The organism is Rhizobium sp. Leaf384 (genome assembly GCF_001424065.1).
Lineage (GTDB): Bacteria > Pseudomonadota > Alphaproteobacteria > Rhizobiales > Rhizobiaceae > Ferranicluibacter.
Map to the genome: position 1 here is coordinate 170,782 of NZ_LMQE01000001.1, position 55,794 is coordinate 226,575.

Consider the following 55,794-nt stretch of genomic DNA (forward strand, 5'->3'; position numbering starts at 1 on the left):
CGGCCCTCGCCTTCGAGATGATACTTGCCATCCTTGAAGAACTCGGTCGACGCGCAATCCAGCGCGATGAACATGTCTTCGCCCGGCTTGTAGCCGGCTTTTTCGATCGAGCTCATGATGAAGTCGAGCGCTGCCGGCGCAGAGGCGAGGCCGGGCGCAAAGCCGCCTTCATCGCCGACATTCGTGTTGTGGCCGTCGGCCGACAGCTGCTTCTTCAGCGTGTGGAAGACTTCCGAACCCATGCGGACGGCGTCGCGGATGGAATCGGCACCGACCGGAACGATCATGAACTCCTGGAAATCGATCGGGTTATCCGCATGTGCGCCGCCGTTGATGATGTTCATCATCGGTACCGGCAGATAATGGGCGTTCGGGCCGCCGATGTAGCGGTAGAGCGGCAAGCCAGCCGATTCGGCAGCGGCCTTGGCAACGGCGAGCGACACGCCCAGAATGGCGTTTGCACCGAGGCGCGACTTGTTCTCGGTGCCGTCGAGCTCGATCATGACCTGGTCGATCTGGATCTGATTCTCGGCGTCGAGGCCTCCGATGGCTTCGTAGATTTCGCCGTTGACGAATTCGACGGCGCGTTCGACGCCCTTTCCGAGATAGCGCGACCCGCCGTCGCGCAGTTCGACCGCCTCATGCGCACCCGTCGACGCACCGGAGGGAACCGCAGCACGACCGAAGCTGCCGTCTTCCAGATGCACGTCGACTTCGACCGTCGGGTTGCCGCGGCTGTCGAGGATTTCGCGGCCGATGATGTCGATGATGGTTGTCATGGGTCTCTTCCCTGTCTTTGGGTGGTGGGCGGATGGCCTGTCTTAATCCACGGCCATGAAATTACAATGGCAGCGCCTGTCAGCGCTTGGAGATGGAATCGAAGGCGAGCAGGGTTTCGAGCAAACGCGGCATGTCGTTGATGTTCACCATGTTCGGACCGTCCGAAGGGGCATTGTCCGGGTCCTCGTGCGTTTCGATGAAGACGCCCGCCACACCGACGGCAACGGCCGCACGCGCGAGCGTCTCGACGAACTCCCTTTGGCCGCCCGAGGACGTGCCCTGCCCGCCTGGCTGCTGCACCGAATGGGTCGCATCAAAGACCACGGGGGCGCCGAGGCCTGCCATGATCGGCAGGGAGCGCATGTCCGAGACCAGCGTGTTGTAGCCGAACGAGGCTCCGCGTTCGCAAAGAAGCACGTTGGGATTGCCGCTGTCGGTGAACTTGGCAAGGACGTTCTTCATGTCCCACGGCGCGAGAAACTGGCCCTTCTTGACGTTGATGGTCCGGCCGGTCTTTGCGGCCGCGACCAGCAGGTCCGTCTGACGGCAGAGAAAGGCAGGAATCTGCAGAATATCGACTGTCGGTGCGACGAGGGCGCAATGTTCTTCCGTGTGGATGTCCGTCAGAACGGGGAAGCCGTATTCCGCCTTGAGATCGGCAAAGATCTCCATGGCCTTCTCAAGGCCGATGCCGCGCTGACCGGCCAGCGACGTACGATTGGCCTTGTCGAAGGAGGATTTGTAGACGAGACCGAGGCCGAGCTTGTCGCAGAGTTCCACCATGCGGCCGGCGATCATGAAGGCGTGGTCACGGCTCTCCATCTGGCAGGGACCGGCGATCAGCGACAGTTTCGACCCCTGCGAGAAGGTCACGGCGCGCGCGCCCTCGCCGACGACGACAGATGCATTGGTATTCATGGTCATTCTCCAAATACGAAGATGGCGCCCTGTCCGGGCGCTGGCGGAACGAGCAGCGTATCGCCGCGCTTGATGTGATCGATGGCGTTTTCAGCCAGAGCGGCCTGCGTCGCAGCAAGATCGTCAACGGTAAAGACGATCGCACGCGCGCGAAGTCCGCGCTCAGGGAGCGCCTCCTCGACGCCGAGATACGCTCGCATGCCCGCCTCGTTGAGGACGGAAATCTCGGCGTTTTCCGTCTCGATGTCCATGCCGAAGGAATGCGCCTCCGTTTCGCGCGCGTCCACCACTTGCTGCAGAACATACTGGAAGTCCGTCGGATTGGGCTCGGACAGAATGACTTTGCGGATGCCGGTCACGCCATTTGCGTGGTTTTCGAGCGTGGAACGGTCGGACGGTAGCGGCTGGACGCGCTGACAGGTGAAGCAGAAGAGATCGGGCGCGCGCAGGTCGCTGGCGAAAGCGAGCCGAAACTGCCCGATCGCCTCGCTCCCGTCCGGTCGCTTCATCGGCCGCGAGAACTCCAGGATGTCACCGCCCGACAGGCCGCTGCCCTGAAACCGGAGATGATCGGCGGCGGCATCGTCTGTGGAAAAGACAAGCGCTGAGAACCCATCCTGCCCACGCCGGAAGCGATAGGCCTGGTCGCGCGCGACGAAGACATTGCCTGTAAGGGCCGCAGCTTCGCAGTCCTCGCGCACGGCGACAGCCAACGGTTCGAGATAGGTCTTGTCGGCGAAGAATACGCAGGCATTTTCGGTGCCGAAGGGATGCAGGGCATCCGCGGCCACCGTGAAGCCTATTCGGGAGAGACGCGCACGGGCCGTGGCAAGGTCGCCGACCGGGAGAACGAGATGATCGAGATGGCGCCGGACATGGCCTGCGATCGCCGGTCGGTCGTCTCTCATCGTCCGCTTCTCCTCGTCACGCCGGCACGAACCAAGCGTTCCCGGGTGCTTGGCATCTTCGGGCCGACATTTCAAGGCTGGAGTTGAGAGGCTCGACGGGAACCCCGCGCTGACGGGCTAGTCGCAGTTGCGGAGCTGCCCTGCATAGGAGGATGCAAGAGCCGCAGACCGGCGGGCGGTCGCCTGAAGACCGGCATTGCCGCGCCAAGAGCCGCGCGCAAAGCCCGCGTCGCCCGAATAATAGGCGAGATAGAGGCTGTACGCATCGTTGAGCGCGATGCCGTTCTTGCGGTGGTTGCGTGCGTGATACCAGCCGACGAAATGGATGGCATCGGAGAAGTTGGTCCGTTTGGCCATCCAGCGCCCCGTCGAGGCGCGATATTCGTTCCAGGTCCCGTCGAGCGCCTGCGAATAACCGTACGCGCTGGACACCCGCTTCCACGGGATGAAGCCGAGCAGCTTGGTGCGCGGGGGCTTTGCATAGGGCTGGAAGTTCGATTCCGTGTAGATCGTCGCCATCAGGATGGGCACGGGAACGCCATACTGTCTTTCCGCATGCCGTGCAGCCCGCTGCCAATTGTTGAACCACCCGTCGCGCTGCTCGAAGATCGCGCAGGCGTTCCGTGTGTTCTTCGGTGCCGTTGCACAGCCGGCAAGCGCCATCAGGGCGACGATAATCAATAAACGCATCGCTCTCGATCCAATTCGAACGAAATGAATCGCAGGTAAACGTTAAAAGTTGGTTTTGATCGTTCCGGCAAATGCGCGGGGTCAGATCGTGCGACGGTAGAACCGCGTATCGAGATCCATTCAGGGGAAGCCAGCCGGCAGGTCGCCCGCATCGACGGTCGCAAAACCATTCTTCTCATAGAAGCGATGCGCCGCAACAAAGCGATCGGTCGTGCCCAAGACGATGACGGAGAAGCCGTTTGCGGCGGCATGCTGAACGAGGATGTCGAGAAGCCGCTGCGCGATCCCGTCGCCCAGGCCGCGATCGCTGGACCCGCGATGACTGGACCCGCGATGACTGGCCCCGCGATGACTGGCAGCGACGAACATCTTGCGCAAGGCGCCCTGCCCGTCTCCCAAATCCCTAAGCGCTATCGTTCCGACGATGCGACCGCCATCGTCCGCCACCCAGAACCCACCGCGCCCGCGACGGTAGAAACCGTCGATATCGGCGAGGTCGGGCTGATCGGCGGCAGTGATCGAAAAGCCGAACTCGCCTGCCTGGATGGGCAAGATCAGAGCGACGATCCCGCTTTCATCTCCGGCCCTCGCGGGTCGGAGGATGACGTCGGCCTCAGGCGGCAAACCGTTCTGCACCGCTCAGACGAGCCGGGTCTGCTCGACCGCGGCTTCGATGAAGCTGGCGAAGAGCGGATGAGGGTCGAGCGGCCGGGATTTCAGTTCCGGGTGATACTGGACACCGATGAACCAGGGATGATCCGGATACTCGATCGTTTCCGGCAGGACACCGTCGGGCGACATGCCGGAGAACACGAGGCCGCAGCCTTCGAGGCGTTCCTTGTAGTCGATGTTCACCTCATAGCGGTGACGATGACGCTCGGAAATGTCGCCGGAGCCGTAGATATCGGCGATCTTCGTTCCCTTTTTCAGCGACGCTTTGTAGGCGCCGAGGCGCATGGTGCCGCCGAGATCGCCGGAAGCCGTGCGCTTCTGAAGCTCGTTCCCCCTGATCCACTCGGTCATCAGCCCGACCACCGGCTCGGCCGTGGGACCGAATTCAGTCGAGGACGCCTTTTCGATACCGGCCAGATTGCGAGCAGCTTCGACCACCGCCATCTGCATGCCGAAGCAGATCCCGAAATAGGGAACCTTGCGTTCGCGGGCGAAGCGCGCCGCCAAGATCTTGCCTTCCGATCCGCGCTCGCCGAAGCCGCCCGGCACCAGGATGCCGTTGACCTTCTCGAGATACGGCGCCGGATCCTCCTTTTCGAAGACCTCCGACTCGATCCACTCGAGCTTCACCTTCACCCGATTGGCGATACCGCCGTGATAGAGGGCTTCGATCAGGGATTTGTAGGCGTCCTTGAGGCCGGTATACTTGCCGACGATCGCGATCGTAACCTCGCCCTCGGGCGTGCGGATCCGATCGTAGACGTTTTCCCAGCTGTCGAGTCGGGGCTTCGGTGCAGGCTCGATGCCGAAGGCGGCAAGCACTTCCGAATCGAGGCCTTCCTTGTGATAGGCGATCGGCACATCATAGATGCTGGCAACATCGAGGGCCTGGATGACGGCAGACGGACGCACGTTGCAGAACAGCGAAAGCTTGCGTCGCTCGGCTTCCGGGATTTCCCGGTCGGCGCGCACCAGCAGAATGTCGGGGTGAATGCCGAGCGCCTGCAGTTCCTTCACGGAATGCTGCGTCGGCTTGGTCTTCAGTTCGCCCGCGGCCGGGATATACGGCATCAGGGTCAGGTGAACGAACACGGCCGCGCCGCGCGGCAGGTCGTTCTTCAGCTGGCGGATCGCCTCCATGAACGGCATGGCCTCGATATCGCCGACCGTTCCGCCGATTTCGCAGATGACGAAATCATAATCCTCATTGCCCTCGGTAACGAACGCCTTGATCTCGTTCGTCACGTGCGGGATCACCTGAACGGTCGCGCCGAGGTAATCGCCGCGCCGTTCCTTGTCGATGATGTTCTTGTAGATGCGGCCCGTCGTGATGTTGTCGGTCTTGGTGGCGGAGCGGCCGGTGAAGCGCTCGTAGTGACCGAGGTCGAGGTCCGTCTCCGCACCGTCGTCGGTGACGAAAACTTCGCCGTGCTGCGTCGGGCTCATGGTGCCCGGATCGACGTTCAGGTAGGGGTCGAGTTTGCGGAGCCGCACCCGATAACCACGGGCCTGCAGCAACGCGCCGAGAGCGGCTGCGGCAATCCCTTTTCCAAGGGACGAAACCACGCCGCCGGTGATGAATACATATCGCGCCATGGGCTTGACCGGATACCTTTTCGAGATCGATTCCGCCATCGAAAAATGCCGCACTCCCCAGATTTGAGGTGGCGGCGTCGATGACGCACAAAAGAAAACCGGCGGAAAACAAGTTCCGCCGGTCGGTTTGAGCTGTGCTCTGCTTACTGCGCGGTCGGTGCGCCGGTGCCGGTCGATGCGGGCGGCGTGGCCGGTGCGGCAGCAGGTGCATTCGCGGCAGGTGCATTCGCGGCGGGTGCCGGCGTGGCCGGGGTCGCCGTCGGAGCCGGTGCGGTCGTGTTCGCCGGTGCCATCGTGTTTGCCGGTGCCATCGTGTTCGACGGAGCAGGCGCCGGTGCAGCGGGAGCGGACGTTGCGGGTGCCGTGTTTGCAGGCGCAGAGCTCGCCGGCGCAGGTGTCGCAGGCGTATCGCCACCGGTCGGAACGCCGTTGCCCTGGGCGGCGGGAGCCGAAGCTGCGGGAGCCGGGGTTGCGGGGGTCGTGGTCGCCGGTGCCGTCGTGGCAGGCGGCGTCGTCGTGCCACCGAGAGAATCGAGGACGCCGTTGCCGTTGTTGGTCGTTCCCGGGATGCGATCGAGGACATCGGTCGCATTGGGCTGGTAGCGGGCATAGATGCTCATGGCGAGCGCAAGGACGAAGAAGAGCGTTGCGAGAATGGCCGTCGTGCGGGTCAGCGCGTTCGCCGTGCCCCGCGCGGACATGAAGCCCGAGCCGCCGCCGACACCAAGACCGCCGCCTTCCGAGCGCTGGATCAGCACGACGCCGATCAGCGCCAGTACGACCATGAGATAGATGACAAGCAATACTTCCTGCATTTCGTCCAGTCCTGGCTTGAAGCGCGCAGGACCCCGGCCGTGTCGCCGTTCGTCACCCGCACTTGACGTCTCTCTTGCCGCAAATCTTCACGAAAAGCCGGGCACGGAACAGCCGCACGTTCCCGGCCGCTTGCTCGCAGCGAATTTCGGTTTCGCGGGCTCAATATACCAAGCAGCCCGCTATTCCAAGCCCGATGATTCAGCCGAGCAGCTGCTCGTACGCGCCGTAGATGGCGAGGAAGTCCTGCGCCTTCAAGCTGGCGCCGCCGATCAGAGCACCGTCGACATTGGCGATGCCCATCAATTCGACGGCATTGGCCGGCTTCACCGAGCCGCCATAGAGAATCCGCATGGCCGATCCCGCGCTGCCAAAGCGCGCCGCAAGCTCCTTGCGCATGAAGGCATGCGCCTCCTCGACATCGCCGGCCGTGGGCGTGAGGCCCGTCCCGATCGCCCATACGGGTTCGTAGGCGATGACCGTGTTCTTTGCCGTGATCTCATCGGGCAGCGAGCCGTCGAGCTGGCGCTTGAGGACGTCGAGAGTCTGGCCGGCCTTGCGCTCGTCGCCGGTCTCGCCGATGCAGACGATTGCGGTGAGCCCGGCTGCGAGAGCCGCTTGCGTCTTTGCCCGCACGACCGCATCGGTTTCGGCGTGGTCGGTGCGACGCTCGGAGTGTCCGACGATGACGTAGGTTCCGAAGCAGTCGGCAATCATGTCCGCGGAGATATCGCCCGTGTGGGCACCCGACACGGCAATGTGGCAATCCTGTGCGCCGATGGCGAGCGGACTGTCGTCGCAGAGGGCCGTCGCCACGTAGAGAAGCGTCGCGGGCGGGCAGATGAGCGCCTCGACCTTTTCCGACAGCGGGCCCTTGACCCCCTCTGCCATCGCCTTGATCTGGTCGAGAGAGGCGCGGAGCCCGTTCATCTTCCAGTTCCCCGCAACAAGCGGACGCACATCAGGTGTCATTCGGCTTCTCTCCCGTTTTCCGACGATGGATCGGCCGTAGCAAATCCCTCCGGTCGTGGAAAGCATTCATGACGCACCGCTTGAAAAACGTCCACCCGACCAAGCGCCGGGCGGAGACCGCGCGTCTTTCCCATGCTGCCGGCTCAGCCCATCTGGCTGCCGACGAAATCCTTCACGATCCGGATGATGCCGCGACCGAGAAGGTCATCCAGCGCATCGACGAACTGATCGACATGCCCACGTTCGCAGATGAGCGGCGGCTCGAGCCGGATGACGTTGCGATTGTACTCAGTGAAGGCAACGAGGGTGTCGTAATCGCGCAGAAGCAGCGCGCCGATGAATCCGGAAAGGGACCCCTTGAGCTTGTCGTCGAGCATGCCGATGATCGGCCGCAGCACCAAGGGCATCGTCTGGCTGAAATCCTGGAACTCCAGCCCGACCATGAGGCCCTGCCCGCGCACCTCCTTGATGATCTTCGGATATTTTTCGCGCAGTGTCTCGAGCCGGGCGAGCAGATAGGCGCCCTGCTCCGCCGCATTGTCGATCAGATCCTCGTCATAAAGGACGTTCAACGCCTCGATTGCGGTAACGCAGGCCTCGCCCATGCCGCCGAAGGTCGCCATGGCATGGATCATCGCCGTTTTCGGCGTACCGTAGGCCTTCATGTAGATCTCGCGCCGAGCAATCATGGCGCCCACGGCCGCCTTGCCGCCGCCGAGCGACTTGGCCAAGGCGGTGATATCCGGCACGACGCCCTCGTGCTCGAACGCAAAGAAGCGCCCCGACCGGCCGTAGCCGCACTGCACCTCGTCCGCAACCCAGACAACCCCGTAGCGATCACAGAGCGCACGCAGGTCCCGCCAGAACCCGTCGGGTGCCCGGATGATACCGCCGCCCCCCTGGATGGTTTCCAACACGATCGCCCCGATCTGGGGATCGGCCTTGAAGGCGCTTTCGATCGCCGCGATGTTGCCGAAGGGCACGCGAACGGTGTTGCCGGACACGGTGAAGTCGGCCCGGTAGAGCGCGCCGTCCGTGATGTTGAGCACGCCCTTCGTCTTCCCGTGGAAGGAGTTCTCGGCATAGACGACCTTCGGCCGTTTCGGTCCGGCCGCACGCTCCGCGAGCTTGACCGCGGCTTCCATCACCTCGGAGCCGGACGAGCCGAGGAACACCATGTCGAGATCGCCCGGCGAGACGGTCGCCAGGTTCTTCGCGAAGGCCGCGGCATATTGCGACATGAAGGCGATCGCGATCTCGTGCCGCTGTTCGTCCTGGAAGCGTTTGCGCGCCTCCAGGAGGCGCGGGTGGTTGTGACCGAAGGCGAGCGAGCCGAATCCGCCGAAGAAGTCGAGAATCCTGCGACCGTTCTGGTCCGTGTAGTACATGCCCTCGGCGCTCTCGATCTTCACCTTGTGAAAGCCGAGCAGCTTCATGAAATGGAGCTGGCCGGGATTGACGTGGTCCTTGAACAGGGTCGTCATTTCCGGGACAGTCAGTGCCTTTGCGTCTTCGACCGTCAGGAGGTCGGGTTTCCCCATTGACGGACGGACCGGCTGCGGGCCTTCGATGGCGGGAGCGTCGACGAGGACGCGGGCGGGCGTATCGAGCATCGTGGAGATTCCCTCTATTCGGCCGGCACGGCGGCGGGCGCACTGGCGACGCCTCTGGATTTCTTGGCGCGATATTCGTCGTAGGCGGCAATCAGCATGGCGCCATCGTTGAATTGGGGCTTCCAGCCGAGCTCCCGCTTCAGCTTACCGGTTTCCCGGACACACATTTCATCGGCGATGAGATACTGCTCCGGATCCATGATCGGCAGATTGATCGCGTCGAAAGCAGCAAGCGTCGCCTTGACGGCGAAGCCGGGCGTCGGGACGAGGATGGATCGGGATCCGGCATGCCGGATCAGACCGCCGAGCAGGGCACGGACGGACGGCGGGTTGTCGGACCCGAGATTGTAGGCTTCATTCGGCACGCCGCCCTTCCAGGCGAGGCGAGCGGCTTCGGCACAGTCGAACACGGAGATGAACTGATAGGGGGCCTTGCCCGAGCCGATCATCGGCACCGGAAGGTTGGCGTCGATCAGCTTAAACAGCTTTTCGAGGATGCCGAGACGGCCTGGACCGATGATAAGGCGCGGACGGAAGATGGAGATCCGCATGCCCTTCTCGCGATACGCGTGGCAAAGCTGCTCGGTCGCCCACTTCGACTTGCCGTACTCGCCGAGCGGCTTGATGGGATGATCCTCCGCCTGCGGGGATTGAACGGTATGGCCGTAGATCATGTCGGTCGTGAACTGCACGAGACGGTTCGCGCCCGATGCCTCCGTCGCCTTCATGATGTTTTCGGCGCCGTGGTAGTTGACCGGCCAGAAGAATTGCCAGCGCTTGGACCGCACCTGCAGGGGTGACAGCATCTTGGCCGCCATGTTGTAGACCATGTCGTCCGGGCCGATATCGACCTTCATGACTTGGTCCAGATCCGTAACATCGCAGGATATGAAGCGCACGCGGCCATGGGCGTAGTGTGGCAGGTCGGATCGAACGAGGTCGGCCACCAGGACCTCTTCGCCTTCGTTGACGAGACGCTCGGCAAGGTGGCGACCGACAAAGCCGTCGCCTCCGAAAATGACGTGTTTCATGTCGGGCTCCCAAGGTGGATGGATTTTGCAGCCGGGCCTTGCGCCGCCGTGATGGTTTCGGGCGACGAGCGGCCGGACTGGGCGATGAGTACGGTTCCGACGCAGATGAACCCGATGCCGGCGATGCGCCAGGCATTCAGGTCTTCGCGAAAGATGAAGTAGGCGAAGATGGCCACGGCGACGTAGGCAAGGCTGAGGAAGGGATAGGCAAAGGAAAGCTCGACCTTCGACAGCACGTAGAGATGCGACACCATCGAAATGGCGAAGGTCGCAAGACCGGCAAAGACCCAAGGGTTGAACAGGATCTGGAAGAAGCGGGCAACGGCGGTGTCGGCCGTGAATGTCAGCGGGCCAAGGCTCAGCATGCCTTGCTTCAGCATCAACTGGGCCGCCGCATTGGTCAGCACGGTAAACAGAATGAAAGCTAGATATTTCATCGCATCATCTCTTTCGGTCACGCGTCCGGGCGAACATCTTGGTGCAATCCAACTTACGCAAAAGAATCCACCATTCCGTGAAACTTGCTCGTTTCTTTGATTAAAACTGTCTTCATTTCGCTTCAAAGGGCCATGGCGGTGCGCCGCCAGAAATTGGACATCATCGCCGGATCGCGCATGGCCTCGAGCGACGTCCATTCCGGAAAGGATGCCGCGAAGGTCTGCGGGCTCATGCGGGCATCCTTGTACGGATTGACCGCTCCGCCCGCGGACACGACGATCCGGTCGAGAGCATCGAGCAGCCTCAGCGTGCTCTCGCCCTGGTTGGCGAAGTCCAGCGTGAGCGTGAAGCCAGGCCGGGGAAAGGAAAGCAGGCCCCGCGACGGATGATCGCCGAAACGCTTGAGAACCGTCAGGAAGGAACCGTGCCCGGCCGCTCGCGCCGTTTCCAAGAGGTTCGCCGTGACAGCGGGTGCGACGTCGGCGGGATAGACGCTCTGGTGCTGATACAGCCCCTTGGGTCCGTAGAGACGGTTCCAGTTCCGAATGGCGTCGAGCGGGTAGAAGTAGCCGGACCATTTGACCGTCTCGGCCGTCTCCCCCGGCTTCGCCCGGCGAAGATAGGCCGCGTTGAACGCCTTCAGCGTCAGGCGGTTGAGAAGACTGACGGGCGGGGTCGCGGGAATGCCGAGTGTGCGTCCGCTCGGCAGATCGGGAAAATCGCACGAGGCATCGGCGTGATCGCCGGCGAGCAGAATGCCACGGCCGGATTTGCGCCCGGTTGCGAGCTGGTCGATCCAGGCAACGGAATATTCGTGTTCCGCATCGACACGGTCGATCATGTGGAAATAGGCATCGAGGCTATCGAATCGGATTGTATGCTGCTGGATGTGCGCCGACGGCACTTTCATCAATTGCAGGTCGATATCGAGGATAAGGCCTGTCAGGCCCATGCCGCCGATCGTGGCGCGGAACATCTCCGGGTTTTCGCTGTCGGAACAGGTGAGCACGCGCCCGTCCGAGCGCAGCAGCGTCAACCGGCGGACATGGTTTCCGAAGGTGCCGCGCTGGTGGTGGTTCTTGCCGTGAACATCGTTGGCGACGGCGCCGCCCAAGGTGACATGGGCGGTGCCGGGCGTGACCGGCAGGAAGAAACGGTGTGGAACGGCACGGCTCAGGACGGCCGAGAGGGTGACCCCGGCCTCGGCCGAGAGCATACCGGTTCCCGGATCGAAGGCATGAATACGCCCGCGTGACCGATTGTCGATCAGGACGCCGGCATCATTGTGACAGCTATCGCCGTAGGAACGGCCGTTGCCGAAGGGAAGGTAGCTGTCCCGCGCTGCCGTGCCCGCCTCGTCCTCGAACGTGTCGGGGCGGATAGCCTGTCGCGGCCGCCGGTCGAGGCGGCCCCAGCTGTCGAAGGTCGCCGTCCCGCGTGCTGTTGTCGCGTCCGTCATTGGATGCCGACCGCCCCGATCATCACGAGCACGGCGCCCGACGCCATGGTCGCGATGCTGCGCCAGTCGCGCATGATGAAGACGACGGGATCCTCGTGCAGCAGGCCGCGCCGCGCGAGCATCCAGATGCGCAGCAGCATGTAGAGCACCATCGGGCAAAGCGGCCAAAGGGCGGCCGGCATGCTGTACATCTGCTGCATCTCGACGCTGTGGATATAGAGCGCCAGCACCAGCGCGGATGTAAAGGCGGAGGAGACGCCGGCCTGCCCGACCATCTCGAAATCGACCTGCATATAGCCGCGCCCCGGAACCTGGGCACCGGCCTCGCCGCCGTGCTCGCCGAGTTCGACATAGCGCTTTACGAGAGCCAGACTGAGAAAGAAGAAGATCGAGAAAGCGAGAAGCCAGAAGGACAGGACGGTCTCGGTCGCTGTTGCACCGGCGATGATCCGGATCGTATAGAGACCAGCCAGCGTGAAGACGTCGACAAGCAGTTTCCGCTTCAGGAAGAAGGTGTAGGCGGTTGTAATCACCAGATAAATGCCGAGCGTGAGAATGAACTCGCCGGGCATTCGCAACGTCAGGGCGGTGGCGGCCAGGAGCAGGCTGCCCGCCAGGGCGAGGCCGATCGGCAAGGACATGCGCCCGCTGGCAAGCGGCCGATACCGCTTCTTGGGATGGCGGCGATCATTCGTCAGGTCGGAGATGTCGTTGATGACATAGACAGCCGATGCGAGGAAGCTGAAGGCGAAAAAGGCGATGACCGTATTGATCAGGGCGGCCCGATCGAGGATCTCGTGATCGAGCGCCATCGGAACGGCAATCAGGATATTCTTGGCCCACTGATGGACGCGAATGGATTTCAGCGTGTCCTTCAGGCCGCTCGTGCCGGTCTCCAGACGCTCGGCATCATGACGCCGGCGCCAGGTTTCCGCAGCGCGATCCGGTGCGACGACGATGGCTTTTCGCGCGGCGTCGAACACCGGGATGTCGTCGCGGCTGTTGCCCATGTAGTCGAACCCGGCATCGCCATAGCGAGCGACCAATTCCCTGCACTTGCGATGGCTGGTCAGATTGTGGGTCGGAGACGAGTGCAGGACAGCCGTGAAGACCCCGGTATGGGCTGCGACGTCGAGCGCCACCTGCTTCGCGGCCCCTGTCACGAGCACGACCTCGCGTCCGGTTTCCCGCTCCTGCCGCAGACGTGCGATCACTTCGGGGCGATAGGGCCAGTCGCCGGCGGTGCGACCGGACCGGGCGGCAACTTCGTGCTTCAGATGGGCCTTGCCGCGCAACGCCCAGCGGATCAGCGCGAAGATCATCAGCGGATTTCGGAACAGCACGACCGCGACGCCCTCCCACAGCGTATCCGCCGCGACAAGCGTACCGTCCAGATCGACGCATAACGGGACGAGCCGTGTATCGGTTCGCGCATCCATCATCGCACTCCCGTGTTCTCAGAACCCGGACGATGCCACGCCCTGCTTTCGGAAAGGCAAACGAGAGGCCGCACAGACAGCGCGACTTCAATCGGTGGTTAATGAAGCGAAAATCGCTCAGGTTGCATCTACCGGGTAAGGATCCAGTTGATGGCGTCGCGCCAGTCGGTCATCCTGACGGGCGTTCCGTGGGTACCTGTCTGGAAGAGCACGAAGCGGGTTGGATACTTGCCCTTTCGCAGGCGCGTATAGAGCGCCGCCTGGTCGTCCGCCACGTAGGTCTTGTCGGCGCTGCCGTGGCTGAAGAACAGGGGCAGCTTGCGGGCGAAGGCAGCGCTCTTCATGAAGTCCGGGTCGGTCGCCCCACCCATGATCATCATGCCGGACAAGTTGGCAACGGCCTTGGCATCGCGGGAAACGCCCCAGCAGAGGAAGCTGCCCATCGACGCGCAGGACAGGATGATCGGGCGACCGGGTGACCGGCGCGCGACGACCTCGATCAAACCGGCAATGTCGGCAGCGCCATCCGAATCGAACGACCGCGCGCTTGGCGCGTAGTAGACGCCGCCGTTGTCCACGGCGAGGTTCTTCAGGCGATTGAAGTTGCCTCCGAAGGAATAGTCGTTTGCCCCGAGCCGTCGGTCCCCACCCCGCCCGTGAAGGAAGATCACCGTGAAGGCTGCATTCTGCGGTGTCCCGACCCTGAACACATCCAACCCATGTCCGCCGACATCGACGGTTTCGTTCTCCTGGAAACGCTTGACGCCGAGCGAGACATAGGGCCGCTTGACGCGGCGCTCGGGCACCTCGTCACGACCATTGATGTCCCGCATCTCGTCATAGTCCACGGTCAGCCAATCGCCGCCGTCGCGTGACTCCAGGACGCGGCCGTAGCTGAAAAGCTCATCCTTGAACGGCTGCAGGGTCTCGGCGCGCGCCGGGGCGTGCGCAAGAACAAGAGCGGTCATGACGACGACAGCCTTGGAAACACCGAAGCGGCCAAAAGAAAGTGTGGATCGGGCCATGTTTTGTTCCCTTTTTGATCTCCCGGGCCCTCTTGGCTCTTTCGCCGGGCCCCTGCCCTCTGTATGAAGAGGTGGAATAAACAGGCGGGCCGGGACCGGCAGCCGGTTCCCCGCCCTACAGGATCAGCCGACACATCGAAAGACGTTTGACGCACCAGATGACGGACAGCAACGACCTTTTCGCGAATGCAGCGCCCGCGCCCCGGAAGCCTTCGGATACGAAGCCGCCGGAGCCGACGTCGTTGGATCTGAAGACGGGTGCGCCGAAGATCGGTGACGGGAAATCCGGTGCCGGGCTGGGAGCCGACGAACCGAAAACAGCGACGCGTGCGGCGGGAACGACCGCTTCCCAGCTGAAGACCGATACGGGCGACTACAACGCGTCCGCCATCGAGGTTCTGGAAGGCCTCGAGCCGGTCCGCCGTCGGCCGGGCATGTACATCGGGGGTACGGACGAAAAGGCGCTGCACCATCTGTTTGCAGAAGTCATCGACAACTCGATGGACGAAGCGGTGGCCGGACATGCCAATTTCATCGATGTCCATCTCGATGCGGAAGGCTGTCTTGCGGTCACGGACAATGGTCGCGGCATCCCGGTGGAGAACCACCCGAAATTCCCGGGGAAGTCCACGCTCGAAGTCATCATGACCGTGCTCCATGCCGGCGGCAAGTTCGACAGCAAGGTCTATGAGACCTCGGGTGGTCTGCACGGCGTCGGCGTTTCCGTCGTCAATGCGCTTTCCGACGTGCTGGAGGTCGAGGTTGCGCGGAACAGGCGGCTTTACCGCCAGCGCTTTTCGCGCGGCATCCCCCAGGGCGGCCTCGAGGAGCTCGGCGACGTCCAGAACCGGCGCGGAACGCGCGTTCGCTTCCATCCGGATCCGGACATCTTCGGACCTCACGCCAAGTTCGAGCCTGCGCGTCTTTTCCGCATGGCCCGGTCGAAGGCCTATCTGTTTGGCGGTGTCGAGATCCGCTGGTCCTGCGACCCCTCGCTGGTCGAGGGCACCGAAACGCCGGACAAGGCGGTCTTCCACTTCCCCGGCGGGCTGAAGGACTACCTCAAGGCGACGATGGGCTCCGAGTTCACGGTGACGCGCGAAATCTTCGCCGGCAAGACCGAGAAGACGGGTGGCCACGGTGCGCTCGAATGGGCCGTTACCTGGTACGGCGGCGATTCGGTCGTCCATTCCTATTGCAACACCATTCCGACCCCCGAGGGCGGCACGCATGAAGCGGGCCTGCGCATCGCCCTGACCAAGGGTCTGAAGGCCTATGCCGACCTGACGCAAAACAAGCGCGCGGCGATCATAACCACCGACGACGTCATGATCTCGGCGGCGGGCATGCTGTCCGTCTTCATCCGGGAGCCGGAATTCGTCGGCCAGACGAAGGACAAGCTGGCCACCGTCGAAGCGCAGCGCATCGTCGAGAACGCGATCCGAGATCCTTTCGATCATTTTCTGGCCGGCAATCCGCAGGAGGCCGCCAAGCTGCTCGACTGGGTGATCGAGCGCGCCGACGAGCGCGTCCGCCGCCGCAAGGAAAAGGAAGTCACGCGCAAGAGCGCCGTGCGCAAGCTGCGCTTGCCGGGCAAGCTCGCCGACTGCTCGCAGAACTCGGCGCTGGGCGCCGAACTCTTCATCGTGGAGGGCGACTCGGCCGGTGGCTCGGCCAAGCAGGCGCGCAACCGCGCCAACCAGGCGATCCTTCCGCTCCGGGGCAAGATCCTGAACGTCGCGAGTGCCGGACGCGAAAAACTCGGCGCGAACCAGCAGATCTCGGATCTCGTCCAGGCACTCGGTTGCGGGACCCGGTCGAAATACCGGCAGGAAGACCTTCGCTACGACCGGGTCATTGTGATGACCGACGCCGACGTCGATGGCGCCCACATCGCCTCGCTGCTGATCACCTTCTTCTATCAGGAGATGCCGGAACTCATTCGTGGCGGCCATCTCTATCTCGCGGTGCCCCCGCTCTACCGGATGACGCAGGGCGCCAAGACGCTCTACGCCCGCGACGATCTTCATCGCGTCGAATTGATGGAGAAGGAGTTTACCGGACGCGGCAAGGTCGAAATCGGTCGCTTCAAGGGCCTCGGCGAGATGATGCCGGCGCAGTTGAAGGAAACCACGATGGATCCGTCGAAGCGGACGCTTCTGAAGGTTTCGATCGACGAGATCGATTTCGAGGGAACGCGCGATGCCGTCGACAATCTGATGGGAACCAAGCCGGAAGCCCGCTTCCGGTTCATCCAGGAGCGCGCCGTGTTCGCCGAGAATCTTGATATCTGACGCTGTTCGTTCCGGGCCTTTCCCGGCAGGTCCGGTTCCGGCCTTCGGCCGGCGGTGCTAGGCTAGGTTCTGGCCCGGCGCAGAAGCTCGGATTGGTAGATACGGTTGTCAGGCGACGATCTTTTCCATGAAGAGACTGAGCGGATCGGGCATGTAGGTGCCGAACGGCTCGATGTCCCGATACCCGGCCTTGCGATAGAGGCCGATGGCTTCCGGCTGGTAGATGCCCGTCTCGAGACGAACGGTCGTCAGTCCGCTCGCGCGCGCCTTTTGCTCGATCGCGTCGAGAAGGGCCTGCCCGGCCCGCATGCCGCGCGCCTTGGGGTCGACGAACATCCTCTTGATCTCGCCGCTGCCGTCGCCCGCGGCCACCAGCGCACAGCAGCCGACGATGGCACCATGGTGCCGCGCCACGAAAAATGAGACGCCCGGCTTTTCGAGCGTTTCCAGATCGACGAGATGATTGCTTTCCGCCGGATAAAGCGACTGCGCATAGGCATCCGACTGGTCGAGGAGATCGATGATCGCCGGTTGACGGGGAGAGTCTTCTCGAATGGTCAGAGTCACTTGGCGGAATGTCCTCAGAAGGTGAATCGGCGCGTTGAGACAGTGCGTGATACGCGGTTTTCAGCCTTACACCAATTCCCGGATGAGGTCTGTTGCATTGCCGTCGAAGGCTTCCGCCCCGAGAGCGAGCATGCCGGACGGCTTTCCAAGACTGCGCGCCATAATTTCGGGCGACCCTCTGTTTACGCTTTTCTCAGATACAGGAGAGAAGCAGATCATGGTCAGTGCGGTTCTCGTCGTGATGACGATCCTCGGTTGCGACGACAGCGTCAGCCAGTGCCATTACGTCGATACGGTGAAAGGATCCTGGGAGACGGTTGCCGCCTGCGACAGCCAGTCGCAAAGGAAGCTGCCAGCCTATACCAATGCCAGCTATCCCGTCATCGTCGCCATGTGCGAGAAAACGGGGGACGCGCCGATTGCCGCTGATGCCGAAAGCCGAACCGTTGCACGGACGACCCTGCCGCCTACGGTGACCGCCCCGTCTGCGGCGCCGACGGTCGCACCTTCCGAACCATTGTCCACGGCGCCTTCCGCGCGCCTCACGCCCGCGCCGAGCGACGCGACCGCCCTGCGCAAGCCACTTCCGGAACGGGCCTATGCGATGCTGCGCGGCGTGCTGCCGGATGGTCAGAAGATCCGTCACGCCATCTCGGTTCCCGTCCATTACCTGGGCGACGGCTATTCCTGGGTGGCGACGCGCATCACGCGGTGAGCCTGACGTCGCAGCCCAGCCCTGCACAATCGCCAAAGGGCTAAGGCACCGATACCCCGATCGGCGGCTTCACGCGGCTTGCCGGGCAGCGTCGATGGCGAAATCGCGTGCGAAGCGCCGTTGTTCGGCGATGGCCAGCTTTTCCACACACTCCGAGAGCCCGGAGCTGTCCGTCATCGTTCGAAGGCGATGGACGAGAACGGAGGCAATGGACGCTGCCGGAATGTGGGAGCCCTGGCGGCGCTCGCGGCGCCAGATGAGGATGGCTTCGGCGAAGAGCGCGCTGACCTCTCGGTCCAGTCCCCCGCTTTCAAACAGCACCTGAAGAACCTGCGGGCGGCCATCCGAGAGAATGGAGCGAACCCGCTTTTCGCTGAGCTCCGTCAGCGCAACGATGGCGGTCGCGAAGAAGTCGACGCGTCCATGGCAGAGGGCATTGACAAGCAGGGCCGGCGTTAGCCGTCCGGTGACCCTCAGTTCCTCGACCAGACCCTGGATGTCGGCGTCCTCCAGCAATCCGGCCATATCGATCGTGGCCGTTTCGCAGGCAGTGCGCGCAACCCGCTGCAGGCGATCGACGCCGATCACGGCCTGAAGAAAGGTTGCGCCCTTGAGGGCGGCGCCCACATGCTCGACCAGCACCTGACGTGCATCTGCCGGCAGGTCTTGTCGCTCGAGAAGCAGATTGCGGATGCTGCACACGTCGCCCAGACGATCCGCAATGCGCTTCAGCGTCCTGCGCGACAGATCGGCTCCGGCATTTTCAAGGAGGATCATCACCTCGGGAACGCCGCCGACTTCGCTGATAGCAGCGGAAACCGGGCGCGACACGTGGCTGCGGGAGGCGATGAAGGCGCGAAGCTCCGCTGTTCCGCGGGCCGCAAGGTCGATCAGATCGTCATCTGCAAGGACCGTGGAGCGGGTGACGACGGTAAAGGCGATTTCCGGCTGGTCTTCCGCCAGCGAGAGAATGATCGGCCTCGGCGCTTCGGGCGCTGCTGCGAGCGCCTCGGCCAAGGCCTGGCGAACTTTCGGAGAGGGATCGTCCAGCAGAAAGGTCATGGCCATGTCGGCCGCGTGACGGTCGATGCGATCGCCGTCCTTCGAGCAATAGGCCCGCGCCAGAGCGCTTGCGGCGCGGGCGCGGTCCGTCGCCTTGGCGGTTTCGACCCAGCGAAGAAATGCTTGTATGATCACCGACGCCCCACTACGCAAAACGGCCAGATGCTGATGATACGATGGTAAGCAGGAAACGTTTAAGATTGGTTCACCATGTCGCTTAACCCTGATGAAACCGGTCCGATCGTGCTCTTCGATGCCGCAGACCTTGCGCCCGAGCGCTGTTTTGCCGCGGTTCTCTCTCCGGAAGGGTCGTTCGACGGTGTGCCGGCAGGGCGCCTGCTCCTGTCGGTCGGCCTCGAAGATCTTCAGGACGACGCCTGCACGAAACTGTTCGCCAGGTTCCGACCATCCGGTGTCCTGCTGTCGGGTTGCCGGACACGGGTCCAGGTTCAGGCGGCTGACGTTGCCCTCGGGGTCATCGAGGCAGAGACCGGGCGCACCGAAGGGGACCTCGCGATTGTCGCCGTTTTCGGCGCAGACCCGGCATCCTTCCTCGGCGCGGAACGGCTTGCAGGGACGTCGCGACGCCTGATCGCTCTCGTGCTGGACGAAGACGCGCTGTCCGCCGCCATCGGCCTGATGTCGCAGGCGGCGCGGTCCCTCTCGCCGGCGATCCAGCTGGCGCGCGGTGCCATGATCCTGCGAGCGGCCGACGCCGGCCTGCCCTGTTTCTGGTCCCTCCCCTTGGGTGAGACGGACGGGCACGCGCTGCTCCGCCTGCGGGACGCGGCCCTGCAATTCGGGTTCCGCGATGTCGTCGTCCGGACAGCCCACCATCGGATCGTGCTCGGGCGGGCTGATGCGAGGGATTGATGCGACAGGCTTCGGCGCTCAGCGACCGGGGCGCATGAGTTCGAACACGTCCCCCGCATCTGCGTAATCCATGTAGCCGAGACGCCCCACGGGGCGCACTCTCGCCATGTCGAAGCGCCCGTCGCGCAGGGCGTCCTCGCGAATGTGGATGCCGACCACCTGGCCGATGACGACATGGTTTTCCGCAGGCTCGCCGGACAGGGTTTTCGGCTGGAACATCTCGGTCATTCGACATTCCAGCGCAGCATAGGCTTCGCCAACGAAGGGTACCTCGACCAGCGTGCCGTCCACCGGCGTCAGGCCGGCGGCTACGAATTCGCTTTCGCCATGCGGCAAGGGTGCCGACGAGCGGTTCATCGGATCGATGAGATCGCGGCTGACGAAACTCGCGGTGAAAACGCCGGTCTCCTCGATGTTGCGAACGCTGTCCTTCCATCCAGACGATGAAAACATCACCATCTTCGGCACATCGCCAATGGCGTTGAAGAAGGAATAGGGCGCAAGATTGTGGCTGCCGTCCTTCGATCGCGTCCCGATCCAGCCGATCGGGCGGGGAGAGACGATCGCCTTGAACGGATCGTGCGGAAGGCCATGGGCATTGGTGTCGGTGGCATAGAACATCAGGCAGACCTCACGCGTCGTCGCCGACCCAGGTGACGATGTCCGAGAGCGCGGGGCGTGGGCGCTCGGTCGGCGGCACCTGCGGCGAACCGATATGGATGAAACCGGCGACTTTCTCCCCGTCGCGAATTCCGAGCACCGGGAAAGCCCGCTGATCGAAGGCGAACCATTCGCTCAGCCAGTTCGAGCAGAAGCCGAGCGCGTTGGCAGCCATCAGCAGGTTGAGGCACACGGCACCGGCGGACATGATCTGCTCCCATTCCGGCACCTTGGCGTGCGGCGCTGCGGTGCTGATGACGGCCACGACCACAGGCGCGCGGGTGAGACGTGCGTGCTCGACCTTGATCATCTCTTCGGAAAGATCGGGCTTTGTTTCCAGAGCCAGACGCGCCAGCTCCGCGCTGATGCGGGCGCGTTCTTCGCCGCGATAGACGATGAAGCGCCACGGCGCCAGTTTGCCGTGATCGGGCACGCGTGACGCAAGCGTGAGAATCTCCTCGATCTCGGCCTGGCCGGGACCCGGCTCGCACATCTGAAAAGCAGGGATGGATCGGCGCGTCGCCAGATAGTCCTTGAGGCCGGGAACGGTCGTCATGTCGGTCACTTTCGCGGGAATCGGCCCAGCGGCGGATGCCGGCACGGGTCGGAATGTCGTCTGCGGCCGGCATCCAGTGCCGGTCATTGGGCTGGGTATGGCTAGCCCGGCACGGCCCACGAAGACGGAAGTCCTGTATCCCTCGCGTAAAACTGTACCGGTCCTGCACATTATGCAGTAGGTTGCGGCCAGTGAGGTCAGTGCCGCCAGCCACGAAATCGCCATACCGGCGTCTCAAGTGGAGCCACGTCGTCAGGAAGTCAACCGTCTCATGCGTCACCCGGCTCTTCTTCGCTCCCTCCCGCTGGATCCGCGTCCGGGAATGGCTCTCGCCGTTTTCCTGGTCTTCAGCGTGACAGGCAGTGCGCATGCCCAGACCGTGCAGACCGGAATCCTGCCGGAAGGACCGGCACAGCCGGAGGCCGTGCAGACGGACCCGTTCAAGAGCTTCCCCTCGATCTCGACGCCGCCGAAGATGCCCAAGCTGAACAGTTTCAGCCCGATCGTTCCAAGCCAGGCCACGCAGGGACCGACCACGCGCGATGTTCGGCTGGATGCGCTCTTAAAAGATAAAGGCGGCGTAGTGGAGCAGGGTCTGACCTGGCGCGTGTTCAGCCCGATCCCCGGCTCCGACGGCAAGCTACCACTGGTCGCGACCTCCCAGGGTGGATCGGCCGCATTCCAGCTCGTCCCCGGCGAGTATTTCGTCAATGTCGCCTTCGGTCGTGCGGGCGCGACACGCAAGATCCGCGTTGCGGAGACCGGTGCCTTCGAGCGGCAGGTTCTCGTGCTGGACGCGGGCGGTGTCACGTTGAACGCGGTTTCCGGCGCCGACGTGCGGATACCCCAAGCCGAGCTCTCCTTCTCGATCTTCTCATCGGACGTGAAGGAAGACGGCGAGCGGGCGCTGGTGGTGGCCGACGTCAAGCCCAACACGGTGGTTCGCCTGAACAGCGGCACCTACCATGTTGTCTCGAACTACGGCTCCGTCAACGCGGTCATCCGCGCGGATATCCAGGTCGAAGCCGGAAAGCTGACCGAAGCGACGATCCAGCATCGGGCGGCCAAGTTGACCCTGAAGCTGGTTGCCGAGCCCGGCGGCGAAGCCATCGCCGATACGGCATGGTCGATCCTGACGGCATCCGGCGACGTGGTCAGCGAAAGCGTCGGGGCGTTTCCCACGCTGGTTCTGGCCGAAGGCGACTACAGCGCCGTGGCACGCAACAACGAGAAAATCTACCAGCGCGACTTTACGGTGACCGCTGGCGTCAATGCCGAGGTGGAAGTGCTGCTGTCGAACACGGCCGCGCAGCCGGGCGCGCAGGGTGAATCGGCCGCGGCTGCCAACGCGCAGGACTGAGCGCAATGCCGCCAAGGGACAGTCCGGCGCAAAACGAGAGAAGCCGGATCTCTCGACCCGGCTCCCGTCTTCGCTTATCTCTCTCTGAACGATCAGACGGCCGCAGCCAGACGCGCCTTGCGGGCCTCGGCCTTGCGGCGGAGATCGGGTGGCGTGGCTTCCTCGACCAAGCTCGCGATCGCGTCGTTGAGCGTCATCGGCGTCTGGGCCTGCGAACCGAGGCGACGGACATTGACCGTCCGCTCTTCCGCCTCGCGCTTGCCGCAGACGATGATGACCGGCACCTTGGTGACCGAGTGTTCGCGGACCTTGTAGTTGATCTTCTCGTTGCGGAAGTCCGTTTCAACCGTCAGACCCGCGTCCCGCAGAAGTTCCGCCACTTCCTCGCCATAGGCGTCCGCATCCGATGTGATGGTGGCGACGACGATCTGGAGCGGCGACACCCAGAGCGGCATGTGGCCCGCGAAGTTTTCGATCAGGATCCCGAGGAAACGCTCCATCGAGCCGCAGATCGCGCGGTGGATCATCACCGGCTTCGTCTTCTCCGAATTGCTGTCGATGTAGAAGGCGCCAAAACGCTCCGGCAGGTTGAAGTCGACCTGCGTCGTGCCACACTGCCATTCGCGGCCGATGGCGTCCTTCAGAGTGTATTCGAACTTCGGTCCGTAGAACGCGCCCTCGCCCGGCAGAATGCCGGTCTTGATGCGGCCCTCGGACTGCGCCTCGATGGTCTTCAGCACGTCCATCATCACGCTTTCCGCACGATCCCAAAGCTCGTCGGACCCGACGCGCTTTTCCGGACGCGTGGAAAGCTTGACCACAACCTCGTCGAAGCCGAAATCTTCGTAGACAGACAGGATCAGATCGTTGATGCGCAGGCACTCCGCCGCCATCTGCTCGTCCGTGCAGAAGACATGGGCGTCGTCCTGCGTAAACCCGCGCACGCGCATCAGCCCGTGCAGAGCGCCCGACGGCTCGTACCGGTGAACGTTCCCAAATTCCGCAAGCCGGATCGGCAGTTCGCGGTAGGACTTCAAACCGTGCTTGAAGATCTGCACATGACCCGGGCAGTTCATCGGCTTCAAGGCAAAGACCCGATCATCGTCGGTATCGTCGCCGGCCACAGACACCTTGAACATGTTGTCCCGGTACCAGCCCCAGTGTCCGGAGGTTTCCCAGAGAGACTTGTCCAGCACCTGCGGCGCATTCACCTCCTGGTAGGTTCCGGCAAGGCGACGACGCATGTAGGCGACCAGCGTCTGGAAGATACGCCAGCCCTTGCCGTGCCAGAAGACCACGCCCGGACCTTCCTCCTGGAAGTGAAAGAGGTCCATCTCGCGACCAAGCTTGCGGTGGTCGCGTTTCTCGGCTTCGGCCAGGATGTTCAGATAACGGTCGAGATCCTCCTGCGTGTGCCAGGCGGTGCCGTAGATGCGGGTCAGCATCGGATTGTTGCTGTCGCCGCGCCAATAGGCACCGGCCACCTTCATGAGCTTGAATGCCGTGCCGATCTGGCCTGTCGAGGCCATATGCGGTCCGCGGCAGAGATCGAACCAGTCGCCCTGATAGTAGATCTTGAGATCCTGGCCTTCGGCGATCGCATCCACCAGCTCGACCTTGTAGGCCTCGCCCTTGTCGGCAAAGACCTGGCGCGCCTTGTCGCGCGGCCAGACTTCCTTGGTGAACGGCTTGTTGCGCTGGATGATCTCCTTCATCCGCTTTTCGATCTTCGGAAGATCGTCGGGCGTGAAGGGCTCGGCCTTGGCGAAATCGTAGTAGAAGCCGTTTTCGATGACGGGGCCGATCGTCACCTGCGTGCCGGGCCACAGCTCCTGCACCGCTTCGGCCATCACATGGGCGGCGTCGTGGCGGATCAGCTCCAGCGCGCGCGGGTCGTCGCGGGTGACGATCTCCAGACGTCCGTTCTCAATCGGGTCGGAAAGATCGCGCAGGGTGCCGTCGAGCGCGATGGCGACGGCCTTCTTGGCAAGCGATTTGGATATCGATTCGGCGACCTCGCGGCCAGTCGTTCCGACGGCGAAATCGCGAATGGAGCCATCGGGAAACGTGAGGGCAACGGACATTGTCTATCTCCTATCCAGTCCCGCCAACGAATGCGGGTGGGGAATGCTATGGATGAGACCGCACGCACTCCGCGACGTCACGGGAATTCATACGGTCGCGCGCGGTATAGAGCCATTCGCGGCATGTGGAAAGAGCCGAAGGCGGCAGCGATGCGCGGTGTTCTCAAGAGCGTTGCGTGGAAAAGGACTCACGCAACGCGCTTCAAGGTCGTGTTTGGATGCATGTCGTTTCCCGAAACCGCTGCACACGTTCGGGCGACCTGCATCAGGAGGAACGCCGCCACGGGGCGAGCCAGCGAAGTCGACCGGAGAGCTGCGGCGGCACCGGGTCCAGACCTCCCTTACCGCCGGGCCCGCACCGAGCAATGCGGTAAAGGGTCATCCAGCTCCCGGGCCACAGGCCGTGCCGGCCGATCGCTTCATAGCCGTATTCCGAGCAGGTCGGGATATGGCGGCAACCGGCACCGATGAAACTCGACAGCGTCAGCTGGTAAGCGCGAATGAGAGCCATGCCGGCGAGCCGGCCCGGTGTCTTGCGGAAGGGTCCCCGCCAGTTGCGGCCGCGATAGGGCCCGGGCTGAGGAGTGCCGTGCCCGCATTCCGCTCCACCATCGCACATGATCAGACGTGGGCCGTGTCCGGTCGCGCCGCGTCCGGTTGTGGATGGGATTGCTGCGCCTCGACCTGTCCGATCGCATCCACCACGGCATCGAAGGTCAGCATGGTGGAGGCATGGCGTGCCTTGTAGTCCTTGACCGGACGGAGAATGCGCATGTCGGCAAAGCGTCCGCCGGGGCCCTCGCCATCCGCCTTCAGCATGTCGAGCATGGCCTCGCGCGCCACTCTGATCTCCTCGGCGCTCGCACCCACGATGTTGCGCGCCATGATCGAAGACGAGGCCTGACCCAGCGCACAGGCTTTGACGTCATGGGCAAAATCCGTGATGTGCCCGTCCGCCATGCGAATGGTGACCTTGACCTTCGAGCCGCACAGCTTGGAGTGAGCAGAAGCCTCTGCGTCCGCAGGATCGAGGCGTCCACTTCGGGGAATGTTTCCAGCAAACTCAAGAATGCGGCTGTTGTAGATATCATCCATGATACGGCCGTCCCGCTTCCATGCCCTCTTTGTTTCCGCAGACAGGCAATCGATATGGTTTCGCGTGGATATAGTCACCAGGCGGAGGATTTTCTTCACCTCGGCGGAAAAAAGAACAGGGGCGTCGCATCGCCCTCTTTTACACCTGTTCGCTTATATTATATGGTACCTACGGAAAAGGCGACAGGGCAGAGGTGCTGCTGTCGCCTGTTGTTTTGGGGAACCGCGCCTGACGGTGGAGAGCCTTGACCTCTCCGTCCGAACAGCCCTGGAGCCCGCCAACGACAGCCGTAGCCTGACGATATCGGCAGGAGATCGGTGAGTGGCGAGTTGTCCGTAAAGATCAACGTCAAGCTACGCGCCACGCAGCAGGGGCTATCATGGATGCCATCGTGAAGAATTTTCCGTCTCAAACGGACGTCGACGGCCGGCCGTCGCAGAAGGAAGCCGAGGACGCTGTGCGCGTGCTCCTGCGATGGGCAGGCGACGATCCGCAGCGCGAGGGCCTGATCGACACCCCGACACGGGTTGCAAAGGCGTACAAGGAACTGTTTTCCGGCTATGACCTCGCTGCCGAGGATGTGCTGGGCCGCACCTTCGAGGAGGTTGCCGGCTTCGATGACGTTGTTTTGGTCAAGGATATCGCCTTTCATTCGCATTGCGAACACCACATGCTGCCGGTCATCGGCCGGGCCCATGTCGCCTATCTTCCCGAAGGCCGGGTTCTCGGCCTCTCGAAGATCGCGCGGGTGGTCGATATCTTCGGTCGGCGGCTGCAGACACAGGAAAGCATGACGGCGCAGATTGCCGCCGCGATCAACGAGACACTGCGTCCGCGCGGTGTTGCAGTGATGATCGAAGCCGAACATATGTGCATGGCCATGCGTGGTGTGTTGAAGCAGGGCTCGACGACATTGACGACGACCTTCACCGGCACTTTCAAGACGGACGCAGCCGAGCAGGCCCGCTTCATCTCGATGGTGCGCGGCTTCCGTTAAGCCGCGCAGGTCTCACGCAACGCTTGCTTCCGTCAGCCACGATTGCCTCGCAGTTTCGCGTCAGGTGCGCCTGCTTCTTTTTGCGTGGATCCGAGCAGGCGTGATGCTCCTCCGGCTGTCAATGCCGTGAGAATGGACGTCGGACGCTGCATCTTCTCATTTAGCCGGAGTCTTCTGGATGTCCCTCGTTTTTACCCGTCCATCGTCCGATACGTCCGAGGTCGAGGAAGGCGCCGTTTTCACGCCCCGCTTCGACGGGCACGGCCTGGTGACGGCGGTGGTAACGGATGCCGGAGACGGCATGCTGTTGATGGTGGCGCATATGAATGCGGAAGCGCTGGCGCTGACGGTCGAGACCGGCATCGCCCATTATTACAGCCGCTCTCGCAAGGCATTATGGAAGAAGGGGGAGACGTCGGGCAATCTGCAGAGCGTCGTCGAACTGCGAACCGATTGCGACCAGGATGCCGTCTGGCTGCGGGTGAACGTCGCCGGGCACGATGCGACCTGCCATACGGGACGACGGTCATGCTTCTATCGGTCTGTGGACATCACGGATGGTGCGGTGGCGCTAACCGTTCGCGATGATGTCAGGCACTTCGATCCGCGTACGGTGTACGAGAACGACGCGGCCCCGCACACGAGCGACGACAAGAATTGAGCATCTGCTTTTATTTGACGCAGGTTTTCGTCCGCTAAACGAAGTTTCAATGTCCGTGGCGCTCTAATGTCTTCAGGAAAGGCCGTAGCCTTGATCAGGGCCCGGTCATGTGGCGGACAGGTGCTCCATGCTGAACTGGACATTCTCTCGACATGGAACAGGTGCAGAAACGCCGGCGCCGCATGACGGGTTGGGCAGCGGCGGTGTCCGCATCGAGCAGGAAGGAACAGGCCACGTCTTGACTGTCGCTCCGGAGAAACCCCGCATCGCTCTCGCACTTGGTGGCGGCGCTGCCCGTGGCTGGGCGCATATCGGCGTTCTCCGCGCGCTCGATGAGGAAGGTATCCCCATCGGCATGATCGCGGGGACCTCCATTGGCGCGCTGGTCGGCGGTTGCTATCTCGCCGGGAAACTGGACGAACTCGAGACCTTCGCCCGATCCCTGACGATGCGGCGCATCGCGGGCCTGCTCGATCTCGCGATCGGCGGCGGCGGACTTTTCGGCGGATTGCGCCTGACGCGCCGCATGCAGGAGCATCTCGCAGACGTTGCCATCGAGAGCCTTGGTCGGCCGTTCGTGGCCATCGCCACCGATATTCGGTCCGGGCACGAGGTTTGGCTTTCGGAGGGCTCCCTCATCACCGCCCTGCGCGCGTCCTACGCCCTGCCCGGCATTTTCGAGCCTGTGCGTTGCAACGGACGAATGCTGGTCGATGGCGCGCTGGTCAATCCGGTTCCGGTCTCGGTATGCCGCGCCTATGAGCAACCGCTCGTCGTCGCCGTCAATCTGCAATACGATCTTTACGGCCGCTCCGCCGTCATCAAGCTGCGGGCCAGCGATCCCGTGACCCCGCCGACCCCTGGGAAGACGGCAGACCCTGTTGCGCGTCTCGGCATGACCAGTGTGATGGTGCAGGCCTTCAATGTCATCCAGGACCGGATTTCGCGGGCAAAGCTCGCCGGCGACCCGCCGGACCTGTCGCTGCATCCCAAGCTCAGCGATATCGGCCTGTCGGAATTCCATCGCGCCGGCGAGGCGATCGACCGTGGCTATGTCGAAACCAAGAATCGCCTCACCGAACTGAAACGGCTTCTCGAAACCGTGCTGCGCTGATCCGCCCCTGAAGAGGTGTCAGCGCGTTCAACCGGCGATATAGGCCTTGATCTCGCGCGCCTCGTGTTCGATGGCGCGGATGTGGTTGCGCACGGCGTCGCCGATCGACACGATCCCGACAAGACGGCCGTTGCGCGCGACGGGCAGATGACGGGCCCGACGGCTGTTCATGATTTCCATGACCGCATCGATTTCCATCTCCTCGCTGCAGGTGTGGACATCCCGACACATGACGTCGGACACCCGGCGGTCGAGGCATTCCGCTCCGTACCGCGCGATTGCGGCGACGACATCGCGCTCTGCCAGCAGACCGGCAATCGCCTGCTGCTCATCCAGCACCACGACCGTACCGATGCGGTGCTCGGCCAGAAGCGCCGCGGCGTCTCGCACCGCCATGTCCGGCGCGATCGTCACGACCTGCCGGCCCTTCTCGTCCAAAATCCTCTTCACCGTCATGCGAACCTCCCGCTTCCGCTGCGCCTGTGACAGAACGACGCAGGCGAAACATACCGCAATCCGCGTGAAACGGAAATGCCGGGTGCGCGCGATACCGGGCCGCCGGTCAGTCGCGCTCGGCCCGCGTCTCGGGCGGGTCGATCAGTCCGAAGAAGAGGAAGCCGAAGAGGAAGCCACCAATATGCGCCTCCCAGGCGATGCCGGCACCGTCAGCAAGCGTGAACAGGCCGAGCCCGATGAGGAGGTTCGTGGCAAACCAGACTCCGGCAAAGAACAGGACCGAACGATTGGACAGTGCCTCCCGGACGCTGAGGCGCGGGTTGCGGTGCGCAAACTGGCGGCTGATGCGGCCACTCGGCGAGAACACGAAGCGGGCTGCCGCACCCATCAGGCCGGCGACAACGCCGGAGGCGCCAATGACCACCGTCATGTCGCCCCAGTGAAGCGCCAGATGCAGGCCGACAGCAGCGATCGCGGCCAGACACCAGAAAACCGCCAGCCGGCCGGCACCGATCCGGCGAACGACTGGCGCGCCGAAAGCCACCATCCAGAAGGCGTTGAAGATCAGGTGCTCCCAGGATCCATGCAGGAACGAATAGGTGACCGGCGTCCAGAGCCATGCCAGGCCCTGCTCCGTCAGCGGATGATCGTAGCGCGCCGGCAGGAAAGCGACGTTGAAAATCAGTTCGTCGTCGATCTCGACGGAGAGGAGATAGGTCCGCACAGCGTGGATGAGAACGAGGACCGCCAGGATCCAGACAAGGCTTTGCGGCAGATTGAACGCCGGCTCTCGGGCCGGCGGTTCCACCGCAATGCCGGCGTCCGCCGGAAACGGCGACCCGGATAGATCCTCCGGCAAAGACCGGCGTGCCGCCCTTTCCTCGTCCGACAAGGTCGCGCCGGCGGGACGATCGCTGCGATTTGCATGTTCGTCAGGGTCAGGTCCCACCCCCGCCCCGTCCGGCGGAATCAGGCGATCTCCGGCTTTCTCGGTCTCTGCGGCACGCCCATCGATCTGGGGTACATCCGAACGGGAGGGCTTGCCGGGTACAGGCGCGTTGTCTCGGTCTGTCATGGGAACATGCTTTCGATCGTCGTCGTGTGCGAGGCGCGTTTATCCCCTGCCCGACGGCAGCTGGCAAGCACACCCGTCGGCGCCGATGGTCGCATGCCGGATCCTTACCCTCGCTATCGTGCTGCAGACGTTCACAGCGGTCGGCGGTCTGCTGCGCCAGACAACGCCGCTTCGACAATCGGAGCGCCGTCGCCATCCCCGGCGTGAACCTACCGGTACCGAAGACGAGCCTTCGTGAGGCGATCTCTTTCGCCCCAGCCGGCATGTCACAGCTCAAGCGCAGCATGTCATTAAGCTTAACGGGGCGCTGGCACGCGAATTGCGAGGGGATGACGGAAGGCCGCCGCCGCACCTCGTATCGATCCGATGCGGGACGGTTGTGCTCCAAAGCGGGACGATCGACATGAAGACGCGAACATCGACCGAGATTTTCCGGTATTGGCAGAGCCTCTGTGAAAACGGCCGAATCCCGTCACGGGAACACCTGGACCCCGGCGCGATCCGCGACGTCCTGCCGGACGTCTTTATCCTGGAACAGACGGACGCAGACTCGGGCCGGACGATGTCTCCCCGCTTCCGACTGGCCGGAACGCGCCTCTGCGCCTTGTTCGTGCGGGAACTGCGGGGCACCGGGTTTGACACTCTGTGGTCTGCAGCGGACATGCAGGCTCTTAACGACGTCACGCGCCGGGTTCAGCGCGCCGGCGAACCCGCGGTCATCCAGGCGTCCGGCATGACGGGGGGCGGCGAGCGCCTCGCGACGGAGCTCGTCCTCCTGCCGTTGACGTCCCGCAGCGGGCGTCTCGACCGGATCTTCGGATCTCTGGCGCCGACGTCGCGCCCCACCTGGATCGGCGCGCACCCTCTCCCCTTCCTGTCGATCAATCACGTCGACTTTCTCCAGCGGGATACGCCCGTCGGCGACGTTGCGGTGCGGACCACGGTCTCCCGGACCGTCACGTCGGCCCAGCGTCCGACGGCCTTCCACCAGGCTTTGTCCCGCGTCATGCATCTCTCCGTCTTCGACGGCGGAAAGGGGCACTAGGGGTCGCTTTCGAAGACTCTGTTAACCCGGCTCTTGTATTCGTAAACGTGCAAGGTCCACGGGCGTGTCGCGATGTTCAACTTCAAACAGTCTCAAGCTGCGACACCGAAGGCGCACGATGAAAGCGCATTCCAGCGCGTCACCGTGAATCTCGGCGGCCGTCTGATGCTGGCAAGCCATGACGAATATGATTGCACGGCGACGGAGATGTCTCCGGGTGACGTCTTCTTCTCCACGACGGCCCGTCCGCGCATTGGTGAGCGCGTCGTCGCCTATGTCGACCATGTCGGCCGCATCGAGGGGCTTGTTTCCCGGCTCGCCGACCAATCCTTCACTGTCCGGATCAACGCGACGGATCGCAAGCGCGACAAACTCGCCGCACAGCTGACGTGGATTGCCAACAAGCACGAACTCGGACTGCCGGAAGACCGCCGACACGACCGTCTGGCGCCGCGCAAGACCCAGACGGAGATTACGCTCGAGGACGGCACACGCTACGCCTGCCGGATCATCGACCTTTCCCTCTCCGGGGCTGCCGTCGATACGGAATTCCGCTTCGAGCTGGGAACGCCGATCCTTCTCGGCAACATGCGCGGGCGAATCGTCCGCCATTTCCAGGAAGGCGTCGCCATCGAGTTCCTGGGCGTCCAGTCGCGCGACACGCTCCGCGAATTTCTGTAAGCCCCCACTCTCACGACAAGCTACGACCGAGCGCACCGCATTGCCGCGGCGTGACCGCCCGCGCCCGTGCTTTCGCGGGCATGAGCCGTCCTCAGAACCGGTGACGTCGGCCCGCGGCGCCCCCCCTGCAGTCCATGCGTCTGGCGCGGTCGCGAGCGGCCTTTTCAATTATCCTAACCAGATCATGAAGAAGATCGAGGCCGGTTTCCTGTAACGGGACGCCGACCAATGTACCGCAATTCCGGTCCGCCGGCCGTTGCCGTCGGAAAAGACGCTCGACCGCCATTTTGCGTTTACACTTTTATTGTTTCGTTACCGTGCCTTATGCGCGGACGCGTGCCCCATTCCTTACGTTCATCGCTAAACTTTTCGACGAAACCGACTCAAATACATTTAAAACAGTCATCGTGTTTTATGCGTATTTTATATTCAGTTGATCGGCATTTGTACTTTGTTTTACTTCGGACTTTTGGCTGAGATCAAAACGTCCGTGTCATTCTGTGCCTGTAACGGGGACACGGACAATGACAAAAACAAAAAGCTTCAAAGCAGGCTTCTTCGGCATCATCGGCGCGCTTGCCTTGGCGACATCCGCCTTTGCATTCCCAGCCAATATGGAAACGGAAGGACCGACGAATCCGCCTGTCGGACATTACGAGTTTTGCCGCACGGCACCGGACGAATGCCGTGCCAACCCGACCAAGGCAGCACCGCTGACCCTCACGCGCGAGACCTGGAAGACCATTCTCGAAGTCAATTACGACGTCAACGAGCGGATCACGCCGATGACCGACAAGGAAATCTACGGTGTCGAAGAACACTGGGCCTATCCGGAAACCGTCGGCGACTGCGAAGACTACGTTCTCCTGAAGCGTCGCGAGCTGATGCAGGCCGGTATCGCACCGAACAACCTGCTGATCACCGTCGTGCTGCAGCCGAACGGCGATGGACACGCCGTACTGACGGTGCGCACGGACCGCGGAGATTTCATTCTCGACAACATGCGCAGCAAGGTGCTGATCTGGTCCGATACGGAATATACCTACCTGAAGCGGCAGTCTGTCGACAATGCCGGCCGGTGGGTCAAGATCCAGGATGGCCGGGCCGTGGCCGTCGGCAGCGTCCAGACGCAGTAGGCGCGGCTTTCCACCCTTCCCTCGATCCCGAGTTTGGGCCTGCGCGGTGATCCCCGTCACCGGCGGCCCATAAGGCCGGCTCCGCTGTCCCCGGAGCCGGCCTTCTTCGTTTCGCGACGTGATGTCACCGGACGGCGCGCCTGTGCTTTACGGAAAATTAACCTTCCTGCGTCAGCCTGACCCGGTATCGACCTGCGGTTCGTTCATCCGTGCCGGTCGATCCTGTGTCGGGTCGACGCAGGCGCGCGCCGCGCCGGGAGGGATGCTGGAACGATCCGATGACCACTTCATCAGAGCTCGCTGCAACCCCCGGACACTCTTCTCCCGGTGACGCGCCATCACGCTCGCGCCTTCTCCTTTTCACCGGATCGGCGATCGGACTGCTTGCCGCCCTGACAATCGCGATCTGCCTGGCCGGCCCCCGGATCGGCGCGACACTCGCGCTTGGTGGCAACACCACGAGCACGGTCGACACCGACATCGTGATCGGCACCGACCACCTGCGTCTGCCCGCCAACGTCATTCGCTTTGCCGAGCAGCGCACGGCAGGCGCCGCGGAACGCGTCGATCTCTACGCGACCTGGCCCGAAATGCAGGGCTATAGCGACGAAACGCGAAGCCGCTTCAACGATGTCACGCGCACGGACGGGCTCGTCTTCCTGCAGATCTCCCAAAGCACCATGTCGCGCGACATGTCCGGCCGCATCGCGCCGATCTATCGTCACCTGTTCGAAGGCGACCCCATCCCCGGCCCTGCCGGCCTGACCGGTCATCGCATGAAAGCCACATCGGGATACGGCGCCGAGATCTTTTTCACCGCGTCGTCGACCGCAACATCTGCTCCAGCAGACTACGGCGTCCGCTGCCTCATGCCGGAGCGCCCGGAGCTTGCCACCAGCGCGGATTGTCAACGCGACGTGCATGCGGGCCAGGATCTCGTGGTGCTCTACCGGTTCTCCAGCCAATTGCTGCCACAATGGCACGCCATCGACGAGGCCGTTCGGCACTTCGTCGACGCAAAACGCGTTCCTTGACGCCAAGAAGATCATCAACGGCCGCGGTCCCGCGGAGCGATTTCGGGCAGCGCGATGTGTGTCGATTTTGAAACCAATCCTTCATCATAAACCGATTGGTAACGCTGTGAGGATAAAGTCTGGGCAACGGTCGTCCGTAGGGGGGCGATGCCCGGACGACAATTTTTGACCTGAGAATGAAGAGAAGCGTAGTGTCCATGCCAACATTGAACGGTTCCACCGAGCGTCAGCCGACCCCATTCTTCAAATCGGCTTCACGTATGATCGTTGCCTCCGTCGTGGCGGTCTGTGTCTTTGCAGCCCCCGCTCTGGCCGCCAAATATGCCGGCATCGTCGTCGATGCGAAAACCGGCAAGGTGCTTTACAGCGAAGATGCCGACAGTCTGCGCTATCCTGCTTCGCTGACGAAGATGATGACCCTTTACCTGACCTTCGAAGCGCTCGAAGCTGGAAAGGTGCGCAAGGACACGCCCGTCCCCTTCTCCAAGCACGCCTCTGCCGAGCCTCCATCCAAGCTCGGCGTGCGCGCCGGCCAGACGATCACGGTCGAGCAGGCAATCCAGGCGCTCGTCACGCGCTCCGCCAATGACGCTGCAACGGCTCTCGGCGAGTTCCTCGGCGGCTCGGAAGAGCGCTTTGCCCGGATCATGACTAGCAAGGCCCGTGCGCTCGGCATGACGCGTACAACCTACCGCAATGCCAATGGCCTGCCGAACGACGACCAGATGACGACCGCTCGCGACCAGGCCCGGCTCGGCATGGCGCTGCGTCAGCATTTTCCTCAGTATTATAGCTACTTCTCGACGCGCAGCTTCACCTTCGGCCGTCAGGTCATCGGCAACCACAACCGTCTTCTCGGCAATGTGCGCGGTGTCGACGGCATCAAGACGGGCTATACCCGTGCAGCCGGCTTCAACCTTGTGACCTCGGCACAAGCCGATGGCCGCAGCATCGTCGGTGTCGTTCTCGGCGGCAAGTCCGGCGGTGCCCGCGATGCCCAGATGCGCGCGCTCGTCGCCAAGTACATGCCGGCAGCGTCGCGCAGCGGCAGCGGCAATCTCGTTGCCGAAACCCAGGACGCGCCGACGCTTTCGGCCAGCGAGCCGCGCACGGTCTCGACCGCAGCGGCGACCGGCGGCAGCTTCAACCTGCCCAACAGTGGCCCGGTCCCCGGCGCCCGCTACAGCGACGAAACGACCCGCAGCGTCGAGGTCGCCTATGCTGCCGAGCCGAAGGCCAGCGCCAACCCGGTACTTGCCGCCAAGCCGAACACCCTGGAAGCCCAGAGCCAGAAGCTTGCCTCCCTCGGCACCAACACCGCCATCGATCGCCAGGTCACGAATTCCGTCGCCAAGAAGGTCTCCGAGCCCGTGACGGAAGACGCGGCATCCGCCGGTCTGTCCGGCTGGATCATCCAGATCGGTGCAACGCCAGACAAGGACCAGGCCATGACGCTTCTTGGCAACGCCAAAGAAAAGGGCGGCAAGGCGCTCTCCGCCGCCAAGCCCTTTACCGTGGCCGTTTCGAGCGGCAGCAGCCAGCTTTATCGCGCGCGCTTCGGTGGTTTCTCCAGCCAGGACAAGGCCGTCAACGCCTGCTCGGCTCTGAAGAAGAAGGGTTTCGCCTGCTGGGCCGCCGCCCAGTAAGGTCTCAGGATTGGCCGACGGGAACGCCGGCCACCTCACACAATATCGAAATGCCGGCGTCTGTTGTTGCGCCGGCCTCCTCCTCGGGTTTGTTTTGCGTCAACGGGGTCCGTCATGTCGATGAATGAAAACGGTTCGGGAGCACCTCTGGTCCCCGACAACAAGGTTCGCCGCGCACCGCGCCGGGGCCTCCATCCACTCCACGAAGCAGCCATGCGCATTGCCGAACTGGGATCAAAGCCGCGGTCGAAGACCAAGGATCTCGTCGGAATGCTCCTCACCCATGGCGCACGAGCCTGGCGCTCGACGCAGCCGGATGTGGTCATCCACCTCCACGTGACTGCACCATCGTCACGCCGGCCGGTTCGACTGAGAATCAAATAACCTGACGTGACAGACAATCCGACAAAGCCCGCCGCGCAGACCCGCCGGCGGGCCTTGTCGTTTGGGCATGTCGATCAGAGGAGGCCGAGTTCGGTCAGTTCGCGCCGGAGGTCGCTCGGCATGTCGGCCGTCTCGGATGCGAGGTCGCGTGGCGCATCGGCGTCCGTCAGATAGCGCCAGCCCTGGAAGGGACGACGCGGCTGAAAATCGGTGTCGATGACCTCGGGGCCGAGAACGAGATTGCAGCGTCCAATGCCTTCGCCATCCGTGAACGGCGCGATATCGAGAATGCGCTGGCGGGCCTGCACCTGGCCCTTGATCACCCAGTAGAGCGAGCCGCCGTCGAGCAGTTCCTCCGTGCGCTTGGGCACCATGCGGGTGGTATGAACGGAGTGCGGCGCGTGGCCGGCCGACATCGCGTTCAGCGCGCGATGGGCGACCCATTCGCGCAGATCGTCGATGGAATCCGCGCCGACGCAAAGCTTGAGAAGATGCAAGGCCATGATGCCGCGTTCAACACGCTTGCCAGCGGCCCGTCAAGAGCCACACGGCATCAGCACTCGACAACATTGACCGCGAGGCCCCCCGTCGACGTTTCCTTGTACTTGTCGTGCATATCGACGCCCGTCTGGCGCATCGTTTCGATGCAGGCATCGAGCGGCACGAAATGGCTGCCATCCCCCTTGAGCGCGAGCGATGCGGCCGTGACCGCCTTGACGGCGCCCAGCGCATTGCGCTCAATGCAGGGCACCTGCACGAGCCCCCCCACCGGATCGCAGGTCATGCCGAGGTGATGTTCCAGTGCGATCTCGGCGGCATTCTCGATCTGCTCGGGCGTGGCTCCCATCACGGCGGCGAGGCCCGCGGCGGCCATGGCCGATGCGGATCCCACCTCTCCCTGACAGCCGACCTCGGCACCGGAGATCGAGGCATTGAACTTGATGATTCCACCGATGGCAGCCGCGGTCAGAAGATAGTCCCGGATCCCGTTCTCATCCGCGTCTTCATGAAAATGCAGGTAGTAGCGGATGGTCGCGGGCACCACGCCGGCCGCGCCATTGGTCGGCGACGTCACGACCCGCCCACCCGCCGCGTTTTCCTCATTCACGGCCATGGCGTATACGCTCAGCCAATCATTGGCGAGCAGCGGATTAATTTTGTTGGACCGCCATTCCTGTTCGAGCTTGTCATGGATCATGCCGGCCCGGCGCCGCACCTTGAGACCGCCCGGCAGGATGCCCTCCTGCGAGAGTCCCCGATCGATGCAGCTCTTCATCGCGGCCCAGATCCGGTCGAGTCCGGCATCCAGCTCTTCGCGTGACATGGAGCATTCCTCGTTCGCGCGCTTCATCTGGGCGATAGAAAGCCCCGAACGCGCCGCCATGTCGAGCATCTGCTTCGCGTTGGCAAAGGGATAGGGCACCTTGATCCCACCCGGCTTGGTCTTGGAAGCGCGCATCGCCTCGAGTTCCGTATCCGTCACGACGAAGCCACCGCCGATGGAGTAGTAGATGCGCTTCACGAGCAGGCGCCCGTCCCTGTCGAGAGCGGAGAAGGACATGCCATTGGCGTGGCCCGGCAGCGGCACCTTCTTGTCGAAGAAAAGATCGCTCTTTGGCTGGAACCGATAGGTGGGGTGACCCGGCGGCGTGACCTCTCCGCTCCGCTCGACGGCTTCGATGATCGCGTCCATGCGATCGGGATCGACCTGGTCGGGACGCTCGCCTATCAGGCCGAGCACGACCGCCCTGCCCGATCCATGGCCGATGCCGGTATGCGCAAGCGAACCATGCAGGCTGACGGTTATGGCCGCCACGGACGCACCCGCGGGACGAGGCCAGTCCGCGGACAGCAGAAGCTCCAGAAAGCGATTGGCCGCGGACATCGGCCCCATCGTATGGGAGCTCGACGGACCGATGCCGATCTTGAACACATCGAATACGGAAAGAAACATGCAAACCCCGCTCTGCGCCCGTCCGCGCATTCCTGACCACCGACCATAGGTCATCGCCGTCGCATCCGGGCGGCGACCGACCGACATCCGATGAGGCGCACGCGACATAGGCCGCCGACGGACTTTGCAGCATATTGCTTTTTCGCAAGAGCGTGCCACAAGAGCCGCATGGTTCTGCTCGATTATATCGCACTCTTGCTGTTTGCGCTGCTGTGGGGCGGCTATGTCTGGATCACGGACCGCCGCACGGTCTTCGGTCGGACAAGCCTCTCGCGACTGATGATCGAGCGACGCCGCCGATGGATTCTCAATTCGCTCAATCGCGACCTGAAAATGATCGATACCCAGATCATCGCCGGCCTGCAGGCCGGAACCGCGTTCTTCGCGTCGACCTGTATCTTTGCGCTCGGCGGCTGCTTCGCGCTTCTTGGCCGCGCCACGGAGGCACAGGCGATCTTCAACGATCTGCCCTACGTCGTCCAGGGCGGAAGAACAGCCTTCGAACTGAAGGTCAGCGGACTGACCTGCATCTTCGGCTATGCCTTCTTCAAGTTCGGATGGTCCTACCGGCTGTTCAACTACTGCTCGATTCTCATCGGCGGCATCCCCATGCTGTCGGAAACCAAGGTCGATCGTGCGTTTGCCGAACGGGCGGCCGAGCGTGCGATTCGCATGAACGTGGTCGCTGCCAAGCACTTCAATGCAGGGCTGCGCAGCATCTTCCTGTCAATCGGCTATCTTGGCTGGTTCGTCAGCCCCTATATCCTCATCGGTGCCACCGGCATCGTCATCGTCGTTCTCTTTCGACGTCAGTTCTTCTCCGAGGCGCGGGAAGCGCTCCTCGAACCGTAGATCCCGCCGGCCGCGCGCCGGCCTGTCATCCTGACGTTTCGCGTGCTCCGGAACACTCTTGCTTCCATCTTCGCCGAGCATGCTTCAGGGGAGTTTGCATGTCATTGACCCATCAGACCGCACCACTTGACGACGCCTCCGTCATCCCACCGGAGACCGGCCGCCGCGAGCGTCATCGCCTCGGTTGGCTGGACGTCGTGCGCGGCATCGCGATCCTTGCGATGGCGAGCTATCATTTCTCCTGGGATCTCGAACATTTCGGATATTTAGCACCCGGTACGGTTGGCATCGGCGTGTTCAAATATTACGCCCGCGGCATCGCCAGCACCTTTCTCTTCCTTGCCGGCTTCAGCCTCGTGCTCGGTCACTTTCCCCGCCTTCGCCGCCCCGCATTCTTCAAGCGCTTTGTCCGGATCGTGGCCGCGGCCGTGGTGATCAGCATCGCGACCTGGTATGTCTTTCCGGCGGAATACATCTTCTTCGGCATTCTCCACGCGATTGCAGCAGCGAGCCTGATCGGCATCCTGTTTCTTCGCCTTCCGGTCGCAATCACGCTTGCGGCTGCCATTGCCGCATTCGCAGCGCCGCTGTACCTGCGCTCATCGTTCTTCGAAGCGCCTGCACTCTTGTGGGTCGGCTTGTCGGAAACGCTGCCGCGATCAAACGACTATGTCCCGCTCCTGCCCTGGCTCGCGCCGTTTCTCACCGGCATTGCGCTCGGCCGGATCGCTCTTTCGCGTGGTTGGCTCAAGCCGACCGGACCGGCCCGAGAGACAACGGGGCCGGTCTCCCGCGGGCTTGCCTTTGCCGGCCGGCACAGTCTGCCGATCTATCTTCTGCATCAGCCGCTGCTGTACTCGGTCGTTGCGCTGGTCGCCATGGTCTACCCGGCGCCGCGGCCCGATCCGCGTCCGGCCTTCCAATCGAGCTGCATGGCGACCTGCACCGGCGACGAGACGCAAGCGTTCTGTTCGAGCTTCTGCGGGTGCACGCTCGACAAGCTGGTGGAGGAAAATCTTCTCGACCCTCTGGATCGGGGTCAGACCGACGTCGAGATGAACCGCCAGGTCTCGGAGATTGCCGGTCAGTGCACGATGAAGGCGCGGGAATAGCGCCCGAAAAACAAAAACGCCGCGGCGGGTGAGCCGCCACGGCGATCGACTGTTCATGCTCCGAGGGATGTGGTCAGGTCCCGACGCCGATTTCGGCGAGCCGCGTCAGGCAGGCTTCCTCGACATTGCTCATTTCCGCGAGCGTTTCCTCGATATCCCGGCGCTTCTGGATCAGTTCCGCCCGCTTGTCCTCAAGCCGCTTCATCATCAGCCGGAGCTGACCGGCTTCGCCTGGTGGCTCCTTGTAGACCTGGATGATTTCGCGGATCTCGGCGATGCTGAAGCCGATCCGGCGTCCGCGCAGAATTTCCTTGATCAGATGCCGATCCGTCGAACGGAAGAACCGGGTCCGACCGCGTCGCTCAGGGTGGATCAACCCCTCGTCCTCATAAAAACGAAGGGTGCGGGTGGAGACACCGAATTCTCGTGTCAGTTCTGTGATGGTATAATACTTGTCCAAACCGTGCCTCATCTGCCAGACCAAATCCTGATCGACATTTACGTAAAAGTCAATCGGCAGGGACATGTCGGTGATCTCCGGCCTTGATGGGCGGGAAACCGCGTTCCGATAAAGCGAGGTCGTTCAGTGGATCCCGAACCACCAGGTGGCGAGGCCGAGAAAGGCAAAGAAGCCCGTGACGTCCGTGACGGTCGTCACGAACACCGCTGACGAAACGGCCGGATCCGCACCGAACTTGTCGAGCAGCAAGGGAATGAAGATCCCCGCAAGTGCCGCGGCGATCATGTTGATCAGCATGGCGGTCGCGATGATGCCGCCGATATCGGCACTGTGGAACCACAGGCCGGCGGCGAGGCCGATGAGGAGGCCGAACAGAGCGCCGTTGATGAGGCCGACGCCCGCTTCGCGCCGGATAACCCGGAAGGCGTTGTGAATGTCGAGATCGCGCGTCGCCAGCGCCCGCACCGTGACCGTCATCGTCTGCGACCCTGCATTGCCGCCCATGCCGGCCACGATGGGCATGAGGACGGCCAGTGCCACGATGTGCTCGATCGCCTTGTCGAACAGCCCGATGACGGAGGCGGCAAGGATGGCCGTCAACAGGTTGACCATCAGCCACACGACGCGCGAGCGCGAGGTATCGATCACCGAGTCGGACAGCTCTTCGTCGCCGACGCCGCCGAGGCGCATGATGTCTTCCTCGGCCTCTTCCTGGATGACGTCGACGACGTCGTCGATGGTCAGCACGCCGACGAGACGCTGGTTCTCGTCGACGACGGCAGCCGAGAGCAGGTTATACTGTTCGAAGACCTGGGCGGCTTCTTCCTGGTCCATTTCCGCGGGGACCGGATGATTGGTCTCGCGCATGATCGATTCGATTTTCACCGACCGTTTGGTGCGCAGGATGCGATCGAGATCGATCGTTCCGAGGAGACGGAATGTCGGATCGATCACGAAGATCTGGGTAAAACTCTCGGGAAGCTCGGTGTCCTCGCGCATATAGTCGATGGTCTGCCCCACCGTCCAGAAGGGCGGCACGGCGACGAACTCCGTCTGCATGCGTCGGCCGGCCGTCGATTCGGGATAGTCCAGCGAGCGGCGCAGGCGCACGCGTTCGGTGAAGGGAAGCTTGGCGAGGATCGCTTCCTGATCCTCCTGGTCCATATCCTCGAGAATGTAGACGGCATCGTCCGAGTCCATCTCGCCGAGCGCCGCGGCAATCTGCTCGTTCGGCAGATGCTCGACGATGTCGAGGCGAATGGCTTCGTCAACCTCCGTCAGCGCCGAGAGATCGAATTCGTCGCCCAGCAGCGACACCATGGCCCGCCGCTGTTCCGGATTGATCGCCTCGAGCAGGTCGCCCATTTCGGACGCATGGAGCCGCGCGACATGCTGACGCAGATAGAGCACGTCGCGATCGGCGATCGCTGCGCCGACATGCATGAGATAGTCGGAACGCACCGAGCCGTCCTCGGCGTAGATGTCAGCCCCGTCATAGGCATCATCCGCTTCGGGAACGCGCGTCTCCAGGTCGTCGCCGGTGTTGCTCATCTGCCCGCCTCGCGATCGTTCAGCCGTTTTCGGCGCCGGGACGATGCCCGAAGCTTGAAGAAAAGGCTCTGCCAGTGTCTCGATGGTTGCAGGCCGAAAACAGGGCCGGCCGCACTTCGTGCTAGACCAAGGACGTGCCCGGGTCTACCGAAGATGCGGCTCCGGCCGGACATATCGGAAAAATTTGTTCAAGCTGTTGCAGAACCTGACAAATCGAAGTCAAATCGGCACCCGTCCAGGCCGTTTCCGCGGCCCTCTGGCGCAGGCGTGCCTTGCCCCATCGCACCTGTTCGAGGCCGTCTGGACCCTGGAACACGACACGCCGGAGCCCGCATGACGATCCGACCGATCCTTCGTTTCCCGGATGTCCGCCTCAGGACGCCAGCGGACCCGGTCACCGCATTCGACGGGGCGCTCGCGTCGCTGGCGGCCGATCTCGTCGACACCATGCGCGCCGCTCCGGGCGTCGGCATCACCGGCCCGCATATCGGCGTTCTCCAGGCGATCACCGTGATCGAGATCGCGCCATCGGCCGGTCCGCGAATCTTCGTCAATCCGGTCGTCGTCAGCGCCTCCCGGGAAACCATTCGCCAGAGGGAAGGCAGCGTCTCCATGCCGGGCTTCACCGACGAGGTCGAACGACCCGCGCGGGTCGACGTCCGCTACCAGACGCTTGACGGCCTGTGGCAGAACCTGGAGGCGGACGGATGGATGTCGGCCTGCCTGCAGCACGAGATCGACCAGATCAATGGCATCTTCTGGCTCTATCGCCTGTCGCGGCTGAAGCGGGAGCGGTTGGTCAAGACCTACGAGAAGGGGCTGAAGCTTGGATAGCACAGCCGCGAGGGCCCGCATCGCAACCATCTGCCGTCGTTCAGGCACAAAAAAACCGGCCTAAGCCGGTTTCTGTTGGTGCGGTCGAGAAGACTCGAACTTCCACGGGTTGCCCCACAGCGACCTCAACGCTGCGCGTCTACCAATTCCGCCACGACCGCATCGTGGTAGATCCGAATTGCTCCGGCGGGGGTGCATGTAGCAAAAGGATTTGGGGGGCACAAGGGCGTGAAGCGGAAAAGTTCTCCGGCGTGGAAACTATTTGAAAGGCCTGTGGACAGTGCCCGAAAATCCGCCTTTAACCCACCCTCACGGCATCCCATCTAAACGCGATCCCCGGTTCGCCGCGCCGTCTGGCCGAGGGCTCGGGATCGGCCCGACATGACAACGGACCTGCTTGGCGCCGGATCGCTCCGGGCCGACCGCAGGCTTTCTTCAGGAAGACCCATGCAGCGCGACGCTCTCGACAGCCGTTTCTTCGCCGTTGACGGAAGCCCGCCGGTCCGCTGGCGGATTGCCGACGGGCTCGTGCCCTATCCGGACGCCGTCGAGACGATGGAGCGGGAGGTGGCGGCGATCGCTGCCGGCGAGGCGGACGAGCTCGTCTGGCTCGTCGAGCATCCGCCGCTCTACACGGCGGGCACCAGTGCCGATGCGGCGGATCTCGTCATGCCTGACCGCTTCCCGGTCTTTTCAACGGGGCGCGGGGGTGAGTACACCTATCATGGTCCCGGCCAGCGCGTGGTCTATGTCATGCTCGATTTGAAGCGGCGGCGGCAGGATGTTCGCGCCTTCGTGGCCGCGCTCGAGGATCTCGTCATCCGCACCCTGGCCAGCATGAACGTCACCGGCGAGCGACGCGAAGATCGCGTGGGCGTCTGGGTCCGTCGTCCCGAAAAGGCGCCCCTGCCCGACGGAACGCCCGTCGAGGACAAGATCGCCGCGATCGGCATTCGTCTGCGCCGCTGGGTAAGTTTTCACGGGCTGTCGTTGAACGTCGATCCCGACCTCGACCATTTCGGCGGCATCGTGCCCTGCGGCATTCGCGGGCACGGCGTGACCAGCCTCGTCGATCTCGGATTGCCCGTCATGATGGAGGACGCGGACATGCGGCTGCGGGACGCCTTCGACGCGGTCTTCGGTCCGACCGTTGCGGAACCGACGGCGCGGTCGGCCGTCAGGTCGCCGGCTGGCGACGCTCCCGCCAGATCATGAACAGGCCCGACCCAACGATGATCCCGACGCCCAGCCATTTGGAGGCCGTCGGAAACTCGCCGAACACGAGATAACCGAGAATCGTCGCCGCGATGATCTCGAAATAGTGCAGCGGCGCGAGCACCGAGGCGGGCGCAGCTTGGAAGGCCTTGACCACCATCAGGTGCCCGTAGCCGGAAATCGTGCCGAGCACGATGACGAGCCCCCACCCCAGGGGTGTCGGCGGCAACGACGGGACGAAATCCTCCGCGCCCATGCCATGACCGAGAGCGAGCGTCGCACCCATGAACAGCGTGCCGCCGAATCCCGCGAAGGTCTGCATCGCAAGCGGCGTGTCGGCGGCGCCCGAAGCCCGGTTCATCAGGAGGTAGCAGGCAAAGAGAAAGGCGCAGGCCACGGGCATCAGCGCCGTCAGGCCGAACGCCTGAAAGCTCGGCTGAATGACGATCATCGCGCCGGAAAAGCCGATGCCGATCGCGGTCCACCGCCGCCAGCCGACCTTCTCGCCGAGAACCAGCGCCGAGAGACAGGTCAGGATGAATGGCTCCACGAAATAGATCGCAAACACGTCGGCAAGCGGCATGTACTTGACCGACGTGAAGAACAGCAGCGACGCCGCGGCCAGCAGCACGCCGCGCAGCATGTTGTACCAAAGCCGTTGCGGCACGAGCGCCTTCGGACCGCCCAGTCGGAGCAGCATCGGCAGCGTTGCGACCAGCTGAAAGAAAAAGCGATAGAACGTCACCTGTCCCGGCGACATTCGAAGTTCGACGGCCATGTACTTCGCGATGGCATCCATGCAGGGCAGGATCATCATGGCGGTGACCAGGAGCACCGCGCCCTGCATCACCGTGGTGGGCATCACGGTGGTGGGCAAGACTGTGGTGGGCACGACCGGTTGGGGCGAAGCGGACGATGGTGGACGGGTCATGCGAATCAGGCTCCAGATCCGAGGTCGGACGCGCCCATGGCAATGCCCTCCGAGCGGTTTCTGCAAGGCGTCGCTCGACGGATTTTTGCCGCTTCGGGCTCTTTTCTTTCGCGGTCGTGGATGTAGGCTCGGGTGAAGAGGTTTCCTGCGGCCCACGGCACCCGTCCCGTGATCGAGCCAGCGGGAACATGATGAGGAGAGCGCCATGCGCCCATCGACTGACGGCATGATGGCCATGCTGCGGCAGCCGCACGATACGGATACGGCGGGCGGCCGTCTTTTCCGCGCGCGCGGCGCGCTCAACCTCAGCCTCGACGATCTCGCCGAGCGTCTGGGGGTCCCGCCGGATACGGTCTCCGACTGGGAGCGCGACAGGAGCGCGCCCGAGGGGGAGACGCTTGCCCTGCTCGCGGATCTTCTTGGCGTCACGTCGCTGTGGCTGACGGCCGGGATCGCGGAGCCGTCCGGCGTCACGCTGTCTCCTTCTGCCGCACAGGCCCTGATCGAGGAACTCGCCAGCGCAAGACGGCTGCACACGCAGGCGGGAAAGGCGATCGACGCGCTTGAGACCTCGCTTCGCCGTGCCCTAAAGGGTATCTGAACAGACATATCGAATCATGCAGGCCGGACATCCGGCGCTGCGCCCCCTCAAGAGCTTTGGATCCAGGAGACATTTCATGGACGTTCGCGCTGCCCTTGCCGTTCAGGCTGGCAAACCCCTCGAAATCATGACCGTGCAACTGGAGGGCCCGCGTGCCGGCGAAGTCCTCGTCGAAATCAAGGCGACCGGCATCTGCCACACTGACGAGTTCACCCTCTCGGGCGCCGATCCGGAGGGCCTGTTTCCGGCCATTCTCGGCCATGAGGGTGCCGGCATCGTGGTGGATGTCGGTCCGGGCGTGACGTCGCTGAAAAAGGGCGATCACGTCATTCCGCTCTACACGCCGGAATGCCGGGAGTGCTATTCCTGCCTGTCGCGCAAGACCAATCTCTGCACCTCGATCCGCGCCACGCAGGGCCAGGGCCTGATGCCGGACGGCACCTCGCGTTTCTCCATCGGCAAGGACAAGATCTTCCATTACATGGGCTGCTCCACCTTCGCGAACTTCACCGTCCTGCCGGAAATTGCGCTCGCCAAGGTGAACCCGGACGCCCCCTTCGACAAGATCTGCTACATCGGCTGCGGTGTGACGACAGGCATCGGCGCCGTCATCAACACGGCGAAGGTCGAGATCGGCTCGACGGCCATCGTCTTCGGTCTCGGCGGTATCGGTCTGAACGTCCTGCAGGGCCTGCGCCTTGCCGGCGCAGACATGATCATCGGTGTCGACATCAACAATGACCGCAAGGCCTGGGGCGAGAAATTCGGCATGACGCACTTCGTCAATCCGAAGGAGGTCGGAGACGACATCGTGCCCTATCTCGTCAACATGACGAAGCGCAACGGCGACACGATCGGTGGCGCTGACTATACCTTCGACTGCACCGGCAACACCAAGGTCATGCGCCAGGCGCTGGAGTCGTCGCACCGCGGTTGGGGCAAGTCCGTCATCATCGGCGTTGCCGGCGCGGGTCAGGAAATCTCCACCCGGCCCTTCCAGCTCGTGACCGGCCGCAACTGGATGGGCACGGCCTTCGGCGGCGCCCGCGGCCGCACGGACGTGCCGAAGATCGTCGAGTGGTACATGGAGGGCAAGATCCAGATCGATCCGATGATCACCCACACGATGCCGCTCGAGGACATCAACCGGGGCTTCGACCTGATGCATGCCGGCGAGAGCATCCGCAGCGTCGTGATCTATTGATGACGGACACGCGCTACGAGGTCGATCTGCGGACGATGGACGCCCTGTCGGCGACCGACCTCTATGCCCTGCTGAAACTGCGCGTCGACGTCTTCGTGGTGGAGCAGACATGCCCCTATCCGGAACTCGACGGCAAAGATGCATCCGCACTGCATCTGCGCCTTCTCGACGACGGTGTGCTCCTCGCGTCCGCCCGGCTGCAGCCGCCCGCGGATGCGCAGACGCCGGCCCGCATCGGCCGCGTGGTCGTTTCGCCTGACCATCGCGGCAAGCACCTCGGCCACGCGCTCATGCGGGAGGCGATCTCCGCCTGTGAGACCGCCTTTGGAGGCGCGCCGATCGCGCTGTCCGCACAGAGCCATCTGCGGGCCTTCTATGCAAGCTTCGGCTTTGAGGAGACGTCCGCCGAGTATGTCGAAGACGGCATCCCGCATGTCGACATGGCGCGGCGCGCGTCGCCCGTTTCCGGAGAGGTCGCGTGATCTACGTCGATGCCGATGCCTGCCCGGTCAAGCCGGAAATCCTGAAGGTTGCCGAACGGCATGACCTGCCGGTCACGCTCGTCGCCAATTCCGGACTTCGTCCGTCGCGCGACCCCATGGTCACGCATGTCGTGGTGTCGTCCGGCTTCGATGCGGCGGACGACTGGATCGCGGAGCGGGCCGGGCCCGGCGACGTGGTCATCACCGCCGACGTGCCGCTCGCGGGACGGTGCGTCGCCAAGGGTGCGCTCGTCACGGGGCCGACAGGCCGCGTGTTCGATGTCGCCAACATCGGCATGGCGACGGCCATGCGGGATCTCGGCGCCCATCTGCGGGAAACGGGCGAAAGCCGGGGCTTCAATGCCGCCTTCACCGCCCGCGACCGCTCCGCTTTTCTGGAAACCCTCGACCGGCTGTGCCGGCGCGCGAAACAGGCCTGAGGCCGTGGCCGGTGCACGGAGCGGGCTCATTCCGCGGCGACATCTTCCGTTCTCGCTCGGTGCGATGGCTGCCGCTCTGTCGCTACCGCTCGGCCTTCTCCAGAGCGAGCGCTTCGGCATCGAGCTTGCGGCCGTTCTCTTCTTTCTCGTCTATCTCGTAATGATCGCGATCCGCATGCCCAAGCTCAGCGGCGCCTTTCTGAAAGAGAATGCGGCGGGCACCGACGAGCCGGAGTTCGTGATCCTCGGCGTCACCCTGGCTGCCGTCGTGATCTGCCTCGTGTCCCTGTTTCAGGCGCTCAACGAGAAGGATGGCGCGCCTCTTCCCGAGCAGATCCTCGCCTTCGCCTCGGTCGCGCTCGGCTGGCTGACGGTCCACACGATGGCCGCCATCCACTATGCCCACCGCTACTGGAGCCCCGACCTTGCCGAAGACGGCACGGGGCAGGATGGCGATCGCCGCGGCCTCGACTTTCCGGGAACGGACATGCCGGGGATCTTCGACTTCCTCTATTTTTCCTTCGTCATCGGCATGACCGCACAAACCTCGGATGTGGCGATCAACACCACGGCCATGCGGAAGATCAATCTGCTCCACGCCGTCGTCTCCTACTTCTTCAACACCGTGCTCATCGCCGTGGCGGTCAACGCCGCGGTCGCCCTGCTCTGACGTATTGTCCGCCATGCCCAAAAGGAATCTGTCATGAACGTCCTGTCCCAGAACATCGCCTTCGGCGGCATGCAAGGCGTCTACGCGCATCGGTCCGACGCCTGTGATTGCGATATGACCTTTGCCGTCTTCGTGCCGCCGCAGGCGGTCAGCCAGCCCTGTCCGGTCGTCTGGTATCTGTCCGGCCTGACCTGCAGCCATGCCAACGTGATGGAGAAGGGCGAATATCGCCGGCTCGCCGCAGAGCTCGGCCTGATCATCGTCTGCCCGGATACCAGTCCCCGCGGCGACGACGTTGCAGACGAGGCCGCCAACTGGCAGATGGGCAAGGGCGCCGGCTTCTATCTCGATGCGACCGAGGAACCCTGGGCGCGGCACTACCGGATGGAAACCTACATCACGCAGGAACTCCCGGCGCTGATTGCCGCGCAGTTCCGTGCCGACATGAACCGCCAGGCCATCTTCGGTCACTCGATGGGCGGTCACGGCGCCCTGACGCTCGCACTGAAGAACCCGGATCGCTTCAAGAGCTGCTCCGCCTTTGCCCCCATCGTCCAGCCATCGACGGCCGATTGGTCGATGGGCGCGTTTGGAAAATACCTGGGCACCGACAAAGCCGCCTGGCGCGCCTACGACGCATGCGCGCTGGTCGAAGACGGCGCCCGCTTCCCGGAATTCCTGATCGACCAGGGAACGGCGGACGGATTTCTCGACAGCGGACTGCGCCCGCATCTTTTCGAGGAGGCCGTCAAGGGGACGGGTATTGCCCTGACGCTGCGGATGCAGGAGCGTTACGACCACTCCTACTACTTTATCTCCACCTTCATGGACGATCATCTGCGTTGGCATGCGGAGCGCCTCGCATGAGGCAGGAGAGCGCACAGGGCGTTTGTCCGTCGTCGGGGCGGCAAGCGCGCGGGGGCCGGTGGTGAACGTTTTTCTGGTTGCTCTCGGCGGGGCCGTCGGCTCCGTGCTCCGCTATCTCTCGGGCCTTGCCTGTGCTCGGCTGATGGGAACCGGCTTTCCCTGGGGCACACTGTTCGTCAACGTCACCGGCTCGTTTCTGATCGGCGTATTCTCCGAAATCATCGCCCGGCGATGGGGAGCCTCGCCCGAACTGCGCCTCTTTCTCGTGACCGGCGTTCTCGGGGGCTACACCACCTTCTCGGCCTTTTCGCTCGATGCCGCGATGCTGGCCGAACAGGGGCAATGGCCGTCCGCCATCGTCTATATTGCCGCCAGCCTTGTCCTTTCCGGGCTTGGCGTCGTCGCAGGTCTGGCCCTGATGCGCGCAATCGTCTAAAGCGGGCGCTAGACGACGATGATGGAAGGCGGGCTTTGACCGCCGAGGACGAAAGACCAGGACATGGCGGGTATCGAGCACAAGACGGTGGAAGCCGATGAAAACGGCATGCGCCTCGATCGCTGGTTCAAGGTGCACTATCCCGGCCTCGGCTTCGGGCCGTTGCAGAAGCTGTTGCGCTCGGGCCAGGTCCGCGTCAATGGCGGCCGTGTGAAATCCGACTTTCGCGTGGAAGCCGGCCAGTCGATCCGCATTCCGCCGATGGACGTCGATGAAAACCGCAAGTCCGGGCCGATCCCGAACCATGACCTGAAGCACTCTTCCGACCACGAGCTGCTGTCGCGCATGCTGTTGCATGAAGACGCCAAGGTCATCGTGCTCAACAAGCCACCGGGCATCGCCGTGCAGGGCGGGTCCGGTCTTAACCGGCATATCGACCAGATGCTGGAGGCCTGGACCAGTCCGAAGGGTGAAAAGCCGCGCCTCGTGCACCGGCTCGATCGGGACACGTCCGGCGTGCTGGTCGTCGCACGCACCCGCGGCGCCGCGCAGAAGCTGACGGCAGCCTTTCGCGAACGCGACACGAAGAAGACCTACTGGTCGCTGGTCAAGGGCGTTCCGCGCAAGCGGGAGGACAAGGTATCGAGCTGGCTCGTCAAGGAGCAGACGCCGGACGGTGATCGAATGCGCATTGCCCGCCACGGCGACGATGGCGCAGATCATGCGATTTCCTACTACCGGGTGCTCGAGCAGGCGGGCCAGAACTTTGCCTGGCTGGAGATGGAGCCCTATACCGGCCGAACCCATCAGCTGCGCGTCCACGCCCTGCATATCGGTCACCCGATCCTCGGCGACCCCAAGTATTTCGACGACGCGCCCAGCTGGAATTTCCCGAGCGGAGTCCAGAACCGCCTGCATCTGCATGCGCGCAGGATCGACATCCCGCATCCCGATGGCGGGCGTTTGACCATCACCGCCCCGATGCCCCAGCATATGGTCCAGACGTGGAACCTCTTCGGTTTCGACATGGCCAACGCCGGAGAGGACTGATGCAGCTCGTCCTGTTCGATTGCGACGGCACTCTGGTCGATAGTGCCGGCGTGATCCATGCGACGATGGCACAGACGTTTCAGGCGTTCGACCGCGTGCCGCCCTCTCTGGAAGAAACGAAGTCGATCATCGGCCTCACTCTCGACATCGCGATTGCCAGGCTGACTGGCGAACCGCATGTCGACGACCGGGCGCTTGCGATGACGGCCCACTACAAGGCCATCTACGCGGATGTCCGTGCCGCTGGCCTCTCGGAACAGCCGTTTGCCGGCATCGCCGCCCTGATGCAGACACTGGCACGACGGCCGGATCTGGTCATCGGCGCGGTCACGGGGAAATCGCGCCGCGGGCTGGATATGATCCGCACGGCGCACGGCTTCGACTTCAGGGTTTCGCGCACGGCGGACGACTGCCCTTCCAAGCCGCACCCCGCCATGGTCACCGAATGCTGCGCGGAGGCCGGTTTCGCCCCCGGCGATACGCTTGTCATCGGTGATGCGATTTACGATATGCAGATGGCAAAGAGTGCCGGCGTCACGGCAATCGGCGTTTCCTGGGGCTATGCCCCGACAAGCGCCCTCCTTGCCGCCGGCGCAAATCATATCGTCGAGACGCCGGACGATATTCTTGCCTTGCTGGAGACTGCGCATGCCTGATATCCGCGACGAATTCACGAACACGTTCAGCGATCCCGATCCTGTCCGCCGCGCGCAGATCCAGATGCTGAAGCCGTTGCCGAAACGATTCTACAAGGACGTTTCGATCGGCCCCGCCGAGGACGACAGCTTCGCCATCCTGCTCGACGGGCGGCCGGTGAAGACCCCCGCCAAGCAGGCGCTTGTCGTACCGACGAGGAGGCTGGCCGAGTATCTGGCCGCGGAGTGGGAGGCGCAGGTCGAGAACATCGATCCCGGCACCATGCCGGTCACGCGTCTTGTCAACAGCGCGCTCGATGGCGTGTCGAAGGACATTCGCGGCGTCTTCGACGACATCCTCACCTTCTCGGGCACGGATATGCTCTGCTACCGCGCCGACCAGCCGGAGGGTCTCGTGGCCCGCCAGCAGGCGCAATGGGATCCGATCCTCCGCTGGATGGCAGAGACGTTCGGGGCGCATTTCATCCTGGCCGAGGGCGTGATGCATCAGAGCCAGCCGCAGGCCGCGATCTCCGTTTTCGCCCGTGCGTTGGAGGCCTACCAGACACCGATCGCGCTTTCGGCCCTCCACGCCATGACCACGCTGACGGGCTCCGCGATACTGCCGCTCGCCATTGCCGAGCGCCGCCTCGGCGTCGACGAGGCCTGGGCGCTTGCGCATCTCGACGAGGACTGGCAGATCGAGCATTGGGGCACCGATGACGAAGCGTTCCAGCGGCGCGAGCTGCGCTGGCGCGACATGCAGGCGGCCAGCGCCGTTCTCGATTCGCTCAGGCGCGATTGACGCTCACGCCGTCAGCTTGAGCCCGGCTATGCCTGCGACGATCAAGCCGATGCAGCCGAGCCGAACCGCGGTCGCCGGCTCGGCAAACAGGACGATGCCGAGAATGACGGTGCCGACCGTGCCGATCCCGGTCCAGATCGCATAGGCCGTGCCGAGCGGCAGTGTCCGCAGCGCCACGCCGAGGAGCACGACGCTCGCAACCATGGCGGCAATGGTGAAGATGGTGGGCAGCGGTTTCGAGAAACCCTCGGTGTATTTCAGGCCGATCGCCCATCCGATTTCGAACAGTCCGGCGAGAAACAGAAAAAACCAGGCCATGGAGATCACTCCTGTGAGGAGCGAGGCCGTCCCCGCATGGATGAAACGATGTCGCGGTCGTCCGCGCCCCCTCATGCCATACCCTGCCCGGCCTGGCAACGATCAGCGCTCGCCGCCGCGCTCCTTGCGCAGCTTCTCCCACCAATCGAGCCGCTTGCGGATGTCCCGCTCAAAACCCCGTTCCGGCGGATCGTAGAAGGTCTGCCGCCCCATCTTCTCGGGAAAATAATCCTGACCGGAGAAGGCATCGGGCTCGTCGTGATCGTAACGATAGCCATCCCCATAGCCCTCCCCCTTCATCAGCTTCGTGGGCGCATTCAGGATGTGCTTGGGCGGCAGCAGCGACCCATTCTGCTTTGCGGCGCGCATCGCGGCCTTGTAGGCCGTGTAGACGGCATTCGATTTCGGGGCCGTCGCGAGGTAGACGCAGGCCTGCGCCAGCGCAAGCTCGCCTTCCGGCGAGCCGAGATAGTCGTAGGCATCCTTTGCGGCGTTACAGACGACCAGCGCCTGGGGATCCGCAAGGCCGATATCCTCCACCGCCATGCGCACGAGACGCCGCCCGAGATAGAGCGGATCCTCCCCGGCATCGAACATCCGGCAGAGGTAATAGAGAGCCGCATCGGGATCGGAGCCCCGCACGGCCTTGTGGAGCGCAGAAATCAGATTGTAGTGCCCGTCCTGCCCCTTGTCGTAGACCGGCGCCCGGCGCTGGACGACCTCCTGCAGCCCCGCCACGTCGAAGATCTCGTCCTTCCGCGCCGCACGCCAGACCTCCTCGGCCAGCGTCAGCGCGGCCCGCCCGTCTCCGTCCGCCATGCGGACCAGGCTTGTGCGCGCCTCCTCGTCGAGCGGCAGGGGCTTTGCCTCGGTCGTCTCCGCCCGCGCCAGAAGTTCGCGCAGGCTGTCCTCGTCGTGGGACCGGAAGGTCAGCACGCGTGCGCGGGAAAGCAGCGCCGCATTCAGCTCGAAGGACGGGTTTTCCGTGGTGGCACCGACGAGGATGATGGTTCCGTCTTCCATGACGGGCAGGAAACTATCCTGCTGGGCCCGGTTGAACCGATGGATCTCGTCCACGAAAAGCAGGGTCTGGCGGCCGGACATGCGCCGTGTCCGCGCCATCTCGAACACTTTCTTGAGATCGGAGACGCCCGAGAAGATTGCGGATATCTGCTCGAAGGCGAGACCGGTCTCACCGGACAAGAGCCGCGCGACGGTGGTCTTGCCCGTTCCGGGCGGCCCCCAGAAGATCATCGAGCCCAGCGAACCCGAATCGATCATCCGCCGCAACGCGCCGTCTTCTCCTGTCAGATGCGGCTGGCCCGTGACGTCCGCCAGTGTCTGCGGCCTCAGCCGGTCGGCAAGCGGGCGCCGGGCCTGGAGCTCCTGAGGCTCGTTCGGCGCGAAAAGGTCGCTCATCGGAAGAACTGGCGGATCCGCTGTCCGTCGCGCTCGATCTCCACCCGCCAGAAGGCCGGATCATCTGACGTCGCCTTGACGAGCGTCTCCGTCTTGTCGATCGGCACGCCATTCACGGCGACAATGATATCCTTCGGCGCAAAGCCGACGCGGGCGGCGGGCGAGCCACGATTGACGGCGGTGATCACAACGCCTTCCGAGGTCGCCGGCATGTGCAGCTCATCGGCAAGACGGGGCGACAGGTTGCCGACCACAGCACCGGCAAACGGCGTGCGGCCCTCGATCAGCCGTTCATCCCGGGGCGCTGTCTCCGGCGCGCGCTCCAGCCGCAATGTGACCTCACGAACCTTGCCGTTGTTCGCCACGCTCAGACGCGCGTCCTTGCCGATCCCAACGGTGGTCAGCCGGTATCCGAGCGCGTCGGGATGTTCGACCGCAATCCCGTTCACGGCCGTCACGACTTCGCCTGGACGAATGCCGGCCTTCTCCGCCGGTCCGCCCTCGATCACCGAACTCACGAGCGCGCCCCGCGCTCGATCCAGTCCGAGCGCCTCGGCAACTTCCGAGGTGACGGGTTCGAAGCTCGCGCCGATAAACGGACGGATGAAACTGCCGGTCCCACCCTTTGCAGACTCGATGAAGACCTTCACGAGATTTGCCGGAATGGCGAAGCCGACGCCGTTCGAGCCTCCGCCACGCGAGAAGATGGCTGTGTTGATCCCGATCAGCTCCCCCTTCATGTCGATCAGCCCCCCGCCCGAATTGCCCGGATTGATGGCCGCATCGGTCTGAATGAAGAAGCCGAAATCGCTGCCCGGCGTCACCTGATTGCGCGCCAAAGCCGACACGATGCCGCTCGTGACCGTCTGCCCGACGCCGAAGGGGTTGCCGATCGCAAGAACGAGATCGCCGACCTCAACGCTGTCCGAATCGCCGAGCGGGATGGTCTGGAAGGGCGCACTTCCCTCGATCTTGAGAACGGCGAGGTCCAGCCGGTCGTCCTTCAGGACAACCTTCGATTCGAACTCGCGTCCATCCGCAAGCGCGACCTTGATATCGTCAGCCCCCTCGATCACGTGGTTGTTGGTGACGACGATACCATCCGCTCCGACAATCACGCCCGAGCCCAGCGACGACTGCTTCTCGGACCGGTTCGGCATGCGCTGGCCGAAGAACTGTTGCAGGAACGGATCGTCCGCAAGCGGCGAGCGGCTTTCGACCAGTTTTTCCGCGTAGACATTGACGACCGCATTCGCCGTCTGCTTGACGAGCGGCGAGAAGGACATCTGCATTTCGGCGCGGTTTTCGGGAACCGCTTTCGCAGTAGCCGGGCGTTCGCTGCTCATGCCCGCCACCGGTGCGGTCACCGCACTCGTCTTGACCTGATCGACAGCCGTATGGGCCTCGCTCAGGTCCGTGGGCGCCACGAAGTGCGCCAGAAACATGATGATGACGAGGCCGGCAATGCCGGACAGGACGAGCGACAATGGCGAGCGGCGCATGGAGAACCTTTGATGCAGATGTAACAGGCTTGTCGTGCAGAAATAGGATGATACGGCCGGAAAGCAAAGCGGTCGTGTTCGGCAAAAACATGGCGCTGGCCACACCGCGCCGCACGCCCGGCCCTCCTCCCGGTCCAGGCCCAAGCCCCAAGACCCCAAGCCCCAAGCCCTAAGCCCTAAGCCATGTGGCCGAAACGAAAACAGCCGGACTTTCGCCCGGCTGTCTTGAAGTGCTCGTCCTGCAGAATCAGGCTGCTTCGGCGGCGTCCGCTTCGGCGGCGACGCGGGCCTTGTCGGCTGCGCCCTTGGCATCGACGTCGCGATCGACGAATTCGATGACTGCAATCGCAGCGTTGTCGCCCTGACGGTAACCGGCCTTCATGATGCGAAGGTAGCCGCCGTTGCGCGTCGCATACCGCGTGGCAATGGCGTCGAACAGCTTGGCAACGACCGTGACGTCACGGATCTGCGAGATGGCCTGACGACGGGCGTGCAGGTCGCCGCGCTTTCCGAGCGTGACAAGCTTTTCGACGATCGGACGGATTTCCTTGGCCTTGGGCAGAGTCGTGATGATCTGCTCGTGCTGGATTAGCGAAGCCGCCATGT

Annotated in this window: 59 protein-coding genes and 1 tRNA gene (2 of these 60 cut by a window edge); 27 read left to right on the plus strand and 33 right to left on the minus strand. The window is 63.4% G+C overall.

Translation table 11 applies throughout. From position 1 onward, the window contains the following. The 14 genes from eno to ASG25_RS00875 all read right to left on the minus strand — a co-directional run. Nucleotides 1–779: the 5' portion of a phosphopyruvate hydratase gene (eno, locus tag ASG25_RS00810; RefSeq protein WP_062468160.1), read on the minus strand. Its footprint begins 496 nt before the window's first position; the window shows 779 of its 1,275 coding nt (coding positions 1–779); it begins with the start codon at nt 777–779; its stop codon lies off the left edge, out of view. 79 nt (nt 780–858) lie between these two features. Then, on the minus strand, nt 859–1,698 hold the full coding sequence (gene kdsA, locus ASG25_RS00815; protein WP_062468162.1) for a 3-deoxy-8-phosphooctulonate synthase: 840 nt from the start codon (nt 1,696–1,698) through the stop codon (nt 859–861). Between the two features lie 2 nt (nt 1,699–1,700). Then, entirely contained in the window at nt 1,701–2,606 is a 906-nt protein-coding gene (locus ASG25_RS00820) for a VOC family protein (RefSeq protein WP_062468164.1), read from the minus strand. 117 nt (nt 2,607–2,723) lie between these two features. Next, a complete protein-coding gene (locus ASG25_RS00825) occupies nt 2,724–3,296 on the minus strand; it encodes a transglycosylase SLT domain-containing protein (protein ID WP_062468166.1) in 573 nt (190 codons plus the stop codon). Between the two features lie 120 nt (nt 3,297–3,416). Then, nucleotides 3,417–3,848: a GNAT family N-acetyltransferase gene (locus ASG25_RS00830; RefSeq protein WP_244479290.1), complete on the minus strand. Its 432-nt coding sequence runs from the start codon at nt 3,846–3,848 to the stop codon at nt 3,417–3,419. 87 nt (nt 3,849–3,935) lie between these two features. After that, nucleotides 3,936–5,603: a CTP synthase gene (locus tag ASG25_RS00835; RefSeq protein ID WP_062468168.1), complete on the minus strand. Its 1,668-nt coding sequence runs from the start codon at nt 5,601–5,603 to the stop codon at nt 3,936–3,938. A gap of 104 nt (nt 5,604–5,707) precedes the next feature. After that, a complete protein-coding gene (gene secG, locus ASG25_RS00840) occupies nt 5,708–6,379 on the minus strand; it encodes a preprotein translocase subunit SecG (protein ID WP_062468170.1) in 672 nt (223 codons plus the stop codon). Between the two features lie 199 nt (nt 6,380–6,578). Then, nucleotides 6,579–7,349, minus strand: coding sequence for a triose-phosphate isomerase (gene tpiA, locus ASG25_RS00845; protein ID WP_062468171.1), 771 nt, complete (start codon nt 7,347–7,349; stop codon nt 6,579–6,581). 143 nt (nt 7,350–7,492) lie between these two features. Then, the gene (locus ASG25_RS00850; RefSeq protein WP_244475342.1) at nt 7,493–8,890 is read right to left on the minus strand and encodes an aspartate aminotransferase family protein; all 1,398 of its coding nucleotides are present in this window, start codon (nt 8,888–8,890) and stop codon (nt 7,493–7,495) included. Nucleotides 8,891–8,976: 86 nt separating this feature from the next. Further along, nucleotides 8,977–9,993: an NAD(P)-dependent oxidoreductase gene (locus tag ASG25_RS00855; protein WP_062468175.1), complete on the minus strand. Its 1,017-nt coding sequence runs from the start codon at nt 9,991–9,993 to the stop codon at nt 8,977–8,979. Continuing rightward, a complete protein-coding gene (locus ASG25_RS00860; RefSeq protein WP_062468177.1) occupies nt 9,990–10,430 on the minus strand; it encodes an EamA family transporter in 441 nt (146 codons plus the stop codon). The genes ASG25_RS00855 and ASG25_RS00860 overlap by 4 nt, the downstream gene beginning before the upstream one ends. Nucleotides 10,431–10,552: 122 nt before the next feature. Further along, entirely contained in the window at nt 10,553–11,890 is a 1,338-nt protein-coding gene (locus ASG25_RS00865) for an FAD-binding oxidoreductase (RefSeq protein WP_062468178.1), read from the minus strand. Beyond that, nucleotides 11,887–13,329, minus strand: a complete 1,443-nt coding sequence (locus tag ASG25_RS00870; protein ID WP_062471812.1) for a UbiA family prenyltransferase — start codon at nt 13,327–13,329, stop codon at nt 11,887–11,889. The genes ASG25_RS00865 and ASG25_RS00870 overlap by 4 nt, the downstream gene beginning before the upstream one ends. Nucleotides 13,330–13,457: 128 nt before the next feature. Next, nucleotides 13,458–14,297 (minus strand): alpha/beta hydrolase, encoded by an 840-nt coding sequence (locus tag ASG25_RS00875; protein ID WP_162242168.1) that lies wholly within the window; start codon nt 14,295–14,297, stop codon nt 13,458–13,460. Nucleotides 14,298–14,512: 215 nt separating this feature from the next. Between ASG25_RS00875 and parE the strand changes: the two genes are divergently transcribed. Then, complete coding sequence (gene parE / locus ASG25_RS00880; protein ID WP_062471815.1) at nt 14,513–16,648, plus strand: DNA topoisomerase IV subunit B; 2,136 nt, start codon at nt 14,513–14,515, stop codon at nt 16,646–16,648. Between the two features lie 108 nt (nt 16,649–16,756). Here the strand turns inward: parE and ASG25_RS00885 are convergent, their stop codons facing one another. Beyond that, complete coding sequence (locus tag ASG25_RS00885; RefSeq protein ID WP_062468182.1) at nt 16,757–17,215, minus strand: GNAT family N-acetyltransferase; 459 nt, start codon at nt 17,213–17,215, stop codon at nt 16,757–16,759. Between the two features lie 217 nt (nt 17,216–17,432). On the opposite strand from ASG25_RS00885, the gene ASG25_RS00890 reads away from it, so the two are divergent. Beyond that, entirely contained in the window at nt 17,433–17,930 is a 498-nt protein-coding gene (locus ASG25_RS00890; RefSeq protein WP_062468184.1) for a hypothetical protein, read from the plus strand. A gap of 69 nt (nt 17,931–17,999) precedes the next feature. On the opposite strand, the gene ASG25_RS23305 is transcribed toward ASG25_RS00890, so the two are convergent. Next, on the minus strand, nt 18,000–19,127 hold the full coding sequence (locus ASG25_RS23305; RefSeq protein WP_062468186.1) for a DUF2336 domain-containing protein: 1,128 nt from the start codon (nt 19,125–19,127) through the stop codon (nt 18,000–18,002). 75 nt (nt 19,128–19,202) lie between these two features. Here ASG25_RS23305 and ASG25_RS23310 point away from each other — a divergent pair, with 75 nt between their 5' ends. Then, on the plus strand, nt 19,203–19,865 hold the full coding sequence (locus tag ASG25_RS23310) for a hypothetical protein (RefSeq protein WP_062468189.1): 663 nt from the start codon (nt 19,203–19,205) through the stop codon (nt 19,863–19,865). Between the two features lie 18 nt (nt 19,866–19,883). On the opposite strand, the gene ASG25_RS00905 is transcribed toward ASG25_RS23310, so the two are convergent. Further along, nucleotides 19,884–20,486, minus strand: coding sequence for a flavin reductase family protein (locus ASG25_RS00905; protein WP_062468191.1), 603 nt, complete (start codon nt 20,484–20,486; stop codon nt 19,884–19,886). Between the two features lie 10 nt (nt 20,487–20,496). Continuing rightward, on the minus strand, nt 20,497–21,081 hold the full coding sequence (locus tag ASG25_RS00910) for a nitroreductase (protein ID WP_062468193.1): 585 nt from the start codon (nt 21,079–21,081) through the stop codon (nt 20,497–20,499). A 322-nt stretch (nt 21,082–21,403) separates the two neighbouring features. On the opposite strand from ASG25_RS00910, the gene ASG25_RS00915 reads away from it, so the two are divergent. Next, entirely contained in the window at nt 21,404–22,441 is a 1,038-nt protein-coding gene (locus ASG25_RS00915) for a hypothetical protein (protein ID WP_244479291.1), read from the plus strand. A gap of 92 nt (nt 22,442–22,533) precedes the next feature. Here the strand turns inward: ASG25_RS00915 and thrS are convergent, their stop codons facing one another. The 3 genes from thrS to ASG25_RS00930 form a co-directional block, all read right to left on the minus strand. Beyond that, nucleotides 22,534–24,525 carry a threonine--tRNA ligase gene (gene thrS, locus ASG25_RS00920; RefSeq protein WP_062468195.1) on the minus strand — a complete coding sequence of 664 codons (1,992 nt, stop codon included), beginning with the start codon at nt 24,523–24,525 and terminating at the stop codon, nt 22,534–22,536. A 265-nt stretch (nt 24,526–24,790) separates the two neighbouring features. Then, a complete protein-coding gene (gene yidD / locus ASG25_RS00925; protein WP_062468197.1) occupies nt 24,791–25,144 on the minus strand; it encodes a membrane protein insertion efficiency factor YidD in 354 nt (117 codons plus the stop codon). 2 nt (nt 25,145–25,146) lie between these two features. After that, nucleotides 25,147–25,623, minus strand: coding sequence for an iron-sulfur cluster assembly scaffold protein (locus tag ASG25_RS00930; protein ID WP_156379912.1), 477 nt, complete (start codon nt 25,621–25,623; stop codon nt 25,147–25,149). A 377-nt stretch (nt 25,624–26,000) separates the two neighbouring features. Between ASG25_RS00930 and folE the strand changes: the two genes are divergently transcribed. From folE to ASG25_RS00945, 3 genes are all read left to right on the plus strand, one after another. Then, nucleotides 26,001–26,618 (plus strand): GTP cyclohydrolase I FolE, encoded by a 618-nt coding sequence (gene folE, locus ASG25_RS00935; RefSeq protein ID WP_062468201.1) that lies wholly within the window; start codon nt 26,001–26,003, stop codon nt 26,616–26,618. A 178-nt stretch (nt 26,619–26,796) separates the two neighbouring features. After that, on the plus strand, nt 26,797–27,279 hold the full coding sequence (gene hisI / locus ASG25_RS00940; RefSeq protein ID WP_062468203.1) for a phosphoribosyl-AMP cyclohydrolase: 483 nt from the start codon (nt 26,797–26,799) through the stop codon (nt 27,277–27,279). Nucleotides 27,280–27,406: 127 nt separating this feature from the next. Beyond that, complete coding sequence (locus ASG25_RS00945) at nt 27,407–28,393, plus strand: patatin-like phospholipase family protein (protein ID WP_062468205.1); 987 nt, start codon at nt 27,407–27,409, stop codon at nt 28,391–28,393. 27 nt (nt 28,394–28,420) lie between these two features. Here the strand turns inward: ASG25_RS00945 and ASG25_RS00950 are convergent, their stop codons facing one another. Next, nucleotides 28,421–28,849 (minus strand): CBS domain-containing protein, encoded by a 429-nt coding sequence (locus tag ASG25_RS00950; protein WP_062468208.1) that lies wholly within the window; start codon nt 28,847–28,849, stop codon nt 28,421–28,423. 106 nt (nt 28,850–28,955) lie between these two features. After that, nucleotides 28,956–29,663, minus strand: coding sequence for a rhomboid family intramembrane serine protease (locus ASG25_RS00955; protein WP_062471820.1), 708 nt, complete (start codon nt 29,661–29,663; stop codon nt 28,956–28,958). Between the two features lie 664 nt (nt 29,664–30,327). On the opposite strand from ASG25_RS00955, the gene ASG25_RS00960 reads away from it, so the two are divergent. The 6 genes from ASG25_RS00960 (at nt 30,328) to ASG25_RS00985 (ending at nt 35,850) form a co-directional block, all read left to right on the plus strand. After that, nucleotides 30,328–30,969, plus strand: coding sequence for a PAS domain-containing protein (locus ASG25_RS00960; protein WP_062468210.1), 642 nt, complete (start codon nt 30,328–30,330; stop codon nt 30,967–30,969). A gap of 72 nt (nt 30,970–31,041) precedes the next feature. Further along, complete coding sequence (locus tag ASG25_RS00965; protein ID WP_062468211.1) at nt 31,042–31,650, plus strand: PilZ domain-containing protein; 609 nt, start codon at nt 31,042–31,044, stop codon at nt 31,648–31,650. A gap of 524 nt (nt 31,651–32,174) precedes the next feature. Continuing rightward, a complete protein-coding gene (locus ASG25_RS00970; protein WP_062468212.1) occupies nt 32,175–32,786 on the plus strand; it encodes a transglutaminase-like cysteine peptidase in 612 nt (203 codons plus the stop codon). A 278-nt stretch (nt 32,787–33,064) separates the two neighbouring features. Further along, complete coding sequence (locus ASG25_RS00975; protein WP_062468213.1) at nt 33,065–33,820, plus strand: hypothetical protein; 756 nt, start codon at nt 33,065–33,067, stop codon at nt 33,818–33,820. Between the two features lie 197 nt (nt 33,821–34,017). After that, complete coding sequence (locus ASG25_RS00980) at nt 34,018–35,466, plus strand: SPOR domain-containing protein (protein WP_062468214.1); 1,449 nt, start codon at nt 34,018–34,020, stop codon at nt 35,464–35,466. 114 nt (nt 35,467–35,580) lie between these two features. Next, a complete protein-coding gene (locus ASG25_RS00985; protein ID WP_062468215.1) occupies nt 35,581–35,850 on the plus strand; it encodes a hypothetical protein in 270 nt (89 codons plus the stop codon). Between the two features lie 74 nt (nt 35,851–35,924). Here ASG25_RS00985 and ASG25_RS00990 read toward each other — a convergent pair whose 3' ends face one another. Both ASG25_RS00990 and ASG25_RS00995 read right to left on the minus strand, forming a co-directional pair. Further along, nucleotides 35,925–36,353, minus strand: a complete 429-nt coding sequence (locus ASG25_RS00990; protein WP_062468217.1) for a DUF1489 family protein — start codon at nt 36,351–36,353, stop codon at nt 35,925–35,927. 50 nt (nt 36,354–36,403) lie between these two features. Next, nucleotides 36,404–37,804, minus strand: a complete 1,401-nt coding sequence (locus ASG25_RS00995; protein WP_062468221.1) for an L-serine ammonia-lyase — start codon at nt 37,802–37,804, stop codon at nt 36,404–36,406. Nucleotides 37,805–37,972: 168 nt separating this feature from the next. On the opposite strand from ASG25_RS00995, the gene ASG25_RS01000 reads away from it, so the two are divergent. Then, entirely contained in the window at nt 37,973–38,656 is a 684-nt protein-coding gene (locus tag ASG25_RS01000) for a DUF599 family protein (protein WP_062468222.1), read from the plus strand. A 98-nt stretch (nt 38,657–38,754) separates the two neighbouring features. After that, nucleotides 38,755–39,768, plus strand: a complete 1,014-nt coding sequence (locus ASG25_RS01005; protein WP_082479800.1) for a DUF1624 domain-containing protein — start codon at nt 38,755–38,757, stop codon at nt 39,766–39,768. Between the two features lie 73 nt (nt 39,769–39,841). Here the strand turns inward: ASG25_RS01005 and ASG25_RS01010 are convergent, their stop codons facing one another. Beyond that, nucleotides 39,842–40,228: a MerR family DNA-binding transcriptional regulator gene (locus tag ASG25_RS01010; RefSeq protein ID WP_062471827.1), complete on the minus strand. Its 387-nt coding sequence runs from the start codon at nt 40,226–40,228 to the stop codon at nt 39,842–39,844. Between the two features lie 123 nt (nt 40,229–40,351). Further along, on the minus strand, nt 40,352–41,779 hold the full coding sequence (gene mgtE, locus ASG25_RS01015) for a magnesium transporter (protein WP_062468224.1): 1,428 nt from the start codon (nt 41,777–41,779) through the stop codon (nt 40,352–40,354). A 333-nt stretch (nt 41,780–42,112) separates the two neighbouring features. Between mgtE and ASG25_RS01020 the strand changes: the two genes are divergently transcribed. Continuing rightward, on the plus strand, nt 42,113–42,613 hold the full coding sequence (locus ASG25_RS01020) for a peptide deformylase (protein WP_062468226.1): 501 nt from the start codon (nt 42,113–42,115) through the stop codon (nt 42,611–42,613). Between the two features lie 76 nt (nt 42,614–42,689). Here ASG25_RS01020 and ASG25_RS01025 read toward each other — a convergent pair. Further along, a tRNA-Leu gene (locus tag ASG25_RS01025) sits at nt 42,690–42,774 on the minus strand. A gap of 286 nt (nt 42,775–43,060) precedes the next feature. Here ASG25_RS01025 and lipB point away from each other — a divergent pair. Continuing rightward, entirely contained in the window at nt 43,061–43,828 is a 768-nt protein-coding gene (lipB, locus tag ASG25_RS01030; RefSeq protein ID WP_062468228.1) for a lipoyl(octanoyl) transferase LipB, read from the plus strand. Here lipB and ASG25_RS01035 read toward each other — a convergent pair. Continuing rightward, nucleotides 43,791–44,675, minus strand: a complete 885-nt coding sequence (locus ASG25_RS01035; RefSeq protein WP_062468231.1) for a DMT family transporter — start codon at nt 44,673–44,675, stop codon at nt 43,791–43,793. The two genes, lipB and ASG25_RS01035, sit on opposite strands and share 38 nt — an antisense overlap. Nucleotides 44,676–44,964: 289 nt before the next feature. Here ASG25_RS01035 and ASG25_RS01040 point away from each other — a divergent pair, with 289 nt between their 5' ends. The 10 genes from ASG25_RS01040 to ASG25_RS01085 all read left to right on the plus strand — a co-directional run bounded on the left by ASG25_RS01040 (nt 44,965) and on the right by ASG25_RS01085 (nt 51,949). Next, entirely contained in the window at nt 44,965–45,360 is a 396-nt protein-coding gene (locus ASG25_RS01040; protein ID WP_062468233.1) for a helix-turn-helix transcriptional regulator, read from the plus strand. Nucleotides 45,361–45,436: 76 nt separating this feature from the next. Continuing rightward, complete coding sequence (locus ASG25_RS01045) at nt 45,437–46,564, plus strand: S-(hydroxymethyl)glutathione dehydrogenase/class III alcohol dehydrogenase (protein WP_062468235.1); 1,128 nt, start codon at nt 45,437–45,439, stop codon at nt 46,562–46,564. Beyond that, entirely contained in the window at nt 46,564–47,046 is a 483-nt protein-coding gene (locus ASG25_RS01050) for a GNAT family N-acetyltransferase (RefSeq protein WP_062468237.1), read from the plus strand. Before ASG25_RS01045 ends, ASG25_RS01050 begins: the two co-directional genes overlap by 1 nt. Further along, nucleotides 47,043–47,486: a YaiI/YqxD family protein gene (locus tag ASG25_RS01055; RefSeq protein WP_062468239.1), complete on the plus strand. Its 444-nt coding sequence runs from the start codon at nt 47,043–47,045 to the stop codon at nt 47,484–47,486. The genes ASG25_RS01050 and ASG25_RS01055 overlap by 4 nt, the downstream gene beginning before the upstream one ends. A 64-nt stretch (nt 47,487–47,550) precedes the next feature. Then, nucleotides 47,551–48,156 carry a DUF1345 domain-containing protein gene (locus ASG25_RS01060; RefSeq protein ID WP_062471830.1) on the plus strand — a complete coding sequence of 202 codons (606 nt, stop codon included), beginning with the start codon at nt 47,551–47,553 and terminating at the stop codon, nt 48,154–48,156. Between the two features lie 33 nt (nt 48,157–48,189). Next, complete coding sequence (gene fghA / locus ASG25_RS01065; protein ID WP_062468240.1) at nt 48,190–49,023, plus strand: S-formylglutathione hydrolase; 834 nt, start codon at nt 48,190–48,192, stop codon at nt 49,021–49,023. Nucleotides 49,024–49,081: 58 nt separating this feature from the next. Then, entirely contained in the window at nt 49,082–49,459 is a 378-nt protein-coding gene (gene crcB / locus ASG25_RS01070; protein ID WP_062471833.1) for a fluoride efflux transporter CrcB, read from the plus strand. A 63-nt stretch (nt 49,460–49,522) separates the two neighbouring features. Continuing rightward, on the plus strand, nt 49,523–50,509 hold the full coding sequence (locus tag ASG25_RS01075) for an RluA family pseudouridine synthase (protein WP_062468242.1): 987 nt from the start codon (nt 49,523–49,525) through the stop codon (nt 50,507–50,509). Further along, nucleotides 50,509–51,165 (plus strand): HAD-IA family hydrolase, encoded by a 657-nt coding sequence (locus ASG25_RS01080; RefSeq protein ID WP_062468244.1) that lies wholly within the window; start codon nt 50,509–50,511, stop codon nt 51,163–51,165. The genes ASG25_RS01075 and ASG25_RS01080 overlap by 1 nt, the downstream gene beginning before the upstream one ends. Further along, the gene (locus ASG25_RS01085) at nt 51,158–51,949 is read left to right on the plus strand and encodes an ATP12 family chaperone protein (protein ID WP_062468246.1); all 792 of its coding nucleotides are present in this window, start codon (nt 51,158–51,160) and stop codon (nt 51,947–51,949) included. The genes ASG25_RS01080 and ASG25_RS01085 overlap by 8 nt, the downstream gene beginning before the upstream one ends. Before the next feature lie 3 nt (nt 51,950–51,952). On the opposite strand, the gene sugE is transcribed toward ASG25_RS01085, so the two are convergent. The 4 genes from sugE to rplQ all read right to left on the minus strand — a co-directional run. After that, complete coding sequence (gene sugE, locus ASG25_RS01090; RefSeq protein ID WP_062468248.1) at nt 51,953–52,267, minus strand: quaternary ammonium compound efflux SMR transporter SugE; 315 nt, start codon at nt 52,265–52,267, stop codon at nt 51,953–51,955. A 102-nt stretch (nt 52,268–52,369) separates the two neighbouring features. After that, nucleotides 52,370–53,686 carry a replication-associated recombination protein A gene (locus tag ASG25_RS01095; RefSeq protein ID WP_062468250.1) on the minus strand — a complete coding sequence of 439 codons (1,317 nt, stop codon included), beginning with the start codon at nt 53,684–53,686 and terminating at the stop codon, nt 52,370–52,372. Beyond that, the gene (locus tag ASG25_RS01100) at nt 53,683–55,032 is read right to left on the minus strand and encodes a DegQ family serine endoprotease (protein WP_062471837.1); all 1,350 of its coding nucleotides are present in this window, start codon (nt 55,030–55,032) and stop codon (nt 53,683–53,685) included. Before ASG25_RS01100 ends, ASG25_RS01095 begins: the two co-directional genes overlap by 4 nt. Nucleotides 55,033–55,435: 403 nt before the next feature. Then, nucleotides 55,436–55,794, minus strand: the 3' portion of a protein-coding gene (gene rplQ / locus ASG25_RS01105; protein ID WP_062468252.1) for a 50S ribosomal protein L17. It continues 67 nt past the right edge of the window; the window shows 359 of its 426 coding nt (coding positions 68–426); its start codon lies off the right edge, out of view — the gene reads right to left on this strand; its stop codon occupies nt 55,436–55,438.

Coding starts and splice junctions, on each gene's coding strand:
- ASG25_RS00910 (WP_062468193.1), bottom strand. CDS start 21,081: ATGACGACCGTTCCCGGCCTCAAGGACTATCTGGCGACGCGCCGATCC.
- ASG25_RS00855 (WP_062468175.1), bottom strand. CDS start 9,993: ATGAAACACGTCATTTTCGGAGGCGACGGCTTTGTCGGTCGCCACCTT.
- ASG25_RS00985 (WP_062468215.1), top strand. CDS start 35,581: ATGTCGATGAATGAAAACGGTTCGGGAGCACCTCTGGTCCCCGACAAC.
- yidD (WP_062468197.1), bottom strand. CDS start 25,144: ATGTGCGATGGTGGAGCGGAATGCGGGCACGGCACTCCTCAGCCCGGG.
- ASG25_RS01005 (WP_082479800.1), top strand. CDS start 38,755: ATGTCATTGACCCATCAGACCGCACCACTTGACGACGCCTCCGTCATC.
- ASG25_RS00995 (WP_062468221.1), bottom strand. CDS start 37,804: ATGTTTCTTTCCGTATTCGATGTGTTCAAGATCGGCATCGGTCCGTCG.
- ASG25_RS00860 (WP_062468177.1), bottom strand. CDS start 10,430: ATGAAATATCTAGCTTTCATTCTGTTTACCGTGCTGACCAATGCGGCG.
- ASG25_RS00960 (WP_062468210.1), top strand. CDS start 30,328: ATGAAGACGCGAACATCGACCGAGATTTTCCGGTATTGGCAGAGCCTC.
- thrS (WP_062468195.1), bottom strand. CDS start 24,525: ATGTCCGTTGCCCTCACGTTTCCCGATGGCTCCATTCGCGATTTCGCC.
- ASG25_RS00975 (WP_062468213.1), top strand. CDS start 33,065: ATGACCACTTCATCAGAGCTCGCTGCAACCCCCGGACACTCTTCTCCC.
- fghA (WP_062468240.1), top strand. CDS start 48,190: ATGAACGTCCTGTCCCAGAACATCGCCTTCGGCGGCATGCAAGGCGTC.
- ASG25_RS00870 (WP_062471812.1), bottom strand. CDS start 13,329: ATGGATGCGCGAACCGATACACGGCTCGTCCCGTTATGCGTCGATCTG.
- ASG25_RS01000 (WP_062468222.1), top strand. CDS start 37,973: ATGGTTCTGCTCGATTATATCGCACTCTTGCTGTTTGCGCTGCTGTGG.
- lipB (WP_062468228.1), top strand. CDS start 43,061: ATGCAGCGCGACGCTCTCGACAGCCGTTTCTTCGCCGTTGACGGAAGC.
- sugE (WP_062468248.1), bottom strand. CDS start 52,267: ATGGCCTGGTTTTTTCTGTTTCTCGCCGGACTGTTCGAAATCGGATGG.
- ASG25_RS01085 (WP_062468246.1), top strand. CDS start 51,158: ATGCCTGATATCCGCGACGAATTCACGAACACGTTCAGCGATCCCGAT.
- ASG25_RS01050 (WP_062468237.1), top strand. CDS start 46,564: ATGACGGACACGCGCTACGAGGTCGATCTGCGGACGATGGACGCCCTG.
- ASG25_RS01060 (WP_062471830.1), top strand. CDS start 47,551: ATGGCTGCCGCTCTGTCGCTACCGCTCGGCCTTCTCCAGAGCGAGCGC.
- ASG25_RS00945 (WP_062468205.1), top strand. CDS start 27,407: ATGCTGAACTGGACATTCTCTCGACATGGAACAGGTGCAGAAACGCCG.
- ASG25_RS00875 (WP_162242168.1), bottom strand. CDS start 14,297: ATGACCGCTCTTGTTCTTGCGCACGCCCCGGCGCGCGCCGAGACCCTG.
- ASG25_RS00970 (WP_062468212.1), top strand. CDS start 32,175: ATGACAAAAACAAAAAGCTTCAAAGCAGGCTTCTTCGGCATCATCGGC.
- ASG25_RS23310 (WP_062468189.1), top strand. CDS start 19,203: ATGTCGCTTAACCCTGATGAAACCGGTCCGATCGTGCTCTTCGATGCC.
- ASG25_RS00950 (WP_062468208.1), bottom strand. CDS start 28,849: ATGACGGTGAAGAGGATTTTGGACGAGAAGGGCCGGCAGGTCGTGACG.
- ASG25_RS01080 (WP_062468244.1), top strand. CDS start 50,509: ATGCAGCTCGTCCTGTTCGATTGCGACGGCACTCTGGTCGATAGTGCC.
- ASG25_RS00915 (WP_244479291.1), top strand. CDS start 21,404: ATGGCTCTCGCCGTTTTCCTGGTCTTCAGCGTGACAGGCAGTGCGCAT.
- ASG25_RS01035 (WP_062468231.1), bottom strand. CDS start 44,675: ATGCAGGGCGCGGTGCTCCTGGTCACCGCCATGATGATCCTGCCCTGC.
- ASG25_RS01040 (WP_062468233.1), top strand. CDS start 44,965: ATGCGCCCATCGACTGACGGCATGATGGCCATGCTGCGGCAGCCGCAC.
- ASG25_RS00990 (WP_062468217.1), bottom strand. CDS start 36,353: ATGGCCTTGCATCTTCTCAAGCTTTGCGTCGGCGCGGATTCCATCGAC.
- ASG25_RS00820 (WP_062468164.1), bottom strand. CDS start 2,606: ATGAGAGACGACCGACCGGCGATCGCAGGCCATGTCCGGCGCCATCTC.
- parE (WP_062471815.1), top strand. CDS start 14,513: ATGACGGACAGCAACGACCTTTTCGCGAATGCAGCGCCCGCGCCCCGG.
- ASG25_RS00965 (WP_062468211.1), top strand. CDS start 31,042: ATGTTCAACTTCAAACAGTCTCAAGCTGCGACACCGAAGGCGCACGAT.
- kdsA (WP_062468162.1), bottom strand. CDS start 1,698: ATGAATACCAATGCATCTGTCGTCGTCGGCGAGGGCGCGCGCGCCGTG.
- tpiA (WP_062468171.1), bottom strand. CDS start 7,349: ATGACACCTGATGTGCGTCCGCTTGTTGCGGGGAACTGGAAGATGAAC.
- mgtE (WP_062468224.1), bottom strand. CDS start 41,779: ATGAGCAACACCGGCGACGACCTGGAGACGCGCGTTCCCGAAGCGGAT.
- secG (WP_062468170.1), bottom strand. CDS start 6,379: ATGCAGGAAGTATTGCTTGTCATCTATCTCATGGTCGTACTGGCGCTG.
- ASG25_RS01045 (WP_062468235.1), top strand. CDS start 45,437: ATGGACGTTCGCGCTGCCCTTGCCGTTCAGGCTGGCAAACCCCTCGAA.
- ASG25_RS00890 (WP_062468184.1), top strand. CDS start 17,433: ATGGTCAGTGCGGTTCTCGTCGTGATGACGATCCTCGGTTGCGACGAC.
- ASG25_RS01095 (WP_062468250.1), bottom strand. CDS start 53,686: ATGAGCGACCTTTTCGCGCCGAACGAGCCTCAGGAGCTCCAGGCCCGG.
- ASG25_RS00835 (WP_062468168.1), bottom strand. CDS start 5,603: ATGGCGGAATCGATCTCGAAAAGGTATCCGGTCAAGCCCATGGCGCGA.
- ASG25_RS00980 (WP_062468214.1), top strand. CDS start 34,018: ATGCCAACATTGAACGGTTCCACCGAGCGTCAGCCGACCCCATTCTTC.
- ASG25_RS00905 (WP_062468191.1), bottom strand. CDS start 20,486: ATGTTCTATGCCACCGACACCAATGCCCATGGCCTTCCGCACGATCCG.
- ASG25_RS01020 (WP_062468226.1), top strand. CDS start 42,113: ATGACGATCCGACCGATCCTTCGTTTCCCGGATGTCCGCCTCAGGACG.
- ASG25_RS00865 (WP_062468178.1), bottom strand. CDS start 11,890: ATGACGGACGCGACAACAGCACGCGGGACGGCGACCTTCGACAGCTGG.
- ASG25_RS01075 (WP_062468242.1), top strand. CDS start 49,523: ATGGCGGGTATCGAGCACAAGACGGTGGAAGCCGATGAAAACGGCATG.
- ASG25_RS01100 (WP_062471837.1), bottom strand. CDS start 55,032: ATGAGCAGCGAACGCCCGGCTACTGCGAAAGCGGTTCCCGAAAACCGC.
- ASG25_RS00825 (WP_062468166.1), bottom strand. CDS start 3,296: ATGCGTTTATTGATTATCGTCGCCCTGATGGCGCTTGCCGGCTGTGCA.
- hisI (WP_062468203.1), top strand. CDS start 26,797: ATGTCCCTCGTTTTTACCCGTCCATCGTCCGATACGTCCGAGGTCGAG.
- folE (WP_062468201.1), top strand. CDS start 26,001: ATGGATGCCATCGTGAAGAATTTTCCGTCTCAAACGGACGTCGACGGC.
- ASG25_RS00850 (WP_244475342.1), bottom strand. CDS start 8,890: ATGGGGAAACCCGACCTCCTGACGGTCGAAGACGCAAAGGCACTGACT.